Raw genomic sequence first — 57,671 nt, 5'->3', positions numbered from 1 at the left:
ATGTACTTATTCTGCCGAACTTATGTCATCATATTCACCATCAAGAAGATTTTAAGATGAGCTTAGGCATACGCAATGAGTAACATCGTTATTTGTATGAAATGGGGAACCAAATACGGTTCGGAATACGTCAATCGTTTATACAATATGGTTAAACGACACACGACAGTCGACTTTAAAATGGTCTGTCTGACGGATCGTACTGAAGGCATTGATCCTGCGGTGCAATGTTTTCCTATTCCACCTTTGGCATTGCCTGAAGGTGCACCTGAGCGTGGCTGGAACAAGCTATCTACTTTTGAACCTGATCTTTATGGTTTGGAAGGCAATGCACTCTTCCTCGATCTTGATGTAGTGATTGTCGATAATATCGATGAGTTCTTTACCTATCCGGGCGACTTCCTGATTATCCATGATTGGAAACGGCCGTGGCGTATCACCGGTAATAGTTCGGTTTACCGGTTTAAGTTGGGTGCTTTCCCGGGTCTATTACCTTATTTCCGTGAAAACTTTGATGAAATCCGTAAAAAATTCCGTAATGAGCAAGCCTATTTGTCTTGGTACGTAGACCGTGAAGGTAAACAGACATACTGGCCAGAAAGCTGGTGCAAGAGCTATAAATATCATTGCCTGCAAAAAATTCCGATGGCTTATTTTAAGCCGCCTGTGAAGCCTGAAGGTGCCAAAATCATTGTTTTTCATGGCGAGATTAATCCGCCAGATGCAGTGAATGGTGGGGGTGGTAAATGGTATCGTTATGTGTTGCCATCGCAGTGGATTAAGGACGCTTGGCAGTAAGTTATAGAGTTTATTCAAGCTAATTGTTGATTAGAAGTATTATGGAAAAAATAGATTTTGTTATTGCGTGGGTCGATGGCAATGATGTAAAGCATCGACTTAAAAGGCAACAGTTTCAATCTACTAATATCGTAAAAGGTTCAGCAGAAGAAACTCGATTTGCTAGTAATGATGAAATCTATTTTTCAATTGCTTCAATTCTTAAATATGTTCCCTATTTTGGAACAATTTATATTATTACGGATGAACAGCAGCCTGCACATATTCATGATTTTTTCGAACAGGGATTATGTGCTCCTGAGCAGATAAAAATAATTGATCATAGAACAATATTTGCTGGTCATGAGCAATACTTGCCTACATTTAATTCTTTAAGTATTGAAACTATGCTTTGGAATATTCCAGGGTTATCAAAGTATTTTATTTATTTGAATGATGATTTCTTCTTTAATGCCTCATCTGAATTAGATGATTTTTTAGTTGGTGACCAGATAAAAGTCTATGGACATTGGGAAAATAACTCCTTAATTAAAGCAAAATTTAATCTACGTAAAGGTCTTAATAAATATTTTGGTAAACCTTTACAGCCTAAATATACAATTGCTCAAATGCTTAGTGCTGAATTATGTGGATTTAATAAATATTATGAAATTCATCATCGTCCCCATATATTGGATCGTGATGTACTACAAAATTATTTTCAAAAATACCCTACAACATTAGCTGAACAGATTAGGTATCGTTTTAGAAGTGCTTTTCAATTTTTACCAGTAGGGCTGAATAACCATTTAAAAATTCGAGAAGAAAAAACAATCTTGTGTAATGATATAAATATTGCTTACTTAAAAAATGAAGCTTCAGTATCTACATTTTTATCAGACCTGAATAATCCAGCTGTTAAATTCGGTTGTATTCAGAGTTTAGATCAATTTGATCCAAAAGAAGCAGAAAAGGTATCTTTTGCTTTAATTGCTAAATTAAAAAACTATTTACCTCTATCTATTCAGCATTAAGAGTTAATCATGAAAGTTGTAACTTATTTAATTAATTTAGACGGAAGTGATGAGCGTCTAGCTGCAGCAACTCAGCAGCTTAATAGTGTGGGCTGGAGGTTTGAACGTTTTGCTGCTTATGATGGTCGGGGTAAAGCACTCTCTGAATTCATAAATTATAATGACGATCAAACTAATAAGGTATTAGGTCGTAGTTTAATGAATTCCGAGTTAGGTTGTTATTTAAGTCATTATGGATGTGCTGAAAAATTTTTAGCCACTGATGCAGATTATTTAGTGGTTTTGGAAGATGACCTTAAAATTAATAGTGACTTTAAGATTAAAATTGACAGCATCATTGAATATTTGCACCAACATCAAGATTTAAACTGGTATCTTATTAATATTGCTGCAAAAAAGAAAAAACTTGCAAAAGATATTACGCAAATAGGGGATATAAGTCTATGGCATGCTTTTTATTTCCCAATTCGTGGCTTAGGGTTAATCTGGTCGCGGCAGGGAGCACAGGCTTTTGTTGAGGCAGGCAAAACTATAAATATGCCGGTTGATATCTTCTTCCAGTCTTGGTTAAGTCAAAATGGCAAAGGTTTAGGGATTTGGCCACCACTAGTGAAGCCAGCAGGGGTCGATAGTGATATTTTGGGAACGGTTGCTACTCAGGGGATTTCTCGCAAAGCACTTGAAAATAGAAGCCGCTCCTATGGATTTAAAAAACAAAAGCGCATGTGGTGTGATCGTTATTATGCGATCAAGCACTTGATTAGTTCAAAGTAAGTAAATTCTATGAAAAATATTGTAATTAGCCTGAAGACGGCAAAAGCACGCCGTGAACATATTGAAAAAGAATTTGGTAAACAGAATATTGGTTTTGAATTTTTTGATGCTCTGGTCCCTGATTTAGCAAAGCCACTTGCAGAGAAAATGCAATTAAATGTTGAGGATGAATACTTAACAGGTGGGGAGTTGGCTTGCTTTATGAGTCATGTGTCAGTTTGGCAAAAAATGGTCGATGAGCAGCTTCCATATGTTGCAATATTTGAAGATGATGTTTTTTTAGGGGAAAGAGCATTTGAAATCTTTAATTCATCTTCGTGGATTCAAGAAGATTGGCATATTATCAAAACGGAAGCATTTTCTGAAAAGGTTTTATTAGCTAAAGAAGTCTACAGAATCAACGATACAAACCGTCAGATTGCTCGTTTAACTGGAAAAAATTTAGGAACAGCGGGTTATATATTGTCACTTAAGGGTGCTATGGCTTATCTAAATTATATTAAACAATCATCTTTGAGTCCTTTAGATGAAATGATGTTTAGAGATTTTATTCATGCTAAGCACTGTGATGTTTATCAAATGTCACCTGCCAGTTGTATACAGGAAATGATGTTATATCCAGAGAAAAAAACTGTTCTGTCTAGTGATTTAATTGATGAACGTAAAGCCAGAATGAAGAAATATAAGAAAAAAGGTTGGATGAAAGTAGAGAAGGAAATTAGCCGAATTATCAATCAAGTTAAATATTATTTTTTAGGGAAAGTAGTTTCTTTTAAATAAGATTAAATTACTGAGAGTGGATTTTTTAATCCATTCTCAGTGAACGACGATTCATTTTATGGATATGATTATTCTGAGTTGCTAATTTTAAATCTTTTCCTTGGGAAGAATAGACTTGATACAGATGTGGTAAGGTATCATCTAATATAGGTAATAATTGGAATTTATCCCTTAATGTTAATTCATTGAACATAATTTGAAAAAAGAAATAATGTGGAATTGTATTTTGAGTTTTCCAAAAATTGAGTAAAAGATCTAAACATTTGTGTAGGTTTGCTTGTTTAGGTTTTGCAACTATAAAACTATTTAATATATTTACTTTTGAATCTGAGTCCCAGCAAAAATAATCTTGATTAAAATTATTCCAAAACTCTTGATTGGTAGCATCTTTAGTCCTTTGGTACATAAATAAATTACTATTTTTTATTTCATCTGGAATTGGGCCTGTAAGTAAAATAGTAGCATCCATCCAGATTCCACCATAAACATCAAGTAATGCTAAACGAATAAGGTCAGCAAAAAAGGCATGCTTATATTCTTCATTCTTTTTCTTTTCCCAGACAAAATCAGGAAAATTAATATATTCCGAGATATTGTTTTCATCAAGACGGATGATAGTATAGTCTTGTTTAAACTCATCAATAGATTGACAACATTTCTTTACTATAATTGGTAAAGCATTTTCTTCAAATCCTTGACCCCAATATTGCCAAATGATTTTTTTACCTACTAAGTCTTTTTGGGGTTTTAGATCAAAAAAACTTAAGAGTGCTTTGTCATAAGCATCAATAAAGGAGTTAAAACACTTGGCAATATGATTTTTATTACGCTTATTAGCTTCTTTATCAATTCTTTTACGGAAATATTTGGGGATTAGATAATAAAATAGACGCCATGGATATTTTTTACGGATGGTTGAAATGAGAGAGTGAAAGGGTTCTTTAGATGAAAAAACTTTTGATATATTGTTTGAGTCTAAATGAAATTCTTTTTTTGGGTTTACCATTTAATTTTTTCCATTCAATTTGATCAATATATTGATCTGTTTCCCCACGAAGAAAAGCATGTCCACCAAATCGATAATGTGATTTATCAGAAAACATGACTTTCGACTCTTTCTTCCAATATTCTTTCTCACCACGAGTAAAATATGGCGGCAGTATTTTAACATCTGTTCTATCAAGAGCATATTTATTTAGATGACTTTCATCATGCCATAGAGCAATAATATTCTGATCTAAGTCCTCTTTGGTCTTACGATTTAAATGTTCACACATCTCAAGAAAATTTACTGATTTCCCACCGTTTAATGCCCCTGTAAAGTAGTGTTTACCCTGAGAAAGTGGAATATATGCATTTGAAAGTGGATTTCTATCATATGTAAATTGCTTTTTATTTTTATGGAATGCATGAGGCTGATGAGTTAAAACTAAATTTTCAGCACTGTTTAATGGAAGTAGATCTTCTTCTGTAATAGTTTTAACAATTTCAGTATTTGCATTGAAGAAGAAAATATAATCAAATTTTTTTAATTGATTCTTTTGGGTTAAAAAGATATTAAATCTCATTAAGGTGTCATACGGCCAACCTAATTTTGGTTGCTTAATATAAGTAATATTTTCTTCAATATCACTTTCTAATAATTCTTTGCAGTCTGTAAATACAAAATAATGTTTTGAACTATTTAATAAAAGATTTTGCTCAGCTGATTTATAAAAAAAATCCCAGAACTTGATATATCGACCAGTTGCAATGTATAGAATAGCCACTTTAGTTTTGTTGTACATGTAAAAATTTCCTCTTAATTTATTTTCAATAAAACTTTTTTTTATTTAATGTCTTCCTAAAGCGTTTATACCCCCACAAATATTGTTCTGGAGCGACATTAATCATGCGCTCCATTTCTTTATTTAAGGTATCAACTGACAGTTGTAAATCTTTAGATAAAATATCATTTGATAACTTAGTCACGTAAATATCATAACCGGAAAAATCTTCACGTCTTAAACAACTAAGCCCAACTACAGAACATTGTGTTTTAGCTGCCAGTTTGGAAAGAAGCGTAGAGGACAGCGCATTTTGACCATAAAAATAAGAATAGATTCCACCAGATTCTTTAGGAACATGATCCGGCAAAATTGCAGAAAAACCACCCTGTTTTAAATGCTTAAACACAGCACGTACCCCAGAATCATCTGTAGGGACCAGTGTTGCATTCAGGCGTTGCCGAGCTTCAAGCATAAAGCGGTCAACATCCTGATTCTTGCTGGGCTTATACATAATCACAGGGGAGGTATGTTGATTTACCCAAACATTTAATAGCTCCCACGTACCAAAATGTGGAACTACAGCCAAGCAGCCCTGAGGATTTTGCAAAGCTTGCAGGAAAATATCTTTGCCATGCACATCCTGAATTAAAGACAGCGCGTATTCAGGAGATGATCCCCAAATCTTGACTGATTCCGCATAAGTCATGCACTGACTTTTCAGGCTGCGTTTGGTCAAATCAGCCCGTTCAGATTCAGAAAGTTCTGGATAAGCAGAGGCCAGATTAATCTCAGTCACTCGGCGTGCAGAAGAATGGCTGAAATACAAAAGAGATCCAGCCAGTTGCGCAAGATTTTGAATGAATCTTAGTGGAAGCTTGGAGAAATTTTTGAGTAGGGTGTACATGCTATCCAGATGGTCAGATTATAGGTCTTTGTCCGGATTGCCCTTCAGCACCATATAAATCAAACCTACAAAAATCAGCAGGGCACCTAAAATACTGCTCAGGCAAAAATACACAATACGGTCATTGGTATCGAGGTTGAACAGGTTGTTGGCAAGGATATAGCGCATGAACAGCCATTGAACCACTGAAAATACAATAAGCATAATGCTGCGATTACGAACTGCAGGACGCATAGCCATTGCTAATTACCTTAGATTAAAAACTGTGGCTATTATGCCACTGTTCCAGATACGACTCAATCTTACAAAAAAAGCCCCGCACGAGGCAGAGCTTTTTCACTTAATACTTCAAGAATTATTCTTGAGATTCAGCTTTTGGTTTTTCACGTAAGCGAATACCCAGGTCACGCAGTTGATTTGATTCAACTGGAGCAGGTGCTTGCGTTAATGGACATTCAGCAGTCTTGGTTTTCGGGAATGCGATGACATCACGAATCGAAGCACCGCCAGTCATGAGCATCACAAGACGGTCAAGACCAAATGCCAAACCACCATGCGGAGGCGCGCCATAACGTAATGCATTTAACAAGAAACTGAATTTCTCTTCTGCTTCTTCTTCACCAATACCAAGTGCTTCAAAGATCGCTTTTTGCATTTCAAGATTGTGAATACGCAGTGAACCACCACCGATTTCAGTACCGTTCAAAACCATATCGTAAGCAACAGACAACGCAGCACCTGGATTGTTCTTCACTTCTTCTACGCTTGATTTTGGTAGCGTGAATGGATGGTGAACAGAGGTCCATTTACCATCATCAGTTTCTTCGAACATTGGGAAATCAACAACCCAAAGTGGTGCCCACTCACAAGTTGCAAGTTTCATATCATGACCGATCTTCACACGAAGCGCACCCATGGCATCGTTTACAACTTTGGCTTTGTCTGCACCGAAGAATACGATGTCGCCATTTTCAGCGCCAACACGTTTCAATAGATCAAGTACGATTGGCTCGATGAATTTCACGATTGGAGATTGAAGACCTTCGATGCCTTTTTCAAGTTCGTTGACTTTGATGTAAGCCAAACCGCGTGCACCGTAGATGCCTACAAATTTGGTGTATTCATCAATCGCGCTACGTGGCAGTGAACCCGCACCCGGTACGCGAAGCGCAACGATACGACCTTTAGGATCTTTAGCAGGACCTGCGAATACTTTGAACTCAACGTCTTGCATCAAGTCTGCAACGTCAACCAGTTTCAACGGAATACGCATATCTGGTTTGTCAGATGCATAGTCACGCATTGCATCGTTGTAGGTCATGCGTGGGAATTTATCAAACTCTACGTTTAGAAGTTCTTTGAACATCTTCACGGTTAAAGTTTCCATTAAATCCATAATGTCATCGTCACTCATGAACGATGTTTCAACGTCGATTTGGGTGAATTCAGGCTGACGGTCAGCACGTAAGTCTTCATCACGGAAACATTTCGCGATTTGGTAGTAACGATCAATACCGCCGACCATCAACAACTGTTTGAATAGCTGTGGCGATTGTGGAAGTGCGTAGAAGCTACCGTTAGATACGCGGCTTGGCACTAAATAGTCACGCGCACCTTCAGGCGTTGCACGAGTTAAGATCGGAGTTTCAACGTCTAGGAAGCCATTGTCTTCGAAGTAGTTACGAATCAGGTTGGTTAATTTAGAACGAAAACGTAAACGATCTAGCATTTCTGGACGACGGATGTCCAGGAAACGGTATTTCAAACGAATTTCTTCAGAAATATTGGTGTTTTCGTCATTCAAAGGGAATGGCGGAGTTTCAGACTGAGCAAGAACTTCAATTTCTTTACCCAAGACTTCGATTTGACCGCTCACCATATTGGCATTTTCTGTGCCTTCATAACGGCGACGCACACGGCCTGTAATTTTTAATACAAATTCTGAACGTACTTTATCAGCAGTTGCGAATGCTTCAGGAGTATCTGGGTCAATAACCACTTGAACAAGACCATCACGGTCACGCATGTCAAGGAAGATTACACCACCGTGGTCACGGCGACGGTGTACCCAACCGCATAATGTTACGGTTTGGTCAATTTGAGCTTCGGTTAAAGAACCGCAGTAATGAGTTCGCATCATAGCGTTAGAAATCCAACTATATGGGTTAAGGTCAGCGAATACGTAAACAGCGTACCGCTTTGAGTAAAGGTAGGATTATGCCTCTTTGGGCATGTTGTCACAAGAACTTGGGTCAAAAACAATATCATTTTAAAGTGAATAGGCGCAAAGCCAGTGCTTTGTTTAATCCATCCTGTGCTCTCTGTCTAAAAATAAAAACAGTAAACAGCCCAGACTGAAGGTGATCAGAAAGCCTTGGCTAAATTCATTGATCGAGCGACCAGTAAAATAATAGAGGTCTGATTGCCAGACTTCCGTAGAAATATAGCGCGCATAATCCCAGACAGAAAATAGGCCGGTAAATATAGAAAAGAGCAATAAGCCCCAGGCAAAGGATTTGATTTTCACACTGACTGCAAGATATTGCTGATGAGTTTTATAGTAATGCAGGCTCATCCACAGGATAAGAGGCAAGACAATCACTGAGGTGCCAATCTGTAAAATTCGGTGCAGCGGATAACTTTGTCCAAGCAACTGAAAATGTTGGGCTAAGACGTTATGAAAGGCAAAAGTTCGAAAGTCGACATGCGTTAGTCCATCCCAGATTAAATGGGTGGCTGTACCAATGATGACTGCCAGACACATCACCAGGATGAATTTTAGTGCTGCAAGGATATTGTGAATCTTTAAATCATGCTGAATACCGATGAAACGGTAAATAGCTGGGCGATATAGACCATACCAGATCATGCAGAAAATAAGTCCGATCCACAGGTCAGGATGTATCAGCGAAGACCATAAATGCGTGATATTTGAATTACTCGAAGTAAAGAGACGATATAAATCGGGCACCATACAGCCAATCGCCAGCGCAGCAACAGGAAGTCTATTCCCAGTCAAATATGAAATAGGTGGAGCAAGCACAGCATGCGACAAGGTAAAGGGCATAAAGATAATGTTTTAATGTAATCAAAAATATTCAAAGGGCATTCTAATAAAATATAACACTGAGTATCGTAAAGGATTGCAAAAACAATGAAATGTTATATTATAACATTAATCCAAATTGCTGAATTTGAGCTTCGGTCATGTCCTTCCCTAAGAATCTAATAACATTGTCAATTTTTGCTGTAGTTGCGCCTACAGTATTTGCAGAGCAATCCTCATCTTCTATCCCGGTTCAGACCATGGACACTATTCAGGTGCAAGCTCATCCATTGGTGCAGACTGCGGCGGATTTCGCGGTTGCAGATCAGGTCGTGGATCAGAAAGCGCTGTCTGAACGTGCTACCACCATTGGGGATGCCTTGGCAGATGAGCTGGGTGTTTATTCTAATCAATATGGTTCAGGCTCAAGCCGTCCTGTGATTCGTGGTCAAGATGGTCCACGTGTGAAAGTGTTGCAGCATGCTTCTGAAACAGCGGATGTATCCACTTTGTCTCCTGACCATGCAGTAACCGTTGATCCGATTCTGGCGAAACAGGTCGAAGTGATTCGTGGTCCATCTACATTACTTTATGGTGCCGGTACAGTCGGTGGTCTGGTGAATGTCACTGATCAAAAAATTCCGACCCAGATGCCTGAAGATGGTTTGGAAGGTACAGTCGGCCTGCGTTATAACTCAGGCAGTGATGAAAAACTGGCAAGTGCTGGTGTGACAGCGGGTATTGGTGAAAACTTTGCTTTGCGTGTAGAAGGCTCAAAACGTAAAGCCAATGATTATATTGCACCGGATTATTTTCATGAGCATGATGACGAATTAGAAAAAGAACGTCGTGTGGGCAATACTTTTGCTGAAGGGCAAACAGTCAATATTGGCGGATCATGGATTCATGATCGTGGTTTTGTCGGTCTGTCTTATAGCAACCGTCAGGATCAGTATGGCTTACCAGGGCATAGTCATGAATATCATGGTTGTGTTTTACATGGTGATCATTTTCATGGTTGTCCAACACCTGACCCAGATGCACCAGCCCATGAAGAGCATGGTGGACCATGGGTAGATTTAAAATCTGAACGCTATGAAGTACGCACCGAACTGGAACAGCCTTTTGCCGGTGTTGAAAAACTACGTGCACATGCCAGCATTACCGATTATGAACACAATGAACTTGAAGAAAGTGAAGTCATTAGTAACTTTAAAAGCAAAGGTTATGACGGCCGTTTAGAGTTGGTGCATGTGCCAGTTGCAGGCTGGGAAGGGGTGATTGGAACCCAGATTTCACAGCAAAAAATTAATCTTGCCGCATCAGAGCATGACCATCATGAAGATGGCGATGAGGACGATGAAGAACATCATGTTCATAGTTCAGGTGTCGTGATGCCGGACACAAAAACTGACAAATTCAGTCTTTTTGCTTTAGAGCATAAGCAACTTGGCGATGTGCATGTTGAACTTGGTGCGCGTGTCGATCATCAAAAAGTGAAAGTAGATTCGGATCAGAAAGATTATTCGGGGACTGGTGTCTCTGCATCCGCTGCTGCCAACTGGGAATTTGCACCGGACTACAAACTTTCTGTAGTGGGATCACATCAGCAGCGTTTGCCTTTAGCTCAAGAACTCTATGCTGATGGCTTGCATTTTGCGACCAATACCTATGAACTAGGTAATCCTGATCTCGATAAAGAAACTTCAAATAATCTCGAGTTAGGTCTGCATTATGAAGGGGATAAACTGGATTACCGTGTGCATGTCTATCACAACTGGTTTGATGATTATATCTATGGCGAAACGGTAGCGCAAAAAGGTAATTTACGTGGCGTGCAATATACCCAGGACAAAGCCAGATTCTATGGTACAGAAGCACAAGCCGGGTATCAGATCAATGATATGTATAAGCTCAGCGTCTTTGGGGACTATGTACGTGGCAAGATTGAAGGCGAAAATGCACCACGTGTACCTGCAGGTCGCTTAGGCACCAAAGTAGAAGCAGACTTTGCCGATGGCTGGTCAGGTTTGGCTGAGTATTATCATGTCTTTAATCAGGACAAAATCGCCAGCTATGAAGATGAAACCCAAGGCTACAATATGGTGAATGTTGGCCTGAGTTATGCCAATAGCATTGCAGATAACAATGCTTATCGAGTTTATTTCAAGGCCAATAACCTGCTCGATGATCAGGTGTATTCACATACTTCCTTCCTGTCGAATATTCCGCAGGTGGGTCGCAACTTTACTGTCGGCGTGCAGTATGATTTCTAACAGGTCTACTGAAATAATCGACCAAATCATCTAGATCTCACTGAAATCTACTTGAAAAATCATAAGATAAAACCTAGCCTGAGTATATTGGGTTAGGTTTTTTCTTATGCGTATCTTTCAACGAATTCACAATAAATTGAACTGGTCGAATCGCCGTTATGCGACTTTGATCATTAGTATGCTGGCTGTGGGTTATTTGGCTTCGGCAATCTACCACACGTATAAGCCTTTGCCGGAAGGTCTGAATTACACGGGCAAACTGCGTCATGCCGAAGTCAAGTTTCTGGCCGATCAGACTTATCTGGATGCCGAAGGAAAACAGCATTTAGATCATCGCATTTTTAATGAAATGCTGAAAATGATTGAAGAGGCCAAATCGCTGATTGTGCTGGATATGTTTTTATTTAATCAGCAAACCGGTGCATCTACGCAGCAGCATCAGGCATTGAGTCAACAACTGAGCGATGCTTTAATCAGTAAACGTCTGCTGCAGCCTGAGGTAGAAATCAAATTTATTACCGATCCGATCAATTCGGTCTATGGTGGAATTAGATCCGAGCAGTATCGGGAATTACGTCAGCACGGTATTGATGTGATTGAAACCAATCTGACGCCGTTGCGGGCTTCCAATCCAAGCTGGTCCGGCTTCTGGTATATCTGTTGCCAGGGCATTGGCAATAATCCGGAAACAGGCTGGTTGCCGAATCCATTTGGAACAGAAAAAATTACCCTGCGCAGTTATTTTGATTTGTTTAACTTTAAAGCCAATCATCGCAAAACTATGGTGGTGGATACCGATCAAGGCTGGAAAGCACTGGTCACATCCATGAATCCGCATGATGGCAGTTCACGGCATTCCAATATTGGTTTATTGGTCTGGGGGAGCACAGCTGTGGATATTTTGAAAACAGAACTGTCTGTGGGCATGATGTCACAAGCGAATATGCCAGCCATTGTCGCTGGGGATTTTCAGGCAGACAGTAGCCAGCCACAAGCTCAGGTGCTGACTGAAAAAGCCATTTATGATGCGATTCTGAATCTGATTCAGACCGCGAAAGCCAGTGAACAGATTGATCTGGCAATGTTTTATCTGTCTGAGCGAAAAATTATCAAAAGTCTGATAGCGGCCCATGAACGTGGTGTCAAAGTCCGGATTTTACTCGACCCAAATAAAGATGCCTTTGGCCGTGAAAAGAATGGAATTCCAAATCGGCAGGTGGCTTCAGAATTGCACGAAGCGGGTATAAATGTACGTTGGTGTCATACTCAGGGTGAGCAATGTCATAGCAAGATCCTAATGAAGCGCAATGCTCAGCAAGCTGAAATGATTTTAGGTTCGGCCAATTTTACGGTACGCAATTTGAAAAACTATAATCTGGAAACTAATATGCGCGTGGTGGGTCAGCCTCAGGCCGAAGTCTTCCGGGATGCCCAGCAATATTTTGAGGGTGCATGGTCAAATCTAAATGGCCGTTCGATGAGCGTAGATTACACTCAATATGCAGAAAACTCGTTCTTTAAATATTGGCTGTATCGTTTTATGGAATGGAGCGGCTGGTCGACGTTTTAATTTTAAATCCCTCCTGACCTCCCTTTTTAAAAAGGGAGGAAAGTCCCTCTTTGAAAAAGAGGGAGTTAGGGAGATTTTTTATTATCAGCTTTTTGATTCTGGATTCGGCGGAACCAGCTGATCCAGCTCTTTATCCGTTAATTCATCCAGCTCAGAAATATCGGTTTTAATTTTCCATTGCGCTTCATCATCAACCGGATTTGGTAAACGCGCTTCTAACCAGTCACAAACTACATCGGGTGGGAAATCTGCGTGATTACACTGGATCACCCAAGACAGGAAATCTTTGGCTACACCATTCATATATGGCGGTGGCGAAACTGGAAGAAACTGAGTTGGAAGACGTTCATTTTTAGAAATATAATTCAGGACATGACCTAGTTCTTGCACAGTTTGCCAAGCCAGCGGATGATCTACATTGATCTGAAACTTAAACCACCATGCCTGTTTACCATCTGAACCATAGCTATCAATCCGTTCTTTCTGAACACTCGGCACTTTAGAAAAATATTCATGTAAACGATCGAAATTTAAATCAGACACAGTATTCAACTCGAAACATTAAAAAAAGTAATTTTAGCATAAAGCAGCAGGATGCCGATGAGCCCGCTAGATTGAAAATAGGCGAGCGCATTACAAAAAATTGCAGCTCCAACGAGCTTATCCATATTTTTCGCATCTATTTTGTTTAAAATATAAGCAGATTATTCGGAGGAAGCTCAAATGAGAATCGTACTATCGAGCGCAATATTCGCTGCTTTGCTATTGGGAGCTTCTGCACAGACGATGGCTGACAATGCCTGGGTGGGTTATAGCGGTATAGATCGATCCACACCGAATTATCGCAGCGCTCCACGATCTTATGATCCACCACGGCAGCATTATCCGCAACGTTCACTGCCACCAAGACCACATTACCCGCAACGACCACCACATTGGGGCTATCCACCTGCACAGAGTCAAAGTGGATTAAATATTCAGTATCAGGCACCGACCACTATTTATCGAAATTCGAATAGTTATAGCTGGGTCAATGGTGATCCGAATGTTGCCCGGATTGAAAGTTCGAGATATACGGTAATTACTGATTGGCAGCGTTTAGGACTACCAGCACCGCCACGTGGCAGCTACTGGATTTATGAAAACGGACGCTATGTGCTGGTGCCAAATCGTTAAACTGCTTTAAATTCTGAACGGATAATTCAGCAATAAGCGTAAATAACTCAAAAAGACCAAAATAGTTCCCTCTCCTGTGAGGAGATGAGTAGCACTGCTACGCAAGGGAGAGGTTGCTTGAGATAAATAGTTCTAAACCCTGAAAGAGGCTTGAGTATTGCTTTAAGCTGAAGTGCAAAAAAAGAGGGCTTAAAAGACTATGCCAATTCATCATCTTCTGGGCGCGGTGTTTTGCCGAGTGGTAGTGGCTTTTCACTATGTTTGTCACGGATCACGGATGGATAGGTCCATGAGGCATAGCGCACCACTAATATCGCAAAGGCCAAAATCAGAATCGAACCGGTAATAATCACCAGATCCATGCTGGCTTTATGCGTGTGTTGAATATCTGCAATCAGCAAACGGGTCAATGCAGTAATCGCAATATAAATCAGGAAACGTACTGGCATATGGTTGGTTTTAAAGTAGATACCAACCATGGCACCCAGTTCCAGATAGATAAACAATAAAAGAATGTCATCAATGGTGGCGAACTGTTTGACGGTCAGAATGTCAATGACGGTATGGCCGGCGGACCAGATCACCATACAGCCAATAATAAACAGCGCAATATAATGAAAGCTTTCTACAGCAAGATTACCAAGACGGTCGAGGAGGGCTTCAAATTTTTCAATTTTTGGACGTGATTTAGACATATTATCCTCCTGATTTTTCATGTGAAATAAAAGATAGTTGCAGAATAACCTGCAAAGATCATGCACAGAATGATTGAATGAAAAATAAAGATTAAATTATTTGAACTTTTGCGCTTTTTTTAGACTAAATTGCTATATTGTATGGGTGGTACATTGAATAAATAGGAGAAAAAAGTGTTAGATAAAATTCAAACAAAAATTAGCCAATTAGAAGCCGGAAAAAAATTAATCCTCGGCGTAGGCATTAAGGCTGAAGATATGCAAAAGGTGGTGGAACTCTGCGAGTCTTTAGAGTCTGAGGGGAATATCAAAATTGTGAATAAACATCTTAATCCGAAAAGCAATAATCAGCCGGATACCTTACTGATTCAAAAAGTTTAATTATTGCATTTTCATAAAAAAACGCCTGCTGATGCAGGCGTTTTTTATTGCAGATTTTCAGCTTAAGCTTGAGTCGTGAAATAATCTTCAGAGAAGTTCATGATGACGTCAGAACCTGATTTCACTTTAGTAATGCGTAATGCCAGTTCAGGCAGAATGCGTTGCACAAAATAACGTGCCAGAGCGAGTTTATTTTGATAGAACTCACCTTCTTTATTTTTCGCTGCATTGGCAATGCGCGCGAACATATAAGAGAAGCTCAACAGACCTACAGCGTGCAGATAGTCAACTGCAGTCGCATTCGGGAAGTCATGGCTTTCTCTTGCTGCTTCCAGAATGTACTGAGTCACTGATTCAACTTCAGTCGCTGCATCTAGTGTGGCATCTTTAATGAAGTTCAGGTCTGCATCCAGACTATTGGCAAAGTCACGGATTTCAGAGATATATTCAGAGATATATTCGCCGCCACATTTAATGGTTTTACGGCCGATCAAGTCTTGTGACTGTACGCCGTTGGTGCCTTCATAGATCTGGGAAATACGCAGGTCACGGATACATTGCTCTAGGCCCCATTCACGGATATAGCCATGACCACCGAAGACCATTTGTGCATCTAATGTTGCCTGGAATGCGGTATCCGTTAAATATGCTTTCGCGATTGGTGTTAATAGCGCAACGCGGTCATTGGCTTTTTTCACCGCTTCAGGATCAGTAGAGAATTTGGTGATATCCAGTTGCTGACCTACATAAACTGCAAAGGCACGCGAAGCTTCGTTATTGGCACGTACATTCAGCAGCATACGGCGTACATCACCATGCACCAGAATACTGTCTGCAGGTTTGTTTGGTGATTGAACGCCAGCCGCGCTGCGACCCTGTAAACGGTCTGTCGCATATTGCGCAGCGTTTTGATAAGCGAATTCAGAAGCACCTAGGCCTTGGATACCCATGGACAGACGTTCATAGTTCATCATCACGAACATTGCCGCCAGACCTTCGTTTTCTTTACCAACCAGGTAACCTTTGGCACCGTCAAAGTTCATCACACAAGTCGCAGATGCCTTGATCCCCATTTTGTGTTCGATTGAACCTGGGCCGACCGGGTTACGTTCGCCAATAGAACCATCTTCATTCACCAGGAATTTCGGTACGATGAAGAGGGAAATACCACGAGAGCCGGCAGGCGCATCTGGGGTTTTTGCTAGAACGAGGTGGATGATATTTTCCGCCAGGTCGTGATCACCACCCGTGATGAAAATCTTGGTGCCGCTGATGCTATAAGTGCCGTCTTCGTTACGTTCAGCTTTGGTCTTGATAATACCCAGATCAGTACCGGCATGTGGCTCGGTTAAGCACATGGTACCTGACCATTCACCTGAATAAATTTTAGGTAAATAGGTTTCTTTTTGTGCTTGTGAAGCGTAGCTGTTCAGCGCCATGCCTGCACCAACAGAAAGCAGTGGATAGAGCATGAAAGAAGGGTTGGTGGCAAACAGCATTTCATCAGAAAGTACTGTCAGCATTTTCGGCATTTCCTGGCCGCCCCATTCCATATCTGCGCCCAGACCAATCCAGCCGCCTTCTGCATATTGTTTGAAGGCTTCTTTAAAGCCAGCAGGTGTGGTCACATTGCCATTTTCAATTTTTGCGCCTTCTTCATCACCGGTACGGTTCAGTGGAAGCGTGACGTTTTGCGAAAATTTTGCCATTTCTTCAAGAATCGCTTCTGCTGTCGCAGCATCCAGATGCGCTAGATTTTCATTGGCCTGCCAGAACTGTTCTGCATTGAAGACATCGTTCAGGATGAATTTCATATCGGCAAGTGGCGCGTTATAAATTGGCATGGTGTGTCACCTGTTTATTGTTTGATTAAATGAGTTTTAATCAGTCTAAAACACTCAAAATCTGAATGTTAGACGACTAAAGGTTAATTCTGTAACTCTTTATAAAGAAAAAGGACTGCCTGTTGATTGACCGTCCTTTTTCTATGATGTAGCTAGTCTGAGACTAACTTAGAATGCAAAGTGTTCCGCATCCAGGTTCATCAATGGCTCTACACCTGTCGCAATCACTTCGACGTGTGAACGAACGCGTGGCAGGATTTTCTTGAAGTAGAAGCGTGCTGTCGTCACTTTGGCATTGTAGAAGTCAACTTCAGTGGTGCCAGCAGCCAGCTGCTCTTGAGCAACCAGTGCCATACGTGCCCATAGGTAAGCCAGAGTGACATAACCAGAGAAGTACAGGTAATCGACTGCAGCCGCACCCACTTCTTCAGGGTTTTGCATCGCGCGCATACCAATTTGCATGGTCAGGTCGCCCCATTCTTTGTTCAAGGTAGCCAATGGTTCAACGAATTCTTTCATTGCAGCATTGTCTTTGTGCGCTTCAGCAAATTTATGGATGATCTTGGTGAAGTCTTTCAACATTGCACCTTGCGTACCCAATACTTTACGGCCTAACAAGTCTAGTGCCTGAATTTCAGTGGTACCTTCGTACAAGCAGGCGATACGTGTATCACGTACGATCTGCTCCATACCGTGCTCAGAAATAAAGCCGTGACCACCAAATACCTGTACACCGTGTTTCGCAGCTTCAGAACCAGTTTCAGTCAGGAACGCTTTTGCGATTGGTGTCAGCAATGACAGGATGTTGTCTGCAAATTTACGGTCTGCTTCTTCTGCAGCATGTTCAACTACGTCAGCATATTGTGCTAACAGGTAAACCAGTGCACGACCACCTTCTGCATATGCTTTTTGAGTTAAAAGCATGTTACGTACCGCAGGATGCACAATGATTGGATCTGCTTCTTTTTCAGGTGCTTTAGGACCAGAAAGAGAACGCATTGCCAGACGGTCTTTTGCATATGCAAGCGCGCCTTGGAATGAACCTTCAGATGCTGCAAGACCTTGAACTGCTGTACCGATACGTGCTGTGTTCATGAACGTGAACATGCAGTTCAGGCCGCGGTTTTCAGGTCCAATCAGGAAGCCTTTAGCATTGTCAAAGTTGATGACACAAGTCGCGTTACCATGGATACCCATTTTGTGTTCGATCGAACCACAACGTACACCGTTACGCTCGCCAATCGAACCGTCAGCATTCAGGTTGAATTTTGGCACGATGAATAATGAGATACCTTTGGTGCCTTTCGGTGCACCTGGCAGGCGAGCAAGTACGATATGGATGATATTTTCAGCCATGTCGTGTTCACCAGCAGAGATAAAGATTTTCTCGCCAGAGATTGCATAGCTACCGTCCGCTTGTGGTTCAGCTTTGGTACGGATAATACCCAGGTCAGAACCCGCATGGGATTCAGTTAAGCACATGGTACCCGTCCACTCACCTGAAACCAGTTTAGGCAGGTAAGCATCTTTTTGTTCAGCTGAACCATGGTGTTCTAAAGTACGAACTGCACCGTGAGACAGGCCAGGGTACATGCCCCATGCCCAGTTCGCAGTACCGACCATTTCAGAAATCGTGATACCTAAAGAGTTTGGTAAGCCTTGACCGCCGTATTGTTCTTCAGCAGAAAGAGAAGGGAAGCCAAGCTCGATGTATTTTTGGTACGCTTCTTTAAAGCCAGTCGGAGTCGTAACAACGCCGTCATTCCAGGTACAGCCTTCACGGTCACCGGTCTGGTTGATCGGAGACAATTCGTTTTCACAGAAGTCGGCCGCAGCTTCTAAGTACTGATCTACCAGCTCACGGCTTACGTTTTCTTGGAATGCAGGGAGATTTGCATAGTGTTGTTCAGCATTTAATAATTCATGCAACACAAATTGCATATCACGTAAAGGCGCTTTGTATTGTGGCATATCGGTTTCCTCAATACTGGTTGAACCAGCGTTATAATCTTAGATGAACTAAAACCTGTCTTCACTGACACGGTTTGGAATGATCTAATCGTGCAACAACTTCCCTTGCGGTACAAGCTTTTCGGGGTGTTTTCTTGGTGACTGTAAAGTCAAAGATTAATCTGCATGACGCATTAAAGGTCTTGAGTATAAAGACTTTAGCCATATTCTGCAGGAAACGAATAGTCAACTGTATGCATGAAAGAGCACGCAATAAAAAAGCACCCGAAGGTGCTAGTCGTGAAGCCTTGATTCCTATGCATTAATAGGTAGAGGCTGTGGGCTGGAAACGGACATGACATTTGCCATTGATGGTTTGTTCGCTCATCTTGATCTGTGCAGCAGTCCCGTCTTTTTTGCCTTGACAGGCTTGCAGCATGGCTTGTTGATGTGCCTGACGTTGAGCGAGGCGCTGATCAAACTGTTTAGTCAATTCTGCACGTTTGGCATCCGTCAAGACTTCACCGTGCATCATGCCTCTACGCATATCGGCACGCATTGGACGATGCTCAGCTTTCATGTCGCGATGGCTTTTCATCTCTTTATGATCTGCTTTAAAGACCATCTTGCAGGTGCCGTCTATGGTTTTATCGCCAGTCTTGATTTGAACAGCCGAGCCCACAGCTTTATTGTCGCAGGCCTGTTGAAGCTGTTTGGCAAACTGCATGCGTTCTGCACGCTTTGCCTTAAACTGTTCACGCTGTTCGGGAGTTAGATGCTGTTTTTTGCCTTCATGATGTTTCATCATATGGGGGTGATCATTATGTTTCATCATATGGGGGTGATCATTGTTTGGGACATTACTGGTGGATTGACAGGCAGTCAACGCACCCATTGATAAAACACTTGCACTGATTAAAGCTATTTTTGTCATGGTTTGCATTGTATTTATCCCCGTCAAGAAGCTGATTCTATGTCAGATAAAGATTAAACAATAAAGATGAAGAAACAATGAAGAGTTTTTTGCTGCGGTGTTCGCTACAATAATGAATATAGAAGAAAAATTGAGATTTCTATTTTGAACATTCGCCGCATTCCCATTGCATTACGTCTATTTTTGACCGTGCTGTTGACCACGCTGGTCATTACCACGGTAAGTCTAGGTGTATTGCATCTGAATATGCAGCGTAATTTCGCCCGTTATGTCGCTGATGTCGAAATGCAGAAGCTGGATTATGTGATTGAAAATCTGGCAGATGTCTATGCAGTCTATCAGGACTGGGGCAACGCGATTCAGGCACAGATTCTCCAGATGGAAGGTGAAGCCGCACCAGATGATTATGACCGATTATCACGCTGGTGGCTGCGCCGTCAGTATGATATTGCCTTGCAGCAGCGTTATTTTCAGGAACAGACCCTGGCTCAAGTGGCACCGAGTATGGTGGATCCAGAGTTACCACAACGTCAAGTCAATGAAGAAGAGTTACGGGTGCTGGCATCTAATTTGCCGTCCCAGTTTCAGCCCTTTGAAGGCTTAAAATTCCCGCTTAGTTCTAATCAGAATCTGTTTAGAACTGATCGCAAAAATGGTGAGCAGCCAGCACAGCAACCGACTGGCAAGAAACAGTTTATCCAGATGCCGGACCGTCTCGGCCTCAGTTCACGTCTCTCTCTGTATGATGCAAAACGTCGTTTTGTAGTGGGTGAAGCTTCGGATGAGCAAGTTTCTTATCGCCCGATTATGGTGAATAATCAGATTGTCGGCTATTTGGGCTTAAAACCGGTTCTGGATCAGGATGATGCCTTAAGTATTAATTTCTTTAGTAACCAGAAGCGTTATTTATTTTTGGTTTATGCACTCAGTATTTTGGCGAGTCTGATTGCGTCCTTGTTATTGGCGACTTATTTTAAAAAGCCGATTCAACGTCTGCTCAATGGTACGCGTGCCTTGACTCAGGGAAATTATCAATATCAGGTTAAAGTGAACCGGAATGATGAATTAGGTGATTTATCCAATGAATTAAATGCATTGGCGGTGATTCTGGATCAGCATGAAACCTCACGCCGTCAGTGGGTGGCAGATACTTCGCATGAGTTGAAAACGCCACTAGCAGTCTTACAGGCACAGATTGAAGCGATGCAGGACGGGATTCGTAAACCAACGCCTGAACATTTTGCGTCCATGCTGGCGCAGGTAAACAGCCTGAAAAAACTGACCCAAGATCTGGCCGCGCTGGCACAGGTCGATGCCCAGCAATTGCAATTTTATTTCTCCTCGGTAAATCCGTGGGAGGTGGTGCAGCAGGAACTCATCAACTTCCAGCCGAAATTTGAGCAAGCTGAATTGACGGTCAATGCAGACGGTGAGGGGACTGAGTTAAATCTGGATCTGGATCGTTTTAAACAGATTGTGGCGAACTTGCTCAGTAACAGTATTCGCTATACTGAAGCGGGTGGGCAGGTGCATATTCATACGACACAAGATGATAAAGAATGGACCTTATATATCGATGATAGTCCGTTTGGTCTGACTGATGAACAACTGGCGCGTATTGGTGAGCGTTTCTACCGTGTCGATGATTCTCGTACCCGGGCGACTGGCGGAACCGGACTGGGTTTGGCATTATCATGTAAAATTACGCAGGCGCTGGGCGGCAGCTTAAGCTTTGCACATTCACCACTGGGTGGTTTACGATGCAAGCTGAGCTTTCCTAAACAAATGAAACCATGAAGGGAATAGATTGATGAAACATGTCATGCTGGTTGAAGATGAAATCGAACTTGCACAGTTGGTGCGAGACTATCTGGAAGCTGCTGGTTTTGAGGTCAGTATGTTTCATGATGGGCAGGAAGCATATAACAGTTTTACCCAGCGTAAACCGAGTCTGATGATTCTGGACTTGATGGTGCCGCGTATGGACGGCCTGACCATTTGCCGTAAAGTACGTGAACAGTCGGATTTACCGATTATCATGGTGACCGCGCGTACTGAAGAAATTGACCGGGTATTGGGTCTGAATATGGGTGCAGATGATTATCTCTGTAAACCGTTTAGCCCGAAGGAACTGGTCGCGCGTGTACAGGCTGTGTTACGTCGTCTGGATCGTAAATCAGAACCGGAAAGCAATGATTTATTCCGCATGGACAAATCACAACAGCGCATCTGGTACCAGCAAAAAGCCTTGAATTTAACGCCAACTGAATTCCGTTTGCTGGAGTTATTCCTGGAACATGTCGGACAGGTATATTCACGTGCGCAATTGCTGGATCATATTAATCCGGATAGTTTTGATGTGGCTGACCGTGTGATTGACAGTCATATCAAGAATTTACGCCGCAAGATTTCAGATGCGGCTGAAACCGGTAACCGTCATGAGTGGATTCAGGCGGTGTATGGGGTCGGTTACCGTTTTGAATATCCTGAAGACTGATTAAGTTTTTAATGTTTAAGAGAAGCGAATAGGTGAGAACTTATTCGCTTTTTTTATATCTGAAAATGATAAATATAAGAGGGCTAAAAATAATGAATATCATGATCCGAGATGAGCAAATAGATGACATTCAGGCAATTGAAGAGTTAACAAAAGACGCTTTTAAAGACATTGAATATTCAAGTCATACTGAACATTTTATTATCAATGCATTAAGGAAGAAGCATCAACTGACGTTATCGTTAGTCGCTCTTGAAAATAACACTATTGTTGGGCATATTGCCGTTTCTCCCGTATCAATGTCTTCGGGTACAGCAGGGTGGTTTGGATTAGGCCCTATTTCAGTTTTGCCTGATCAACAAGGTTTAGGCATTGGTTCAAGGCTTGTATATGCAGCATTGGACAGACTGAAAGCATTGAATGCAAAAGGCTGTGTGCTATTAGGCGATCCCAAGTATTATGCTCGTTTGGGTTTTCAACCGATTGCCGATTTAGTTTTGGAAAATGTACCAGCTGAATATTTTCAAGCGATCAGTTTTGATGGGGATTTTCCCAAAGCCCAGGTATTTTATGATGAAGCATTTAATGCAACTCAATAACTGACGGTATATTGAATATTATTTTGATGATAGATCTTAAATTTTTTTATATGCATCATTCCTATAAACAAGGTAAAAACCTATCGTACTGTTTTAAGTAGTTCAATTCGCTGCCGATCGACTTTCTTTAACTTTAATACTACTAACTCATAAGAATTCAGCACTAAATTTTCAATCAAAGCTTCGTCCAGATGTTCATCCTCATAAACTGAAATCCAGTGCTGTTTATTCATATGCCAGCCCGTATGAATATAAGGGTAAATGTCTCGAAGCATGGCACCGTGATCAGGCTCGACTTTTAAATTAATCGCAGCTTTTCCTTGCAAATAAAAAGCCAGTATAAAGACTTTATCCAGCACTTTAAATACATCACAACCCTCACCAAAAGGCTGGGTGACTGTTACTTCAGGAAGTTTTAAAGCAGTAAATGATGCAATTTGATATAAAGACATAAGCTATTGATAAATCATCATAAAACTGTGGATAATGCTTAAATTATCCACAGTTTTTGGCTGAGTTGTGAATAAATTAACAGGCAAAATAATAATCTACATCAAGGCTGAGCCCCAAAGAAAACAATGCTTGTATGCTCGTTACACTTAACTTGCGATGATGTGGATTTTCTAAATGCCCATGCGCTTGAATATATTGCTGAATATGAGGGTTGAAAAAGGTTTTTTGTAAGACAGACTGATATGGGTGGAGTTGATCAACGAGATAGTGGAGGTGTTGATCTAAATCGTGATGTTCAGAATTTAAGCGAGATGGCAGTTCCAGCAAGCTAGTTTGTGCATGCTCCAAATATTTTTGTGAACGAATATTTAGACCTTGATCAAAAAGAATATTGAACCGCATGCCTTGAAAATATTCTTGTAGCTGTTGGGCGGTTAAGCATTCTGAACTTATGCGAAAGCTCGCTGATTCTGTGATTGTGAATGGGGTGTCAGCCATTGATGTTAAGGGCTCTGTGAATGTTTCTTGTTCAGAGGAAGTATTTAAGTGGCTATGCACATGAAATTCGATATTAAGTTCGCTGAGTAAACCTAAAAGTTGATGCGTGAGATGAAAACCCGAGCTTTGCTCATTAAACGCTTGAATGTACAAATGCAGGGCTTTACGATAGGTTTCAGTCAACTGCAAGATATTGGTATTTGTTTTGAGTCGATGCAACCACAAGTAGACCTGTTGTGTGAAATCATCATGTAGCTGTACCGCACCGATATTCAGTCGTATGCCTAGAGGCTGTGTGGATTGTTCTAGGTTTAGCAGATCCTCATCGGCATACCACACTTGAACTTGAGATATTTGATCAAGGTGGTATTACAAGATGAAATCTTCAATAGACTGCTGATTACATGCAATAGTGAAGTATAAAGATGCTGATTCTTGAGACATGTGGTTCATATTTTCAATGTTCAGATCATCATAATGTCATCTGTAGTCCAATAGAAAATTTTAAGACGAACAGCTGACCATCACTTCAGGCACATCACTTGGCAAGGGTGCTAAATCTTCAGGCTGTTCCAGATCTGGCTGTTTCTGATAAGGCTGACTCAATAATTTAAACAGGCGGTCTACTTCAGAAAAATCATCCCGCTCTGCCAGTTCAATGGCTTTCTGTGCCATATGATTACGCAGAATATAATGTGGATTGGCCAGTTGCATGGCGGCGTCTAATTCTTCTATATCCTGTTGTTCTCGAATGCTTTCATATTGTGTCAAAAATGCTTCAAACTGACGACGATCCAGACAATCATCTTTAAGGACTTCATAGTCTTTATTTTGCAACCGGATAAAACTCTGGGTGTAGTCCAGTTGTTCACTTTGCAAAATGCGCAGAAATACCATCGCGCAGTCAAAACTGTCTTTATGGAAACTTGGCAAGCCCATTTTCTGGTTTAAACCATGTTTATAATGTTCCAAGAATGTTGGTTCATAATGCTCCAGACATGCAGCTAAATCCTGTTTCCATTGTTCTTTGTCATAATCTGTAGGGCAGAGCGGGACCAGATTGTTTAACCATTGCCACAAATTCCAATGTCCGATACTTGGCTGCTGCTGATAGGTATAACGCCCTTGATAATCCGAGTGGTTATTGATCCAGTTCGGACGGAAGCGCTCCATAAAGCCATAAGGACCAAAGTCCAAAGTTGAACCGGTAATATTCAGGTTGTCAGTATTCATCACGCCATGTGCAAAACCAACCAGTTGCCATTTGGCAATCATCACCGCAGTGCGCTGAATAACTTTGGTGGCAAAGCTCAGAATCGGCTGTTCGTCTTGCAGACATTCCGAATAATGCCATTCGATACATTTTTGGGTAAATTCAGCTAGCAGATCTGGCTGATACTGATTGATCCATTCGAAATGACCGAAACGGATATGACAATCCGAAGTACGCAACATCATCGCGCCCGGTTCCAGTTTTTCACGTTGAATACCTTGTATTGATGAAGTAAAACCGACTGCATTACTCGATGCGACACCCAAACAATTCAAGGCATGACCGGCCAGATACTCACGAATAACTGAGCGCAGTACTGCACGACCATCGCCCATGCGTGAATAAGGCGTAGACCCAGCACCTTTTAAATGCAGGTCAATGGTCTGGTGATTCTGATCCAGAATTTGAGCAATCAATAACCCGCGACCATCTCCCAATTGTCCTGCCCATTGTCCAAACTGATGACCTGCATAGACCATAGCCAAAGGTTCAAACTCAGCAAAGACTTTCTGACCACTACAAATCTCGACCCATTGCGCCTTGTCTTCGTCCGACCATTGCAGTTGTTCTGCCAAAGCTGCATTAAAATGTCCGGCTTTTGCACCTTTTAACGGCAGCGGAACTTGATGATGATAGAGGCGAGCAGGTAGTGTTTGATAGCGAGATTTAAAATACATAGCATCAGTACAGGATTGGAATACATGAACTATAACAAAGATAGCTGTATAAAACTGTTGTATAAGCGAGAGTTCACGTTATCTTTCGGGCATAAAAAAAGCCCCAATCGGGGCTTTAATTTTCAACAGTTTTTATTGAGAAACTGCAGATTTTTTCAAATTACGAACCAGTAGATTCAAGGTTTGACGATGATGAGAAAGACGCTGTTCAACCAGCTGGAATTCAACTTTCAGCTTGTCATCCATTTGATGGATTTTTTCAGCCATAGACGCTTTCTTGACCTGAATTTCCTGTTCTTTCAACTTCGCCCAGTCATTTAAGGTTTGGGTAAATGCATCATATTCCTGTGCGATCTTGGTTTTTACCGCTGAGATATCTTCAGAAACATCATGACCATACACCGCAAGATCCTGTTCGGCATATTTAAACTTCATCGCCAATTCTGCTTTTTTGATATTGAAGCTAGGAATACGGCGCAAGTTTTTAGCTAAACCAAGTTTAGAACAAGTCCAGATCAACCATTTAGTTGGATCGTACTGCCACCATTTCACGCCGTTACGGTAATCGTATTGGAAAATGTGGTGATAGTTATGATAACCCTCACCCCAAGTTGCAACCGCGAGTACGAAGTTGTCACGTGCAGTATTTTCGTCGGTATAAGGACGATTTCCCCACATGTGGCACAGTGAGTTAATGAAGAAGGTTACATGATGGCTCAGGATTAAACGCATTAATCCACCCAATAGCAACACGCCCCATACATCGCCGACTGCCCAGCCAATTGGCAATAAAATCGCAGCATGAACAGCAATCACTAAAGGAACGTAGTATTTGTCCTGAAACATCACCACTTTGTCTTTTAATAGATCTGGCGCATTTTTATAGTTGGCAGCACCAGATGGATAATCACGTAACATCCAGCCAATATGTGCATACCAGAAGCCTTTATTGATCGAGTACGGGTCTTGATCAACATCATCGACATGACGGTGATGGGTACGGTGACCAGATGCCCAGAATAAAATACTATTCTGTACAGCAAATGTACCCATAATCATCAAGATGATTTTTAATGGTAAAGTGGCTTCATAAGCACGATGTGCCCACAGGCGATGGTATCCTGCTGTAATGCCGAGGCTGCTTACGCCCAGTAAAACAAACATACTGATCCAAGCGGCAGCGCTAAAATCATGGTGATACGCATACAACGGAATCGCGATCAGGGCTACAATCGGTAAGAATACCAATGCAAACACAGCAATCCAGTTGATGGGGGCTTTGGGTAAGGGAGCATTCATCTCCAACAGCACTCCTAGAACCTCGGAAGGTATAACAAAAAGCAGAAACTACTGTTGGTTTTAACAGCAGCCTATCTTGTCCATATTAGCATGTGCCCTAAGGCATCACTAGCATTATTGTACGGTTGTATTGTACTTGTCGGTAACAGAATAAGTAGGGCAGAAGTGACCATTTTGCGAGCGTAGACAGGCTCTGATTTCCGACTAAGTGACTGAGGATTATCACTCTCTCAGAAAATGGAAACCGAATGAATCAGAGGAAAATCATTGTTCATAATTTCTACAATATTACCAGGAAATTTGCAGAATATAGATGTTGGGCAACTTAATCTCACTTTCAAATAAAATCTGATTAAGGAAAATTCACACTTTCATTATTGCATTATCGAAATGAACTGGATCAAGAAATACCTAGATCAATCAAGGCTAAGAGAGATTATTTAGAGTTGTTGTAGCATCAATTTTGGATAATCGGTAATCAGCCCCTGAATACCCCAGTCTCGCAGCTGTTTGGCACGGGTGACATCATTGACTGTCCAGACACTGATATTTAACTCGGCAGCCTGCGTAGCCTGAATCAGGTCTTTACTGGCCAGTTCATCCATCCAGCCAATATGACAGCATCCAAGTTCCAACGCCTGATCAATGGCCTGATGTTTGACATCGGTTTCAATCAATAAACCGCGTTTTAAACGTGAGTTTTGCTGTTGCAACGCATCCAGAATTTTGGCATCAAAGCTGGTAATAATAGCCGCTTGTTCATAGCCTTGCAGTTGTTGTTCGACTTCAAACGCGATTTTTTCAGCTGCTGCTTCAGATGCTACGCTTTTAATTTCGACTTCAATATGCTCAAAATTTCGAATGACATTTAAGGTTTGATCGAGCAATGGTGTCGCTTCGATTTTATTCCATTCTGACCAGGCCACTGCGTGATTATATTGGGTAAGATCTTGACGGTTACACTCGTATAGATGCTTCTGCAAACCGGTGGTACGCACAAAGTCATCATCATGCATGATGATTAAGGCATTGTCTTTGAGCTGACGAACATCAAACTCAACGGCGCGAATGCCGATCTCCTGAATATATTGAAAACCGCCCAAGGTATTTTCAGGGGCTTCACCACGTGCACCACGATGACCAATTATGTGCATAAGATGCCCATGAGTGGGAAAGTTAAGTTCATTTTGCGAGGGCTACATGACAAAAGGATGACACTTTCTATTTTCGTCAGATGCTCTGTAAAATCAAGAGACATCTGACGTGTATTTTTAGATGCTAACTTGAAACATAATTTTACTTTTCGATGCTGTCATTGATATTTTTTTGCCATAGTACTTCGGAGCCGCCCTCAGCACGTTGCAGGGTGCGTGATGCGACAAATAACCAGTCCGATAAACGGTTAAGTAGTTGCAGTGACGCTGCCTGAATATTTTGGTCACGGTGATGCACGGACATCACGCTGCGTTCTGCGCGACGGCAGACTGCACGCGCCTGATGGGCAAAGCTGCACACCAGCGTTCCGGCAGGCAGAATAAAGTCTTTTAACATCGGCAACGCTTCATTCATGCGGTCGATATCATTTTCTAAAAACTCAATTGATACCGGTTGCACCAGATTAAAACCTGGAATACACACTTCACCGCCCAGATCAAATAGCCAGTGCTGGATCAGGCTTAAAGATTTATCCCAAGCGGCTTGATCTTCAATGTTACTTGCTGAAATTTGTGCACGTAATACGCCAATCACGGCATTCAGTTCATCGACATCACCCAGCGCGGTAATACGCAAGTCATCTTTGGCAACGCGTGAGCCATCACCAAGCCCTGTAGTACCCGAATCGCCTGTGCGCGTGTAGATTTTACTTAAACGGTGGCCCATATGTGTTCCTTGAATTTTTAATGAAGATAATAAAAAAGGATAATGTCGGTCATAACATTATCCATAAACTGCGCTGTTTTAAAGTTTTTTGCTGTTTAGGGCTTAGTATTTAAAGGTGATGCCTGCAGAAGCGAGACGGCCACCGTTGATATAGAATTCATCACCACCATAAGATGCAGTCTTAAACTTGTTGTCACCGATATTCTGAATATTTGTAAAGACTTTAAGATGCGGATTGAGATTCCAATACGCATTCAGATCAACCGTGGCATAGCCAGGCAGTTCTTTCGAGTTTTTTGAAGCAGAAATTTTAGATGTGGATTTCGCAGTTAATGTCGCACTCAAACCATATACATTATTTTCTAATCCAATCGTTGTTGAAAGCGATTGGCGGGGACGACGAATAAGTTCTAAACCTGTTTGTTCATCTTGAGTTTTGACATAAGCGTATTCAGTACTCATAAATAAATCATCTTTTTGCCATTTTAGACCGAATTCACCACCAGTCATTTTTGCTTTGGCTGTGTTAATGAAGTCTGTTGTTGACGTATTTGTCAGATCGTCCCAACTATAATCAGGCGAAATTAGGTTTTTAACTTTAGTTTGATATAAGGATAAAGATGTACTGAAATGATCCGTTAATATTTGATCTATCCCGATTTCGTAAGAAATACTTTCTTCGGGTTTTAAATTGGGATTACCATTAGTGATGTACGTAGTTCCTTTCCACTCACTACTATCAGAATAGAATAATTGATTCCCAGTTGGTGCTTTAAAGCCTGTACCGATATTGCTGTAAATACTCGTTGTATCAGTAAGGTTATATCGACCTGCAATTTGACCGACTACATGGCTACCAAATTGGTCATGATCTTCTAAGCGTAAACCAGCTTGGGTATGTAGCTGATTGGAATCGTAATTATGTTGAACATAGTATCCGATACTATCTAAATCTTGCTTTTGTCCTTGAATAGCATAGCTCTCGATATTGGCTTGATTTAATGCTGCACCTAAGATGACTTTTTGACTTTCTGAAATCTTCAAATTAAGGTTAAGATCAGCTTCATCACGTTCAGTATTGAACATATAGCTGCTTCTAGATCCAAGTAATTCATCTTTGAAATTTGCATATTGCGCATTTAGTGCAAGGTTTTCTGTAAGCGTTGTACTTGCTTTTGTGATAAAAACTTGGTTAAGAAAGTCTTGAGAACCACCATAATAGACATTTGTTCCCTCATTTTTACTAAAACTTAGGCTGGCGCTGTATTTCTCTTGGTCGAGACCCAATTTTGCGCTGTAACCTTTTTGATCGTATCCTGCATCTTCTTTTGCTTTATTTGTAACGGGAGTTCCACCGCTTTCAAGGCGCTGAGCTTTAATTTGAGCGTATAAACCTGACTGATCTACAAAATCTGCGCCAACAATAGATTTATAGGTATGATTTTCACCTATCTCATTGGTCAATGAGATACCTGTTTTCTTAGGTGTAGCCGAAATCACATTGATGACACCACCAATCGCATCTGTACCATACTGAACGGATGCAGGACCTCTTAAGACTTCAATACGTTCAATATCGCTTAAATCTATATAAGGAATATTAGAGCCACCATCTAGAGCGGTATTTAAACTGACGCCATCTTTTAAAAATAGAAGGTGCTTTGAATCTGTACCACGAAGGAACGCAGATGTCGTTTGACCAATACCACCTGATTGCACAATGTTAATAGATGCTTCTCTATTCAGTAGAGAACCTAAATCTGCAATAGGAGATTGTTGAATGGTTTTTTCATCAATCACTGAAATCCGCGCAGGCACATTTTCTATCTTTTCTTCAGAACGTGTGGCAGTCACCACAATGGTATCTAAAGATGCTTTTGCAACTTTTTGCTCGGCGGCATGGACAGATGAAGTAAAACCCAACGCAAGTGCGATCGCACCTACTAAGGCAGTAGGTTGACAATGAAGTGACATGTTAAAGCTCCATACATTCACTTCCCCGTGAATGATTGAGTTATAGAACACAGCAAGCAGGTTTCCGGACTTAAATGTGCAAAGCAGCGACTTTGCTGTATATCCACCTTCCCACATCAAGATGCAGTGGTGTAAACCGAAGAGTTTAAATTGATAGACGTTTCATTTTTTACCGTTGCGGGGGCAGTGCTGGATTTACACCAGCTTCCCTAAAGCCTGAAGGCTTGGATTTGCTGCAAAGTGAGCGCAGTATAAAGTCAATATGAGTTATACACAATCTGCATAGAGAATAATCCAGATGAACTTTACGCAAGTCAGAAAAATTGCATTACAATGATTTGCCCCAATCTTATAGATTGTTCAATACATTGGTAGATCTAGAGCCAACATAATATGCGAACCCGTGCCAAAATTTGTGGAATCACCCGAGTTGAAGATGTACATGCCGTAGTCAATGCTGGCTGTGATGCGATAGGGTTTGTGTTTTATCCACCGAGTCCACGACATGTTACTTTAGAGCAGGCTGAAATCCTGATCCGGGCGGTTCCGGCTTATGTGCAGGCCGTAGGTTTATTTGTAAATAGTCGCGCAGATGAAATTCAGCATATTCTTAAAACCGTTCCGCTCGATATTTTGCAATTTCATGGCGATGAAACACCTGAACAATGTCAGGCCATCGCCCAGCAGGTCGGACGCCGCTGGTATAAAGCCATTCGGGTGCAACCTGATCTGGATGTGGTTGCAGAAATTCAGCGTTATCAAGATGCAGGCGCAAGTGCAGTACTATTAGACGCATGGCATCCTGACCTGAAAGGCGGCACAGGGCACAGCTTCGATTGGGATACATTTCCCAAACTCAATCTTCCCTTGGTCTTGGCAGGCGGTTTAAATCCTGACAATATCGAACAGGCAATTCTCACCACACAGGCCTATGCCGTGGATGTGAGTGGCGGTGTCGAGTCCGCAAAAGGTATTAAAGACCAACAACTCATAGAACGCTTTATGCAAGGAGTCCATCGTGGATCAGCAAAGTACTAGCCAGAACAGTCAGGCAGTTGACTATACCCAATTCCCGGATGAACGCGGGCATTTCGGTATTCATGGCGGACGTTTTGTGTCAGAAACACTCATGGCGGCTTTAGAAGACTTGGAAAAGCTCTATTTCCGTATGAAAGATGATGCGCAGTTTTTGGCAGAATTTGACCGTGACATGGCGTTTTACGTCGGTCGTCCGAGTCCTTTATATCATGCTGAACGATGGTCGAAAGAGTTGGGTGGCGCACAGATTTACCTGAAACGTGAAGACCTGAACCATACCGGTTCGCACAAAGTAAATAATACAATCGGTCAGGCCTTACTGGCGAAGCTTTCCGGCAAGAAACGTATTATTGCCGAAACAGGGGCAGGCCAGCACGGTGTGGCGACGGCCACCATCGCAGCACGTTTAGGTCTTGAATGCGTAGTATTCATGGGCGCAGACGATGTAAAACGTCAGGCGATGAACGTCTACCGTATGCGTTTATTAGGTGCGACGGTTGTGCCGGTAGAAAGTGGCTCCAAAACATTAAAAGATGCCATGAACGAAGCCATGCGTGATTGGGTGACCAATGTTGATTCAACCTACTACGTCATTGGTACCGTGGCAGGTCCACATCCATATCCGCAACTGGTTCGTGATTTCCAGTCGATCATTGGTCGTGAAGCACGCCGTCAGATTCTGGAACAGGCTGGCCGTTTACCAGATGCCCTAGTGGCATGTGTCGGTGGTGGATCCAATGCCATGGGCTTGTTCTATCCATTCCTGAATGACCAAGATGTGAAAATGTATGGTGTTGAAGCAGCAGGTCATGGGATTGAATCAGGCAAGCACTCTGCGCCGTTGAATGCCGGTCATGTCGGTGTACTGCATGGCAACCGTACTTATTTAATGTCGGATGCACAAGGTCAGATTATCGAAACCCATTCAATTTCTGCAGGTCTGGATTATCCGGGTGTGGGTCCGGAACATAGCTTCCTGAAAGATATGGATCGTGTTAAATACGTACCAATTAATGACCAAGAAGCGCTACAAGGTTTCCGCGACTTGACCAAGATTGAAGGTATTATTCCGGCGTTGGAAAGCGCACACGCCATGGCATACGTGACCAAACTTGCACCGACCATGGACAAGGATCAAATTATTCTTGCGACGGTTTCAGGTCGTGGTGATAAGGACTTGATGACCGTTGCCCGTATTGATGGCGTGGAAATGGTAGAGATGTAAGTTCCTTAAAGTCCTCTCCTTATAGGAGAGGGTTTGGGGGAGGTTATTTCAAATAAAAATCGTGCTAAGTTTTCTTAGCACGATTTTTTATTGAGTAGATTTTGAAAAAAATATACTTGTATGCGGTTAAGAGAACTCACCTTGCGCACGTTCTTTGGCCCACTCACGTAAAACAAATTTCTGTAATTTTCCGGTCGAGGTTTTTGGAATTTCGGTAATCACCACATCCTTAGGCACTTTAAAACGGGCCAGATGTTCACGGCAGAATTCCATAATTTCTTCTTCTGTGGCCTGGGTACCTTCTTTGAGTTCAATAAAAGCACAAGGAACTTCCTGCCAGCGTGGATCAGGTTTGGCGACTACCGCCGCAGTCAGCACCGCCGGATGTTGATACAGCACTTCCTCGACTTCAAGCGATGAAATATTTTCTCCGCCAGAAATAATCACATCTTTGGAACGGTCGGTAATTTTGGCATAACCATCCGGTTGGCATACAGCCAGATCTCCCGTATGGAACCATCCACCAGCAAAGGCTTCTGCTGTCGCCTCAGGATTTTTCAGATAACCTTTCATCACGATATTGCCACGGAACATGATTTCGCCCATGGTCTGGCCATCGTGTGGAACTTCCTGCATGGTATCGGGATCAAGCACTTTCATGCCATCTTGTAATGGATATGGTACGCCTTGACGGGAGTGCAACTGCGCCTGTTCCTGAATGGATAAATCACTCCAGCCCGCTTGAGATGCGCAGAGTGCAGAAGGACCATAGGTTTCTGTCAAGCCGTAAACATGCGTCACGTTAATACCGATATTTCGCATGCCTTCAATGATTGCTGCAGGAGGTGCAGCACCAGCAACCATGACCTCGACACGGTGCTCAAGCTTGGTCTTTTTCTCTTCAGGCATGTTGATCAACATCGACAGGACAATCGGTGCACCACAGAAGTAATCGACTTTATGTTCAGCAATCAGTTTAAAGATCAGTTCAGCATCGACTTTACGCAAGCAAACGTTGGTTCCGCCGTTGGCCGCCATGGTCCAGGCAAAGCACCAGCCATTACAGTGGAATAGCGGTAGTGTCCATAAATAGGTGGCACGTGGTGTCATGCCACAGGCAATAATATTACTGGCTGCGTTAATGTAGGCACCGCGATGATGATAGACCACGCCTTTCGGATTGCCAGTGGTACCGGAGGTATAACTTAAGCTGATAGCATCCCATTCATCTTGAGGTAAATGCCATTCAAAGTTTGCATCGCCTTGCGCAATCCAGTCTTCATATTCGATTTGGCCAATACGCTTGTCTTCACCTTCAAACTCTTCATCGGCCACATCAATCACATAGATGTCTTGTGATATCAGGGCAAGCGCTTCAGTGGCAAGTGCAGTAAATTCAGGATCAACCAATAATACTTTGCTTTCGGCATGCTCCAGCATAAAGGCAAGTGTCTTGGCATCCAGGCGGGTATTTAAGGTGTTGAGGACTGCGCCTGCCATCGGCACAGCAAAATGCGCTTCGATCATGGCAGGGACGTTAGGCAGCAGGACAGACACGGTATCATTTTTACCGATGCCTAAATTTTGGAGTTGGTTGGCAAACTGACGACAACGGTTGTATTTCTCACGCCAGGTGATCCGGCGCTTACCATGAATAATCGCGTTCTGATTTGGATAGATATAAGCTGCACGATCAAGATAGCGTAAAGGTGATAATGCTACAAAATTCGCGGGGGTACGCGGTAATTCATCATATGCGCTAACCATTGTAAAACTCCGTTCTATATTTATTTTCATATCCTGTTGAAAAGATATGTATTTCTCAGAAATCTTGCATTTATGCTTTAGTCGAGTACGATTTTACAAATTTTAAGTATTTGAATATTAATAAAAATATTTAACCCTACTTAAATGTTCTGAACGCATGGGTTCCCAAGTTTGATTTTTTAGGTATTTTACTCTAGTTGAATCATTAAAATAATATGAGCCAGAGAATAATAATGAAAATACAACAGGCGGATAAAATTTGGCGAAATTGGTCAGGGAGCCAGTTCAGTACTGCTCGGATTGTTCAGCCCAGCCAGATCAGTGAATTACAAAGTTTAGTGAAGACCCATGCACACATTCGTGCAGTGGGTGCAGGACATTCCTTTAGCCCCTTGGCCAAGACAGATGAGGTGTTGCTTAATCTCGATCAGTTCAAAGGTATGGTTGCCTTTGATCAAGAGAAAACACAGTGCACCGTGTACGCCGGTACGCGTTTATATGATTTGGGGAAAGATCTGACACCGATCAATCAGGCCTTAATCAATCAGGGTGATATAGACCAACAAATTCTGGCCGGAGCGATTTCGACTGGAACGCATGGCACGGGCATCGATTTACCTTGCATATCCGCTTTTGTGGAAGGCTTTGAATTACTGACCGCAGATGGCGAGCTGTTGCAATGTGATCGTCAGCAAAATACCGAGATATTTCAGGCTGGACGGGTAGCATTGGGCAGCTTGGGTATATTGACCCAAATTACTCTGCAAAATCGACCACGATATAAATTAAAAGAACAGATTCGGCTGTGTTCATTAAAAGACGTATTCGCGCATATTGATCAATGGAAGCATCGGCACCGGCATATCGAATTTTGGGCTTTTCTGCATGCCGATCAGGTGATGTTGAAAACCTTGAATGAAACTGATGACGCAATTCAGTCCAGACAGGACACCTGGCCTTCGGAAGATGCTTTATTAACCCTATGTTCTGAATTGACACGATTCTTCCCAAAGACAAATCCCTATCTGCAAAAACTGCTGAGCGTATTTGTAAAACCGACTTGCTATGTGGATTGGTCAAATCAAATTTTCCCGACTCCACGCAATACCAAATTTAATGAAATGGAGTATCAGATTCCAGTTGAGCAAGGCTTGCAGTGTCTGGACGAGATTCTGCATGTTTTACGCAAACATCCGGTACCGATGTTCTTTCCGATCGAGTTCCGTTATATCAAAGGGGATGATATCTGGCTGAGTCCTTTTTATCAGCGTGATTCAGTTTCCATTTCCATCCATCAGTTTTATAAACAGGATTATCACGCGATCTTTGATCTGGTCGAGCCGATTTTACAGAAATATCAGGGGCGACCGCATTGGGGCAAGTTGCATAGCATGAGCGCTGCTTCGCTACGTGATCTCTACCCGAAATGGGATGATTTTATAAGATTACGTCAGCAACTGGATCCACAGCAAAAATGGCTGAATCCCTACCTAAAACAATTATTTTTATCTGGAAACTGAGGCTTGGGTGATGCAATCGAATTATTTTCAGCAACTGACACAAGACTTAAAACAGCAGGGAACTGGCACACCGCAACTGATTTTAGATTTAAAAACCTATCAACGTAATTTGGACTATGTACAGTCAAAATTGCCTCCGAAGTTAAAACCGCGTCTGGTGGTGAAGTCCTTAGCCAGCATTCAGCTACTCAAACTGGCCAGTGAAAAGCTGAATACCCAGCGCTTTATGCTGTTTCATTTACCCCATCTTTTAGAAATTATCAGCGCATTTGAACAGGTAGATATCTTGCTGGGTAAACCGTTGCCGATCCATGCGGTACAGCGCTTTTATCAAAATTTCCCTGATCAGCAGGCACTAAATGACCAAAGCAATATTCAATGGCTGATCGATGATATAGAACGTCTGCAGCAATATCTGCAACTCGCTCAAAACCTGAACATCTGCCTGAACGTAAATATTGAAATTGATGTGGGACTGCATCGTGGCGGCGTACAAACGCAGCAGCAATTTATAGCTTTGCTCAAATTGATTCAGCACAACGCGGCTTATCTCAAACTTTCGGGTCTAATGGGCTATGATGCACATGTCGCCAAACTGCCAAAAATTTTGAAAAGCCCAGAAAAAAGTTATCAGCAATCACAGCAGATTTATCAACAATACAAAACGATGATTCAGCAGCAATTTCCCAATTTATGGCATGAAGGTCTGTGTTTTAACGGCGGGGGCAGTCCGACCTTTATGCAGCATTGCCAGCAAAGTGTCTGTAATGATCTGGCCTTTGGCTCGATGCTGCTTAAGCCCAGTGATTTTGATCTGGAAAATTTGTCTGCTTTAAGCTGTGCTTTATGGATTGCCGCACCCATTTTAAAAGTGTTGCCTTGTAGCCAGATTCCCGGTTTGGAATTACTAAATCATCTTCCACATCAATATAAAGCCGTATTTATTTACGGGGGCTATTGGCGAGCAGATTATATTTACCCTGAAAAAAGTCGACCGCATATGTTGTATGGTCGCAGCAGTAATCAGGAAATGGTTTTGGTGCCTAAATACTGCGGGCTACAAGTGGATGATTATGTCTTTTTGAGACCGACACAAAGTGAAGCTGTCATTCCGCAATTTGCCCAGCTTTATAGCTACAGCAAGAGAAAATTTATGGCATGGGACACTTTTCGGGAATAATAAAATTCTGAACTAAAAAATGAGCTTAAGTTTTTTTAAATCAGATATGGTTTTGGTGATAAATCTTATTTTTATTGGGGAAAAGGTTTAATCATGCGGCCAAGCCGTGTAAAATTCGAATCGATTTTTATTTATCCACCGTTTTTATCTTTTGAGGTTTTCCCTCGATCATAATCTCGCGGTGATATGCTCCATGGTACGGGGCATCACTCCTTAAGGATTTTCTTATGCCAATTATCACTTTGCCAAATGGCGATCAAAAACAGTTTGATCATGCCGTATCTGTGATGGAAGTTGCTCAAAGCATCGGTCCTGGTCTTGCAAAAAATACAGTCGCTGGACGTGTAAATGGCCGTCTGGTTGATGCATGCGATTTAATTACCGAAGACGCAACTTTACAGATTATCACGCCTAAAGATGATGAAGGCGTCGAAATTATTCGTCACTCATGTGCGCACTTGGTGGGTCATGCGGTTAAACAGCTGTTCCCAGAAGCGAAGATGGTGATTGGTCCTGTCATTGAAGATGGTTTCTATTACGACATTTTTAATGCAAAACCATTTACCCCAGATGATATGGCTGCGATTGAAGAGCGCATGAAAAAGCTCATCGATCAGGACTACGATGTCATCAAAAAAATGACGCCACGCGACGAAGTCATCAAAGTATTTACTGAGCGCGGCGAAGATTACAAACTACGTCTGATTGAAGATATGCCAGATGAGACCCAGATGGGTCTTTACTATCATCAGGAATATGTGGATATGTGTCGTGGTCCACACGTACCAAACACCAAATTCTTGAAATCGTTCAAACTCACCAAGATGTCAGGTGCGTACTGGCGCGGTGATGCGAAGAACGAGCAGTTACAGCGTATCTACGGTACTGCTTGGGCAGACAAGAAACAGCTTGCGGCTTATATCAAGCGTATTGAAGAAGCGGAAAAACGCGATCACCGTAAAATCGGTAAAGCGCTTGATCTGTTCCACATGCAGGAAGAAGCACCGGGTATGGTGTTCTGGCATCCAAATGGCTGGACCATTTACCAAGTCCTTGAACAGTACATGCGTAAAGTCCAGCAGGACAATGGTTATCTAGAGATTAAAACACCACAAATCGTAGACTTTAGCTTGTGGGAAAAATCGGGCCATGCGGCGAACTATGCAGACAACATGTTCACCACACATTCGGAAAGCCGTAACTATGCGGTGAAGCCAATGAACTGCCCATGTCACGTGCAGGTGTTCAACCAGGGTTTGAAATCTTATCGTGATCTTCCAATTCGTTTGGCAGAGTTCGGTTCATGTCATCGTAACGAGCCATCGGGTTCATTACACGGCATTATGCGTGTTCGTGGCTTTACTCAGGATGATGCGCATATCTTCTGTACCAAAGAGCAGATTGGCCCTGAAGTTGCAGACTTTATCAAATTGACACTAGATGTATACAAAGATTTCGGCTTTGAAGAAGTACAAATGAAGTTGTCGACACGTCCTGAAAAACGTGTAGGTGATGATGCGCTTTGGGATATGGCTGAAAAATCTTTGGCTGATGCTTTAGATGCAGCGGGTCTTGAGTGGGAGCTTCAACCGGGTGAAGGTGCATTTTACGGCCCGAAGATCGAATTCTCATTAAAAGACTGCTTAGGCCGTGTCTGGCAGTGTGGTACCATTCAGTGTGACTTCAACTTGCCAGAACGTCTGGATGCATCTTATGTAACTGAAGACAACGATCGTGACCAGCCTGTGATGTTGCACCGTGCAATTCTTGGTAGTTTCGAGCGTTTTATTGGTATACTGATTGAACACTATGCGGGCTTCATGCCACCTTGGCTGGCACCAGTACAAGCCTGTGTGATGAATATTACCGATTCACAAGCAGAAGCCTGTGAGTCAGTCGTCGCAAAACTTAAAGAAAACGGTATCCGTGCAATTTCTGACTTGAGAAATGAGAAAATCGGCTTTAAGATTCGTGAACGTACATTAGAGCGTATTCCATACTTACTGGTACTTGGGGACCGTGAAGTAGAGGAAGGTACAGTAAACGTGCGTACCCGCTCAGGAAAAAATTTGGGTACTATGTCAATCGATGCTTTCGTTGACCTAGTAAAAACAGCCGTAGCCGAACGCGGCCGGTACATTGTGGAGTAACAGCGATTAAACAGCCTGACCGTAATCAACAGGGCGGTAACAAATCAAACCGTCCTGCCTTGAATGATGAAATTCGTGCGAAAGAAGTCCGTCTTGTAGACGAAAATGGTGAGCAAAAAGGGATTGTAAGCTTAGCTGAAGCCCTACGTGCAGCAGAAAGTGTTGAACTTGATCTTGTAGAGATCGTAGCAAATGCTGAGCCACCTGTATGTAAGATCATGGACTTCAACAAGCATTTGTTTGATCTTAAGCAAAAGCAGAAAGAAGCGAAGAAAAAACAACATCAAGTCCAGGTGAAAGAAATCAAGCTACGCCCGGGTACTGATGTTGGTGATTACAACGTAAAACTACGTGCAATCATCAAGTTCCTTGAAGAAGGTAACAAGGTGAAAATCACGCTTCGTTTCCGTGGTCGTGAAATGGCGCACCAACAGTTGGGTCTAGCTCAATTGCAAAAAATTGAAGCTGACGTGGCTGAATTCGGTACTGTTGAGCAGATGCCGAAAATGGAAGGTCGTCAAATGGGTATGCTACTTGGTCCTAAAAAGAAAAAGTAAGCACTCATTAAGCGAAAAAAGCCCTGCATATGCAGGGCTTTTTTTATGCTTTAAAATTCCAGGCACTTTGCATGGCCTGCATAATCTGTTGAGCTTGCTGGCGGGAAAACATCGATAGCTGAATCCGAAAAAACCCGAGGCAAATTTGATTCATCAGACCAGGCTGGCACAATTTAAAATCCAAAGTACCATCGCGTTGACTGATGATATGCGCTGGCATGTTATAGAGCCAGCATTTGAGATGTGCTTTGAGAGAAGCATAGCGCGGATTTAGAAAACTATACTGTACCGAATGCCGTTTTAAGCACAGGCTGATGCGGAAACCAGCCAAAGTATAATAAATAGCGTGTGAGGTTATTTTCAGTTTGGTTCCCAGCATAAACAGCGAAAGACCAAGAAAGCCGCCAATATAAATATAAAAGTCAGGAGACTCCTGCCATAAAAATAATAGTCCTTGGAAAAAACTGGAATTGCTACGCACACTGCTGAAATAAAAAATGCTGAATATTCCGATCGGATAACAAAACAGCAAATATCCCGTAGTGCGCATGATCGGGCTAGCTTGATGAAACAGGATGTTTTCTGGCGCAGTCATGGTTTATTTTTATGATCAGAAAGCGTATTGCCTCCATGAGCTTAGGTAATCTGTAGCCAAAAAGAAAGGCCCTTGCGGACCTTCCTTTGCGTACTTAATCAAGCTTATTCCACTGATTTTTCATCGTTTGCAATAAGCAGTTTATTGCCAATCGGGATTTGACGCGGCAATTTTTCTTCTGGAATAATGCGTTGCAAGTCGATGATCAATAAACCATTTTCATAATCTGCCTGCTGGACCTCAATATATTCATCCAGACGTAAAGACAATTTAAATGCACGTCGTGCAATGCCTTTGTGCAGGAATTCAATACTGTCATTGTTTTGATTTTCAGGCTTGCCTAAGATGGTCAGCAACTTATTTTCCAGACGAATGTCGAGTTCTTCCTGACGAAAACCCGCAGTTGCCACCACGATGCGGTAATTATTCTCACCATGCTTTTCGATATTATACGGTGGATAATTCGGTGCATCGCTTTGCATGGCATAGTCAATAAAGTCATTCAGACGATCGAAACCGATGCTACGACGAAATAATGGATGAAGATTTAAGTTACTCATGATTAGAACCTTCTCACTTAAGCAAAGTTATAAAAACAAGAAAATAAGATCTGTCATGTGAGACATCGACAGGGCATAAGATTGACGCAATCCTTATGCAGAAATAAATATGTGTTTGGGGCTGAAATTTTCAAGATCAAAAATAAAAAATTATATAAATTTTTAATAAGATTTTGATATTTATTGAAAAATAATTTTTAAATGCAGGCTTGTTGTTTCTTTCTAAATCCTCTATGTTGAGTACATCATCGCACAGCAAAGGTGCAGGGAGTATTAAAAAAAATGATCGATTTATATTATTGGGGCACCCCCAACGGCCATAAAATTAGTATTGCTCTAGAAGAAATGAGGCTGGAATATCAAATTATTCCCATCAATATTCTGGAAAATGACCAGTTTCAGTCCGATTTTCTGGCTATTTCTCCCAATAATAAAATCCCGGCAATTGTTGATCAGGATGGGCCAAATGGCCGCGCCATTTCAATTTTTGAGTCAGGTGCGATTTTGCAATATCTGGGTCGAAAAACAGGTCTGTTTTATCCAGATGATGAAGTGAAGCGTATTCAGGTTGAACAGTGGCTGATGTGGCAGATGGGCGGTCTGGGACCAATGCTCGGACAAAATCATCACTTTAGCCGTTTTGCACCTGAGCGGATTGCTTATGCCACAGATCGTTATGTCAATGAAAGCAAACGTTTGTATGGCGTGTTGAATAAACAACTGGTCGGGCAAAATTATGTTGCCGGCGAATATTCGATTGCAGATATGGCGATATTTCCGTGGTTATTACGGCATGACTGGCAGCAGATTAATCTGGAAGATTATCCTGAAGTTTCCAAATATATTGATCGCTTGAATGCTCGTCCTGCGGTTCAGAAAGCGCTGGCGATACAGGTCAGTTAAGCTGCAGCCTTTATGCTAAAATAGCCTTAAGCAAATAAAGCCACCCTTACGGTGGTTTTTTATTGGATGGATATATGAACGATTTTCTTCTGAACTTTACCAAGATTGTTGAAAGTAATACCCGGATTTACTGGAGCATTCTTTTCGGCATTGCTGCATGTTTAGTGCTGTATGTTGCTGAAATTGTGCATATCGATCAGGTAATCGCTGCCCTAAATACCAAAGATCAGCAGATTTTACGTGCTGCAATTGCACCGCTCAATGAGCAGTATAAGTGGGCGCGGATCATGGCGATGGTGACAGCAGTTGTTTGGTCCAGTTGGGAATACAGTAAAGCCAAGAAAAAAATGGGCTTGAGCCGTTAATGCTGTAATGAGCCTGTTTTTACTATTTCTGTCGGCCTTGGGTGCAGCGACCTTATTGCCTTTACAGTCTGAAGCTGTGTTACTGGGGCTTTTAGTACAGAACAAGCAGCATGTAGTGCTGTTAATTGCCGTGGCCAGTCTGGGCAATATTCTGGGGTCCTGCGTCAACTGGTATCTGGGCCTCAAGATTGAGCATTATAAAAATAAAAAATGGTTTCCAGTTTCAAAAGACAAGATGCTTAAAGCGCAAGCGACCTATCAGAAATATGGTTACTGGTCTTTATTGCTGAGCTGGGTGCCTATCATTGGTGATCCGATTACCCTGATTGCGGGACTGCTAAAAGAAAACTTCGCCCGTTTTTTGCTCATCGTCAGCGTCGCCAAAATTGGACGTTATCTATTTGTCTATGCAGCCTTTGCCGTGTTCTAAGCCTGAAGCTATTTTCCTGATCCAGTCTTGCATACTATTTTCAGAGCGAAATCATTCTTTAAATTCGCTTATTGGGTGAAGATGCTTTTGTTTTAAACAAAGATGCTTTAGAATACTCGCTCCCTTACCTGCAGGTCGTTTTGTAATGGTGCAAACGAGCCGAACAGGTGTTCAAAAGAGGTTGTTATGCCTAAGATGAAAACTCGCCGTGGTGCAGCTAAACGCTTTAAAGCGACTGCTAACGGTTTTAAGCGTAAACAAGCGTTCAAACGCCACATTTTGACCAAAAAATCTGCTAAGCGTATTCGTCAATTGCGCGGCTGTGTAATGGTTCACGTAAGTGACGTTGCTTCAGTTCGTCGTATGTGCCCGTACATCTAAGGAGATTATAAATGGCTCGTGTAAAACGTGGTGTACAGGCTCATCGCCGTCACAAAAAAATTCTTGCTCGCGCTAAAGGTTACTATGGTGCTCGTTCACGCGTTTACCGCGTAGCGTTCCAGGCGGTAATCAAAGCTGGTCAATATGCTTACCGTGACCGTCGTCAGAAGAAACGTCAATTCCGCGCTTTGTGGATTGCACGTATCAACGCTGGTGCTCGTCAAAATGGTTTGTCGTACAGCCGTATGATCGCTGGCTTGAAAAAAGCTCAAGTGATTATCGACCGTCGCGTACTTGCTGACATCGCTATGCATGACGCAGTTGCGTTTGCTGCTTTAGCTTCTAAAGCTAAAGATGCATTGGCTGCATAAGTCTTTATGACTTGAAAAAAGACCGCCATTTGGTGGTCTTTTTTTATGCTTAAATAAAAGTAGTCATTTTAAATATTATTTAAAAATCAGTATTGTAAATCTTATATTTTTTAGTCATTGTGAAATTGAATAATTAAAAAACAAGGCTTAAAAATAATGATTCGACTTGCCACCCAACACGATGTCTTGCCGATTGCCCAAGTGCATGTACAAAGCTGGCATGAAAGCTATCAAAATATCATTAAACCAGAGATTCTCGATAAGTTGAGTGTAGAACAAAGAGCCGCTTTGTGGCGTTCTGTGCTTGAACAGGAGAATCGACGGGTATTTGTCTATGAAGAAAATGCTCAAGTTTTGGGTTTTGCTGCTTTTAATTTTCCGGTAGATGCACCAATCAGTGAATTGAGAGCACTTTATTTGCTTCAAAATATTCAAGGTCGCGGCATTGGACGTGATTTGGTTCAATTGGGTCTGGGTTTAAGTCGAGAAAAATCCTACCAGCATATGCAATGCAGCGTATTGAACCTGAATTCCAGTCGTTATTTTTATGAAAAGACCGGCGCCTATTTTATCAGTGAAGAAGATGCCAGCGATCTCGGCGAGAATCTTAAAGACTTATGTTATCAGTGGGACATTTAATTTTTGAATACTCTGGGCAAGCTGGCTCAACGTAGAAAAATCTAAAACCTGGAAGAAGACGATGGAAAATAAATCAGCCCTTACATTGTATGGCTGATTTATCCTTTTATCTCAATATATCCATCGGTCAATTAAAAGAGCATTTCCGGGCGATCAGCAAATAACAGCTTTGGCTCATTCCGACAATGCTGAAATTTTCAGGCAGCTGCTTGACCTTAATTCCATCATAGGTTGGATGATAAAAACCCATCGCAAAAATCGTCAGCATTATTTCAAGCTGATGGCTGCGCCTGAGTATCAACATATCTAATGGATTCGGCTGAATTCTGCTAGGAAAATTCAAACTTTTCTGGCGGAACTTTAAAGCCCGAAATAGTAGCCAATCAGACAGATAATCACAGTGATTACAATTAAGGTCAGCACATTTGCAGACGAACTGGATTTGCCTGGGTCCTGAGGTTTTTCTGCTTTAGAAATTTTTGGTGAACGATCTTCAGTACTCATACCGACAAATGGGTCAGGTGCAACTTTAGGTGTTAGCTGTGCAGTTTTATAGTGGTTGGCGACTTTGCTGATGAATTTAGCACTTAAATCATCAATTTTTTGCGAAAAATGTCGCAGATTGAGTTGCTGTTCCGGGCTGAGTACTTCACCATCTGCACGATAGGGATGCTGGATTTTCGTTTGAATAAAGTCATTTAAGGCATCTAGGCGGTACAAAGTCTGGTGAGCATAATCCGCTGAATAGTCAGTGGGAATTAAGGCCAAATGACTTTCGCTATCGACCTGAATGGCAGGCATGGTGCCGTAATAAGGCAAATTGGTATACGCCGGTTCAGTAAAATCTTGGGCAAGGCTACTTTCAAACAGTTCATGATCGGTATAGGCCTGAATATCATCCCAGTTTGGGGCTTCCAGATCGACATCAATGCGCTTGGCCAGTTTAGGATTCAGCTCATAACACCAGAATGTTTCATGGCGTAAAGGAGATTGCTGTGATTTAGGCGCTTCGTAATCATTGTCTGCGCTGTACCATTCAGGGAGTTCTTTGCCAATGATCCAGGCGGTTTTGGCTTTGGCACCATGACTGACAATAAAATGTGCCAGTGGCAGTAGCTCGACATTGGCATTCGGATTTTTTTCATCAACCAGTAAATCAGAGCGATGCAAGCTAAGGCGACGCACGCCTTGTTTTTTCAGACCTTCCAGCCAGATCTGAAAATGCTGAGCCAACAGATGTTGTGACATCAGATCCCGAAAGGCAAACTGATGCTGATTAAAAATGGAATGTTGAATCCAACGATTGAAACTCAGGTCCTGAGTCAAATACTCATTGCCGTAAGTGACCAGGGTCAGTTGCTGTTTCCAAATTTGATCGAGTGCCATAGTGATTTGATCTGATTGATATTGTGTTTATCTTATACTTTTTATATTTAATCATGCCAATCTAATTTTCCTTAAAACGCATCTTCATCAAAGTGTCTAAAAACTGTTAGAATGTGGGGTTTTTAAAATATTTTTTAACCTGTTGCTTTGAGAGTTACTATGTCACTGGAAGCCCTGACCACTGAAGCGCTCGCTGCGATTGCAGCAGCTCAAGACCTTGCTGCACTTGATCAAGTACGAGTGCAATTTACGGGGAAAAAAAGCCAGCTCGCGGAACAATCTAAGTCGCTTGGTAAAATGGATCCTGAAGAACGTAAAGTCTTCGGCGCACAAATCCATGCTGTACGTGAAACCATTACCGCTGCATTGACATCACGTCAGGCAGAACTGCATAAAGCTGCCTTAGAACAAAAACTGGCAAGCGAAACCATTGATATTACTTTACCAGGTCGTGGCCAGCAGGTGGGCAGTATCCATCCAGTGACCCAGGTGCAAGAGCGTATTTGCCAGTTCTTTACCAAGGCAGGTTTTACGGTTGCAACAGGTCCTGAAGTTGAAGATGACTACCACAACTTTGAAGCACTGAACATTCCGGGTCATCACCCGGCGCGTGCCATGCACGATACTTTCTATTTCGATGTGAACCATTTGCTGCGTACCCATACGTCTGGTGTGCAGATTCGTACCATGGAAACCCAGCAGCCACCCATCCAGATCGTGTGTCCGGGCCGTGTTTACCGTTGTGATTCGGATCAAACCCACTCGCCGATGTTCCATCAGATTGAAGGTTTATACGTGGCTGAAAATACTAGCTTCGCGGAACTGAAAGGCTTGCTGATTAACCTGCTGAACGAATTCTTTGAAAAAGATTTGAAAGTACGTTTCCGTCCATCTTATTTTCCGTTCACCGAGCCGAGTGCGGAAGTGGATATTATGGATGAACGCGGTCGCTGGTTAGAAGTATTGGGCTGCGGTATGGTACATCCGAATGTGCTGCAAGCTGCAGGCATTGATCCTGAAAAATACAAAGGCTTTGCTTTTGGTCTGGGTGTTGAACGTTTTGCAATGCTGCGTTATGGCGTGAATGACTTACGTATGTTCTTTCAAAATGATGTGCGTTTCTTACGCCAGTTTGCTTAAAACTTTTTAATAATCCTCTCCTAACCTCTTCTTTTAAAAAGAAGAGGGACTCCGTGAAATAGATGGAGTTCTCCCCTTTGGAAAATGGGGAGCAGAGGGGGATTCTAGAGATTTGAATTACAGGTTTTATATCAATGAAAATTAGCGAAAATTGGCTACGCACATGGGTCAACCCAGCCATCGATAGCGAAAAACTTTCTGATCAATTGACCATGTTGGGTCTGGAAGTGGATGAGCTTGCACCTGCAGCCAAACCCTTTACTGGTGTGGTGGTGGGGGAAGTCCTGACAGTAGAACAACATCCTGATGCAGATCGCTTGCGTGTGACCACTGTCAATATCGGTTCTGGTGAGCCACTACAAATTGTATGTGGTGCGCCAAATGTACGTGCCGGCATGAAAGCACCGGTTGCGACCATTGGTGCAGTACTTCCAGGCGATTTCAAAATCAAGAAAGGCAAGCTACGTGGTATCGAGTCACAAGGTATGCTGTGCGGCGCTTCAGAAATCGATCTGGAAGATAAAATCGACGGTCTTTTAGAGCTGCCTGCAGATGCACCAGTAGGTATGAACATTCGTGAATATCTGGATCTTGATGACAATGTGATTGACATCAGCATTACGCCTAACCGTGGGGACTGCTTCAGTATTCGCGGGATCGCGCGTGAAATTGGTGTGATCAACCAATTGCCAGTGACTGCCCCTGATATTAAAGAAGTAGCTGCGACTATTAGCGACGAAAAGAGAGTCGTTGTGTCGACTGAAGGCTGCCCACGCTACTTGGGTCGTGTCATCAAGAACGTCAATACCAAAGCTGTGACTCCTGTATGGATGGAGCGAGCATTGGCACGTTCAGGTATCCGTCAGCATAGTATCTTAGTAGATATTACCAACTATGTGCTGATGGAGCTGGGTCAACCGCTACACGCATTTGATGGCGGTAAAGTGCAAGGCGCGGTACATGTACGTCAAGCGGCGGAAGCTGAAAAGTTAGTTTTGCTCAATGAACAAGAAGTTGAACTCAACGAAAAAGTGATGGTGATTGCAGATGATGAAAAAGCATTGGCCATTGCCGGTATTATGGGTGGCTTGTCTTCAGCAGTCAGCGATGCAACCACTGAAATTTTCCTGGAATCAGCATTCTTCGCACCACTGCATATTGCCGGTCGTGCACGTAGCTTTGGCCTGCATACTGATGCTTCTCAGCGTTATGAACGTGGTGTCGATTTTGAATTGCCATTGATCGCTATGCACCGCGCATCACAATTGATTGCGGAACTTGCGGGCGGTGAGTTTGGACCAATTACAGTTGCCGAAAATGCAGCATTATTGCCAACACGCGACGCAATTGAGTTGAATCAAGCACAAGTCGATCAACTGCTAGGTTATAGCGTTGATTCAGATTTTATTACCGATGCCTTAAGCCGTCTGGGTTGTGATGTAACTGTGAAAGCAGAAGGTGAGTGGTCCGTAGTGCCGCCATCACATCGTTATGATATGATGATTTACCAGGACTTGATCGAAGAAGTGGCGCGTATTCACGGTTATGACAATATTCAAATCAGCCTGCCTGTGATTGATGTGAAATTGGCGAAATACCAAGATCAATTTGAATTGGGTCAACTCCGTCAAACTGCCGTAACTTTAGGTTACCAAGAAGCGATCAGCTTTAGCTTCGCAGACCTAAAACTTGAAAAGCAACTTAATTCCAGTGTGAATCCATTAGCATTAGCCAATCCAATTTCAAGTGATTTGGCGGTGATGCGTTCAACCTTGCTATCTAGCCTGATTCCTTGTGTTCAATACAATATCAATCGTCAGCAAAGTCGGGTACGTTTCTTTGAGCTCGGTCTGCGTTTTGACTATCAAGAAGCCAGCAGCATCCATGATTTAAAACAGATTCCAACTTTTGCCTTGATTGCAACGGGTTCGCGTACCCCTGAGTCTTGGCATGGCAAGGCACAGCCAATGGACTTCTTTGACTTTAAGGGCGATATAGAGGAAATTCTGGCTGCTGGTCGTGTCAAAGTGGAATATGTCCGTTCAGAGCGTAGCTGGTTGCATCCAGGACAATCCGCAGAGATTCTCGTGAATGGTCAATCAATTGGTTACTTTGGCCGTTTACATCCTTCACTTGAAGACGAACTTGATCTGGCAACCACATGGGTAGCAGAATTGGATCAAACGGCTGTTTTGCAAACTTATGTATCTAATTTTACAGAATTATCACGTTTTCCATCGGTTCGACGTGATATTGCGCTTTTAATTAGTGATAAGATTAATGTTAGCGAAATTCAGGGACTTATCGAAAAAACAGGCGGAGAGCTTTTAGACTCAACTTGGTTGTTCGATGTGTACACTGGACAAGGAGTAGAAGAAGGGAAACGCTCACTGGCATTTGCACTTCTCTGGCAGCATCCAAGCCGTACACTGGAAGATGCTGAAATTAAATCAGGTATGGATAATATCCTTCAAGTGTTAGAAAACACTTACCAAGCGACATTGAGGGCTTCATGACAGCACTAACTAAAGCAGAAATGGCTGATCATTTAAGTGAGCTCACGAGTTTAAACCGTCGTGAAGCAAAACAAATGGTTGAGTTGTTCTTCGATGAGATTAGCCAGGCGCTCATCTCAGGCGAGCAAGTAAAACTTTCGGGTTTTGGTAATTTCGAGTTGCGTGATAAGCGTCAACGTCCGGGCCGTAACCCGAAAACGGGTGAAGAGATTCCGATTTCTGCACGCCGCGTGGTCACCTTCCGTGCGGGACAGAAGTTCCGTCAACGTGTGGGAAATGAGCAGGTCAACTGATCTGCTTTTTTTAAAACCTGAAGTCACAGATTATTTGAATTTCAGTGTTTAAAATAAAAAAAAGAGAGCCAATGGCTCTCTTTTTTTGTACTGAATAATCTAGAAGATTATTGAGCAGCAGCTTCAGAAGCAGCAGTAGCATCAGCAGCAGCGTCAACAGCAACAGCAGCAGCAGCGTCAGCTTCAGCAACAGCAGCAGTTTCAGAAGCAGCAACTTCAGAAGTAGCTTCTACAGCAGCAGCGTCAGCAGCAGCTTCAGCTTCAGAAGCAGCTTCTACAGCTTCAGATGCAGCTTGGTTAGCGTCAGCAGCAGCGTCGTCAGCTTTTTTAGCACAACCAACGAAAGCTAGAGTAGTAGCAACTGCAGCAGCAATAGCGATTTTTTTGAATAACATGGCATCACTCTCTAAAAATTGAGATTAAAAAAAACCAAAGTTAGTCTGTTAAGTGCTTTTATTGTTCCTAATTGTGTTAGGGACTAACAACGCAGGAGCAGTCTAACTGGTCTGCAAATATGCTATCACTGCGCATTTTTAATTGCTACTGGCAATGATCAAAAAAGTACGGAAAAACGATAAAAAATAAGAAGTTTTTAACAGAAAATAACAATGGAATGAAACATTTAGATTGGAGAAAGGCTTATTAAACACTTAAAAGTTATACAATTTTTAATCTGAATATTTTATTAATCAAAAACTTAAAAATAAGTTTACATAAATCAGGCTTGATTGTTTCATTCTGTAATTTATGTCAACCTAAAAAAGGCCACCGCTTAGGTGACCTTTCATTTGAAATTTTAATTTGAAGCTTTGCGTTTCATCTGATCAAAGAAATCATCATTGGTTTTGGTTTCTTTCATGCGATCCAGTAAGAATTCCATTGCCGCCAACTCATCTTGAGTATGCAACAGCTTGCGCAGAATCCAGACTTTACGCAGATTGTCTTCCGACATCAGGCGTTCTTCACGGCGAGTACCAGATTTCTTGATGTTCATCGCAGGGAATACGCGTTTTTCAGCAATACGACGATCAAGGGTAATTTCCTGGTTACCTGTACCTTTGAATTCTTCGTAAATCACTTCATCCATTTTACTACCAGTTTCAATCAGGGCAGTAGAAATGATGGTCAGTGAACCGCCTTCTTCGATATTACGTGCAGCACCGAAGAAACGTTTAGGACGTTCTAAGGCATGCGCATCTACACCACCAGTCAGTACTTTGCCTGATGAAGGAATCACAGTGTTATAAGCACGTGCCAGACGGGTAATCGAGTCAAGCAAAATCACTACATCTTTCTTGTGTTCAACCAGACGTTTTGCTTTTTCAATCACCATTTCAGCAACTTGAACGTGACGTGCAGGAGATTCATCAAAGGTAGACGCCACGACTTCACCGCGAACCGTACGTTCCATCTCAGTCACTTCCTCTGGACGTTCATCAATCAGAAGAACGATCAGAATAACTTCAGGATTATTGCGAACGATGGACTGTGCAATGCTTTGCAGCAGCATGGTTTTACCCGCTTTCGGCGGAGCCACAATAATTGAACGCTGGCCTTTACCAATCGGGGCCACTAGGTCGATCACACGGGTGGTTAAATCTTCAGTGGTACCATTGCCTAACTCCATCACCAACTGTTCAGTCGGGAATAATGGTGTCAAGTTTTCAAACAAAATCTTGTTGCGTGAATTTTCAGGTGTGTCGTAGTTAATTTGATTGACTTTAAGTAAAGCAAAATAACGTTCGCCTTCTTTCGGTGGGCGAATGGTGCCAGTAATGGTGTCGCCAGTACGGAGGTTAAAACGACGAATTTGAGAAGGGCTGACATAGATATCGTCAGGACCTGCTAAATAAGAACCTGCGGCTGAGCGTAAAAAGCCAAAACCATCTGACAAAATTTCTAGAACGCCATCACCAAAAATCTCTTCGCCATTCATTGCATGACGTTTTAAAATGGCAAAAATAATGTCTTGCTTACGGTTACGAGCCATACCTTCGAGGCCCATAAACTCGGCAATCTTGATGAGTTCGCCAATCGGTTTTTTCTTGAGTTCGGTTAAATTCATAGGTGGTCAGATAGAATCAAAGTTCTGAGGTACAGGTTAGAAAGGGAGTAACATTCGGCCGCATACCAGCATTCAAACGAAAGCAATTGAATTTGCAAAAGAACAATTCAGAGATCTGTTTGAGTGTTTCAAAGAAAAATGTGGAAAACAATTTCTATTGCCGAGCGGCATCTTATGTAATGTGTCTTGTAAGAAATTGACAGGATTTAGGATCCTTTATCTCTTGAGTAGCGAATATAAGAGATAATGCCAGGTTTGTCAATTTATAGCCGAAAAAAATACGCGAGCATGGGTCGCGTATTTTTTACTAAAAATGCTGTGCTTAGATATTGTCATCAATAAATGCAGTCAGTTTAGATTTTGGTGCAGCACCGACTTGAGTCGCAACAACTTCACCATTTTTGAACATCAACAAAGCCGGGATGTTACGAATGTTGAAATTCACAGCAGTTTGTTCGCAAGAAGTTACGTCAACTTTCACGATTTTAACTTTGCCTTGGTATTCATCAGCAAGCACTTCAAGTACGGGTGCAATTGCTTTACATGGTGCACACCAGCCTGCCCAAAAGTCCACCAGTACAGGAACGTCTGATTGAAGAACGTCTGCTTCGAAGTTTGCGTCAGTAGTGTTTACGATGTTGCCAGACATGGAATGTGCTCCAGATTAATATTTTAAAGATAACTAATTATTAGTATTACATAGCCATCTTTAACAATGTAGGGGAATCTGTAAATTTTCAATGCTTAATGTTATTTTGTCTAATGGATGATCACGATAGTGATGATCGTGTCTCACTATTATTCCCGATACAAAAAAGAATAAGGCATTAAATTGTCGCTACAAATGGCTTTTAAATTGCATGCATGTGAATTACTCTAAGCACAATTCGTTAAAGGTTTATTTCTGGAATGTCTGACTTTTTGATTGATGAAGAATTACTTGCCGCCATCGATATGGGATCAAACAGCTTTCATTTGGCCATCGCCCGTGTAGATCATGGCGAAGTGAAGAAAGTGGCATCAATGTCAGAAAAAGTTCAGCTTGCCGCAGGACTAGACGAAAATAAGAATTTAACCGAAGCCGCACAGCAGCGCGGTTTGGCCTGTCTGGCTCGTTTTGTCGGGCGTTTAGGTGCCGTTCAGCCGAACCGCTTGCGGATCGTGGCGACGAATGCGTTACGTCAAGCTAAAAATGGCCATGAATTTATCCAGAAAGCTGCAGAAATTTTACCGAAACCGATCGAAATTATCGCGGGTCGTGAAGAAGCCCGTCTGATTTATCTGGGGGTATCGCATACCATGGCCAACAGCGGTCGTCGTCTGGTGGTTGATATTGGTGGCGGTTCAACTGAGCTGATTATCGGTGAAGAATTCGAGCCGATTCACACTGAATCCGTACAAATGGGCTGTGTGGCATTTACCAAGGCCTATTTTCAGGATGGTGAAATCAGCGCCAAAGCTTTTGATAAAGCAGTTACTGCGGCACGTAAAGAAATTTCGGGAATTGCCAATACTTATAAAGAAGCCGGTTGGGATGCTGTTGTCGGCTCGAGTGGTACCATTAAAGCCTGCCGCCAGATTTGTGTCAATATGGGCTGGAGCAATGAACGCGAACAGTTGACGCGTGAAGGCTTGGAAAAGCTCAAAGATAAACTGCTTAAATATAAATACGTCTCGGACATGGAATTCGAAGGTCTGAAAGATGATCGTCGTGCCGTCTTACCTGCTGGTATTGCCATTCTCTATGCTGTCTTTGATGTATTGGAAATTGACCATTTGGTCTATTCTGACGGTGCGTTACGTGAAGGCGTGATGTATGACTTGCTTGGCCGTTTCAAGCACGAAGATATCCGCGATCGTTCCGTACATGCCTTGATTGGTCGATATAATGCCGATGCCAAGCAGGCTGAACGTGTAGTTCAGACCGCACAGAAACTGTTTAATGACGTGGCTAGTGAACTCGGTTTAAGTGTTGAAGATAGTGACCTGTTACGTCGTGCTGCCTATCTGCATGAGATTGGTTTGGCCATCAGTCACAGTGGCTATCATCGTCATGGCGCGTATTTATTGCAACATTCGGATATTGCCGGTTTCTCGCAAGTTGATCAGAATCATTTGTCACATTTGGTCGCGCACCATCGACGTAAATTGCGCGCTGATGCCAAGATTGATGTGATGAAAGTCGGTGGATCTAAACTTTTATGGTTATGTTTGCTGCTTCGTCTGTCGGTTTTGGTCAATCACAGTCGTAGCGATGAGATGCTTCCTGCCATTGAACTCAAGGTTGAAAATGCGCAACAATGGCAACTCAGCGTGTCTGGTGATGCCAAGCAATGGCCATTGCTGGTCGCTGAACTGCACGATGAACAGCAGCAATTTAAAAATTGGGAGATTGAACTCTCGATTCAATCCGAACAATTTGTTAATTAATACCTTTATAGGGATGAAAACGGTTAACCTATGAAAAATAAAGCAACTCCATCAAAAGCATGGGCGACAGTGCAGATTGCACGTCATCCAGAACGTCCACAATTCCTGGACTATGTGGGTGAAATATTCACTGAATTTGATGCTTTACATGGTGACCGCCTATATGGTGATGATGGCGCGATGATCGGTGGCCTGGCTCGTTTCGATGGTCAACCGGTGATGATCGTTGGTCAGCATCGTGGTCGTAGTACCCGTGAAAAATTACAGCATAATTTTGGCATGAGTAACCCGGAAGGTTATCGTAAGGCACAGCGTCTGCTAGACATGGCAGAGCGTTTCAACCTGCCAGTCTTCACCTTTATTGATACCATGGGTGCTTATCCGGGTGTCGGTGCAGAAGAACGTGGTCAGGCTGAAGCGATTGCGACCAGTCTGGCTCAGCTTTCCAACTTGAAAGTACCGGTAATTGCAACTGTACTGGGTGAAGGCGGTTCAGGTGGTGCGCTGGGTATTGGGGTAGCAGACCGTGTGGTGATGCTCTCTCACAGTATTTATTCGGTGATTTCACCGGAAGGCTGTGCCTCAATTCTCTGGAAAACCGCTGAAAAAGCTGAACAGGCCAGTGAAGCCTTGGCTCTGACTGCAGAAAAATTGCAGAAAATGGGTATTGTAGAATATGTGGTGGATGAAGGTGAGGGTGCTCATTTAAATCCGGATCAGGTCATGAACAGCTTGAAAGCAGTGCTGAAAGAAGCTTTGAATGAACTGCAACCAATGGAAGCGCAAGCACGATGCGAAGCACGTTACCAACGTTTAATGAAGTTTGGCAGCGACAATTTAGGTCTGGTTTCTTAAAACAGCTGCAGGACTTTCCTGCAGAGACAAAAGTTCTCATCGGATGCAGTGGCGGCGTAGATTCTATGCTGTTGCTGCATCTGATGTTTTTTTTATGCCCGGAAAAAGTTCGGGCGATTTATGTCGATCATCAGTTACAAGCACTCAGCGCAGATTGGGGTAAGTTCGTTGCACATCAATGTCAGCAATTGAATATTCCCTGCATCATTCAGCCAGTCAATGTCGCCAGTGGCAATTTGGAACAGCAAGCGCGCAATTCACGTTATCAGGCCTATCTGCAACATTTGCAAGCGGATGAAATGTTGGTGTTAGCGCATCATCAGCAGGATCAGGCGGAAACCCTGATGTTGCGTTTATTGTCTGGTGCCGGCGTTGACGGTTTAGCAGCCATGAAACAGATCGATGTACGTGAAAATCTCACGATTTGGCGGCCATTGCTGGATATTTCCCGTGAGCAGATTTGCCAATGGGCATCAGACCTGAATGTTCAGAATATTGAAGATCCGACCAATGCTGATACCCATTATGACCGAGCCTGGGCACGCCAGACCCTGTGGCCAGTATTAAGCGAACGCTATCCTAAAATGCAAGCTGCCTTGGTGCGAACCAGTGAGTTAATGCAGGATGCTCAAGACATTTTACAAGAAGTGCTGCAACAGGATTTAGCATATTGTGGAACTGAAACGCAGCTCGATCTTGGTAAATTTTTACAGCTTTCAAAATCACGACAACGTCAATTACTCTCTGCCTGGATGAAAGGTAAACAACAGTATCGTCCATCCTTAGATATGGTGGAGCGTTTGCAACGCGAAGTGATTTATGCCAAGCAAGATGCTCAGGCAGCATTGCATTGGCAAGGCTTTTATTATGTACGCTATCAGCAGCAATTATATCGTTTGACCGCAGAGATCTATTTAGCCGAGCAGCAACAGGTTCAAACTAGTCCGGAAAGTATAAAATTCGCTTTAAAAGACTGTGTGCAGGTTTTGTCAGGGAAATTTATCATCGCGCCTGCACAGTTCGGTTTATCTCCTGCATTATTGCAGCAAGCTTTGCATTTACAGCAGAGGCAGGGTGGCGAAAAAATTCATTTATATGGCCGTGTCGGTACCTGGCCGCTGAAAAAAGCTATTCAGGAAGCGCAAATATTTCCCTGGGCTCGGCATACTATTCAAATATTAAGCACAGATAATGTTATGCTAGGCGTGTTTACCCCTAAAGGATTTTGGTTGGCCCAATCTGCATATTGTGAAGCAGGTGGATGGCTGCCGATGTCGGTTTCTTCAACTTTAGAACTCAACGATGAGCATTGAACATGAGTGCAGCTTTAAATTGTAATATCTGTTTTATTGGTGGCGGTAATATGGCCCAAGCCTTAATTGGCGGTCTGATTTCACGTGGTTTGCCAGCAACACGTATTACAGTTTCTGATCCGGTCGAAAAAGTCCGTGCTTTATTGGCGGAAAAAGAAATTAATGTGACCGGGGATAATAGCGCTGCAATTCAGGATGCAGATATCGTCGTATTGGCGGTAAAACCTCAGGTTTTGGCTCAAGTGCTGCAACCCTTAAAAGGTCTGGTTAATAATAAGCTGATTATTTCCATTGTTGCCGGTGCAGAAATTGCCACATTGTCAGCATTGTTGGGGACAGAGCGTATTGTCCGGGTCATGCCGAACACGCCAGCATTGGTACAGACCGGGGCTCATGGTTTATATGCCAATGCATTTGTGGAAACGAGTGACCGTGAGCTAGCCAGTCAGGTTCTGGCGTCGACCGGACTGACCATTTGGGTCGACTCAGAAGCACAAATTGATGCAGTCACTGCAGTCTCGGGTTCGGGTCCGGCTTACTTTTTCTATATGATGGAAAGTATGATTCGTGCGGGTAAAAATTTAGGTCTGGATGAAAAAGTTGCAACTGCACTCACCTTGCAGACGGCTTTAGGCGCGGCGCAAATGGCGATTACCAGCTCGAATACGCCGGCTGAGTTACGTAAAAATGTGACTTCTCCAAATGGGACTACACAGGCTGCACTTGAAGTCTTTGATCGCGCCCAGATTTCTCAAAATATTCAGGCGGCACTTGCCGCTGCACAAAAACGCAGTCAAGAACTGGCACAAGAGCTCAGTGAAAGCAGCAAATCTTCAGTTTAATTTTTAGGAACGTTCAAGTATGGGTGCAAATTCTGCGCTAATTTTTGGCATTATCATTAACGTCGCGATTTTGCTCGTATTCTTCCGAT

56 protein-coding genes and 1 riboswitch (1 of these 57 running past the window's edge) are annotated in these 57,671 nt (G+C 42.5%); of the genes, 31 read left to right on the top strand and 25 right to left on the bottom strand.

All coding sequences use genetic code 11. The features are described from left to right. Positions 1-75: 75 nt before the first annotated feature. Genes PYW33_RS12775 through PYW33_RS12760 form a run of 4 tightly spaced genes read left to right on the top strand, consistent with a single transcriptional unit; the run spans position 76 to position 3,365 of the window. The gene (locus PYW33_RS12775; RefSeq protein ID WP_004647484.1) at positions 76-798 is read left to right on the top strand and encodes a hypothetical protein; all 723 of its coding nucleotides are present in this window, start codon (positions 76-78) and stop codon (positions 796-798) included. A 41-nt stretch (positions 799-839) separates the two neighbouring features. Next, positions 840-1,811: a Stealth CR1 domain-containing protein gene (locus PYW33_RS12770; RefSeq protein ID WP_004647485.1), complete on the top strand. Its 972-nt coding sequence runs from the start codon at positions 840-842 to the stop codon at positions 1,809-1,811. A gap of 9 nt (positions 1,812-1,820) precedes the next feature. Then, a complete protein-coding gene (locus PYW33_RS12765) occupies positions 1,821-2,585 on the top strand; it encodes a glycosyltransferase family 25 protein (RefSeq protein WP_004647486.1) in 765 nt (254 codons plus the stop codon). Between the two features lie 9 nt (positions 2,586-2,594). Next, positions 2,595-3,365 carry a glycosyltransferase family 25 protein gene (locus PYW33_RS12760; RefSeq protein WP_004647487.1) on the top strand — a complete coding sequence of 257 codons (771 nt, stop codon included), beginning with the start codon at positions 2,595-2,597 and terminating at the stop codon, positions 3,363-3,365. Positions 3,366-3,390: 25 nt separating this feature from the next. On the opposite strand, the gene PYW33_RS12755 is transcribed toward PYW33_RS12760, so the two are convergent. The 6 genes from PYW33_RS12755 to PYW33_RS12730 form a co-directional block, all read right to left on the bottom strand. Beyond that, positions 3,391-4,371: a capsular polysaccharide synthesis protein gene (locus PYW33_RS12755; protein WP_016806789.1), complete on the bottom strand. Its 981-nt coding sequence runs from the start codon at positions 4,369-4,371 to the stop codon at positions 3,391-3,393. Then, a complete protein-coding gene (locus PYW33_RS12750; protein ID WP_004647488.1) occupies positions 4,307-5,152 on the bottom strand; it encodes a family 6 glucosyltransferase in 846 nt (281 codons plus the stop codon). Before PYW33_RS12750 ends, PYW33_RS12755 begins: the two co-directional genes overlap by 65 nt. A gap of 25 nt (positions 5,153-5,177) precedes the next feature. Beyond that, positions 5,178-6,038, bottom strand: a complete 861-nt coding sequence (locus PYW33_RS12745) for a lysophospholipid acyltransferase family protein (RefSeq protein WP_004647489.1) — start codon at positions 6,036-6,038, stop codon at positions 5,178-5,180. A gap of 18 nt (positions 6,039-6,056) precedes the next feature. Continuing rightward, positions 6,057-6,278 (bottom strand): hypothetical protein, encoded by a 222-nt coding sequence (locus PYW33_RS12740; protein WP_004278319.1) that lies wholly within the window; start codon positions 6,276-6,278, stop codon positions 6,057-6,059. A gap of 115 nt (positions 6,279-6,393) precedes the next feature. Further along, complete coding sequence (aspS, locus tag PYW33_RS12735; RefSeq protein WP_004647490.1) at positions 6,394-8,178, bottom strand: aspartate--tRNA ligase; 1,785 nt, start codon at positions 8,176-8,178, stop codon at positions 6,394-6,396. 162 nt (positions 8,179-8,340) lie between these two features. Next, entirely contained in the window at positions 8,341-9,105 is a 765-nt protein-coding gene (locus tag PYW33_RS12730; RefSeq protein WP_004647491.1) for a DUF4184 family protein, read from the bottom strand. A 140-nt stretch (positions 9,106-9,245) separates the two neighbouring features. On the opposite strand from PYW33_RS12730, the gene znuD reads away from it, so the two are divergent. Next, positions 9,246-11,360: a zinc piracy TonB-dependent receptor ZnuD gene (gene znuD, locus PYW33_RS12725; protein WP_004647492.1), complete on the top strand. Its 2,115-nt coding sequence runs from the start codon at positions 9,246-9,248 to the stop codon at positions 11,358-11,360. Between the two features lie 106 nt (positions 11,361-11,466). Further along, a complete protein-coding gene (locus PYW33_RS12720) occupies positions 11,467-12,930 on the top strand; it encodes a phospholipase D-like domain-containing protein (RefSeq protein WP_004647494.1) in 1,464 nt (487 codons plus the stop codon). A gap of 84 nt (positions 12,931-13,014) precedes the next feature. On the opposite strand, the gene PYW33_RS12715 is transcribed toward PYW33_RS12720, so the two are convergent. Then, entirely contained in the window at positions 13,015-13,473 is a 459-nt protein-coding gene (locus PYW33_RS12715) for a hypothetical protein (protein ID WP_004647495.1), read from the bottom strand. Positions 13,474-13,653: 180 nt separating this feature from the next. Here PYW33_RS12715 and PYW33_RS12710 point away from each other — a divergent pair, with 180 nt between their 5' ends. After that, entirely contained in the window at positions 13,654-14,106 is a 453-nt protein-coding gene (locus tag PYW33_RS12710) for an RcnB family protein (RefSeq protein ID WP_004647496.1), read from the top strand. 197 nt (positions 14,107-14,303) lie between these two features. On the opposite strand, the gene PYW33_RS12705 is transcribed toward PYW33_RS12710, so the two are convergent. After that, the gene (locus PYW33_RS12705) at positions 14,304-14,801 is read right to left on the bottom strand and encodes a phosphate-starvation-inducible protein PsiE (RefSeq protein WP_004647497.1); all 498 of its coding nucleotides are present in this window, start codon (positions 14,799-14,801) and stop codon (positions 14,304-14,306) included. 174 nt (positions 14,802-14,975) lie between these two features. On the opposite strand from PYW33_RS12705, the gene PYW33_RS12700 reads away from it, so the two are divergent. Further along, on the top strand, positions 14,976-15,182 hold the full coding sequence (locus PYW33_RS12700) for a hypothetical protein (protein ID WP_004278311.1): 207 nt from the start codon (positions 14,976-14,978) through the stop codon (positions 15,180-15,182). A 62-nt stretch (positions 15,183-15,244) separates the two neighbouring features. Here the strand turns inward: PYW33_RS12700 and PYW33_RS12695 are convergent, their stop codons facing one another. The 3 genes from PYW33_RS12695 to PYW33_RS12685 form a co-directional block, all read right to left on the bottom strand. Further along, positions 15,245-17,026 (bottom strand): acyl-CoA dehydrogenase C-terminal domain-containing protein, encoded by a 1,782-nt coding sequence (locus PYW33_RS12695; RefSeq protein ID WP_004647498.1) that lies wholly within the window; start codon positions 17,024-17,026, stop codon positions 15,245-15,247. A 168-nt stretch (positions 17,027-17,194) separates the two neighbouring features. Then, complete coding sequence (locus PYW33_RS12690) at positions 17,195-18,997, bottom strand: acyl-CoA dehydrogenase C-terminal domain-containing protein (RefSeq protein ID WP_004647499.1); 1,803 nt, start codon at positions 18,995-18,997, stop codon at positions 17,195-17,197. A 301-nt stretch (positions 18,998-19,298) separates the two neighbouring features. Beyond that, positions 19,299-19,919, bottom strand: coding sequence for a hypothetical protein (locus tag PYW33_RS12685; RefSeq protein WP_004647500.1), 621 nt, complete (start codon positions 19,917-19,919; stop codon positions 19,299-19,301). A 135-nt stretch (positions 19,920-20,054) separates the two neighbouring features. On the opposite strand from PYW33_RS12685, the gene baeS reads away from it, so the two are divergent. The 3 genes from baeS (at position 20,055) to PYW33_RS12670 (ending at position 23,006) form a co-directional block, all read left to right on the top strand. Further along, a complete protein-coding gene (baeS, locus tag PYW33_RS12680; RefSeq protein WP_004647501.1) occupies positions 20,055-21,707 on the top strand; it encodes a sensor histidine kinase efflux regulator BaeS in 1,653 nt (550 codons plus the stop codon). Between the two features lie 13 nt (positions 21,708-21,720). Then, positions 21,721-22,407 carry a response regulator gene (locus PYW33_RS12675; RefSeq protein ID WP_004278304.1) on the top strand — a complete coding sequence of 229 codons (687 nt, stop codon included), beginning with the start codon at positions 21,721-21,723 and terminating at the stop codon, positions 22,405-22,407. Positions 22,408-22,499: 92 nt separating this feature from the next. Next, entirely contained in the window at positions 22,500-23,006 is a 507-nt protein-coding gene (locus PYW33_RS12670) for a GNAT family N-acetyltransferase (protein ID WP_004647503.1), read from the top strand. A gap of 80 nt (positions 23,007-23,086) precedes the next feature. Here the strand turns inward: PYW33_RS12670 and PYW33_RS12665 are convergent, their stop codons facing one another. The 7 genes from PYW33_RS12665 to PYW33_RS12635 all read right to left on the bottom strand — a co-directional run bounded on the left by PYW33_RS12665 (position 23,087) and on the right by PYW33_RS12635 (position 31,061). Further along, positions 23,087-23,458: an MmcQ/YjbR family DNA-binding protein gene (locus PYW33_RS12665; protein WP_004647504.1), complete on the bottom strand. Its 372-nt coding sequence runs from the start codon at positions 23,456-23,458 to the stop codon at positions 23,087-23,089. A 76-nt stretch (positions 23,459-23,534) separates the two neighbouring features. After that, the gene (locus tag PYW33_RS12660) at positions 23,535-24,296 is read right to left on the bottom strand and encodes a hypothetical protein (protein WP_004647505.1); all 762 of its coding nucleotides are present in this window, start codon (positions 24,294-24,296) and stop codon (positions 23,535-23,537) included. 165 nt (positions 24,297-24,461) lie between these two features. Then, entirely contained in the window at positions 24,462-25,907 is a 1,446-nt protein-coding gene (locus PYW33_RS12655) for a protein adenylyltransferase SelO (protein ID WP_004647506.1), read from the bottom strand. Between the two features lie 132 nt (positions 25,908-26,039). Beyond that, a complete protein-coding gene (locus tag PYW33_RS12650; protein ID WP_004647507.1) occupies positions 26,040-27,206 on the bottom strand; it encodes an acyl-CoA desaturase in 1,167 nt (388 codons plus the stop codon). Positions 27,207-27,646: 440 nt separating this feature from the next. Further along, a complete protein-coding gene (locus tag PYW33_RS12645) occupies positions 27,647-28,360 on the bottom strand; it encodes a glycerophosphodiester phosphodiesterase (RefSeq protein ID WP_004647508.1) in 714 nt (237 codons plus the stop codon). Between the two features lie 142 nt (positions 28,361-28,502). Beyond that, positions 28,503-29,087 (bottom strand): cob(I)yrinic acid a,c-diamide adenosyltransferase, encoded by a 585-nt coding sequence (locus PYW33_RS12640; RefSeq protein WP_004647509.1) that lies wholly within the window; start codon positions 29,085-29,087, stop codon positions 28,503-28,505. A gap of 102 nt (positions 29,088-29,189) precedes the next feature. Beyond that, positions 29,190-31,061 carry a TonB-dependent receptor plug domain-containing protein gene (locus PYW33_RS12635; RefSeq protein ID WP_004647510.1) on the bottom strand — a complete coding sequence of 624 codons (1,872 nt, stop codon included), beginning with the start codon at positions 31,059-31,061 and terminating at the stop codon, positions 29,190-29,192. A 38-nt stretch (positions 31,062-31,099) separates the two neighbouring features. Continuing rightward, a riboswitch (cobalamin riboswitch) is annotated at positions 31,100-31,310 on the bottom strand. Between the two features lie 144 nt (positions 31,311-31,454). Here PYW33_RS12635 and PYW33_RS12630 point away from each other — a divergent pair. Further along, positions 31,455-32,099, top strand: a complete 645-nt coding sequence (locus PYW33_RS12630; RefSeq protein ID WP_004647511.1) for a phosphoribosylanthranilate isomerase — start codon at positions 31,455-31,457, stop codon at positions 32,097-32,099. Then, a complete protein-coding gene (gene trpB / locus PYW33_RS12625; RefSeq protein WP_004647513.1) occupies positions 32,080-33,324 on the top strand; it encodes a tryptophan synthase subunit beta in 1,245 nt (414 codons plus the stop codon). Before PYW33_RS12630 ends, trpB begins: the two co-directional genes overlap by 20 nt. A 126-nt stretch (positions 33,325-33,450) precedes the next feature. Here the strand turns inward: trpB and PYW33_RS12620 are convergent, their stop codons facing one another. Next, on the bottom strand, positions 33,451-35,091 hold the full coding sequence (locus PYW33_RS12620) for an acyl-CoA synthetase (RefSeq protein ID WP_004647514.1): 1,641 nt from the start codon (positions 35,089-35,091) through the stop codon (positions 33,451-33,453). A 233-nt stretch (positions 35,092-35,324) separates the two neighbouring features. Here PYW33_RS12620 and PYW33_RS12615 point away from each other — a divergent pair, with 233 nt between their 5' ends. The 4 genes from PYW33_RS12615 to infC all read left to right on the top strand — a co-directional run bounded on the left by PYW33_RS12615 (position 35,325) and on the right by infC (position 40,498). Further along, on the top strand, positions 35,325-36,611 hold the full coding sequence (locus PYW33_RS12615; RefSeq protein WP_004647515.1) for a D-arabinono-1,4-lactone oxidase: 1,287 nt from the start codon (positions 35,325-35,327) through the stop codon (positions 36,609-36,611). A 10-nt stretch (positions 36,612-36,621) separates the two neighbouring features. After that, complete coding sequence (locus PYW33_RS12610; protein WP_004647516.1) at positions 36,622-37,791, top strand: alanine racemase; 1,170 nt, start codon at positions 36,622-36,624, stop codon at positions 37,789-37,791. Between the two features lie 227 nt (positions 37,792-38,018). Then, positions 38,019-39,941, top strand: a complete 1,923-nt coding sequence (thrS, locus tag PYW33_RS12605; RefSeq protein ID WP_004647517.1) for a threonine--tRNA ligase — start codon at positions 38,019-38,021, stop codon at positions 39,939-39,941. Between the two features lie 5 nt (positions 39,942-39,946). Then, positions 39,947-40,498 (top strand): translation initiation factor IF-3, encoded by a 552-nt coding sequence (gene infC / locus PYW33_RS12600; RefSeq protein WP_064094722.1) that lies wholly within the window; start codon positions 39,947-39,949, stop codon positions 40,496-40,498. A 43-nt stretch (positions 40,499-40,541) separates the two neighbouring features. Here infC and PYW33_RS12595 read toward each other — a convergent pair whose 3' ends face one another. Next, the gene (locus PYW33_RS12595; RefSeq protein ID WP_004647519.1) at positions 40,542-41,093 is read right to left on the bottom strand and encodes a hypothetical protein; all 552 of its coding nucleotides are present in this window, start codon (positions 41,091-41,093) and stop codon (positions 40,542-40,544) included. A 104-nt stretch (positions 41,094-41,197) separates the two neighbouring features. After that, complete coding sequence (locus PYW33_RS12590; protein ID WP_004647520.1) at positions 41,198-41,653, bottom strand: Hsp20 family protein; 456 nt, start codon at positions 41,651-41,653, stop codon at positions 41,198-41,200. A 282-nt stretch (positions 41,654-41,935) separates the two neighbouring features. Between PYW33_RS12590 and PYW33_RS12585 the strand changes: the two genes are divergently transcribed. From PYW33_RS12585 to PYW33_RS12560, 6 genes are all read left to right on the top strand, one after another. After that, positions 41,936-42,556, top strand: coding sequence for a glutathione S-transferase family protein (locus tag PYW33_RS12585; RefSeq protein ID WP_004647522.1), 621 nt, complete (start codon positions 41,936-41,938; stop codon positions 42,554-42,556). 74 nt (positions 42,557-42,630) lie between these two features. Continuing rightward, positions 42,631-42,921, top strand: coding sequence for a hypothetical protein (locus PYW33_RS12580; RefSeq protein ID WP_004647523.1), 291 nt, complete (start codon positions 42,631-42,633; stop codon positions 42,919-42,921). Positions 42,922-42,928: 7 nt separating this feature from the next. Next, positions 42,929-43,351 carry a YqaA family protein gene (locus PYW33_RS12575; RefSeq protein ID WP_004647524.1) on the top strand — a complete coding sequence of 141 codons (423 nt, stop codon included), beginning with the start codon at positions 42,929-42,931 and terminating at the stop codon, positions 43,349-43,351. 186 nt (positions 43,352-43,537) lie between these two features. Then, the gene (gene rpmI / locus PYW33_RS12570) at positions 43,538-43,732 is read left to right on the top strand and encodes a 50S ribosomal protein L35 (RefSeq protein WP_004278281.1); all 195 of its coding nucleotides are present in this window, start codon (positions 43,538-43,540) and stop codon (positions 43,730-43,732) included. Positions 43,733-43,743: 11 nt separating this feature from the next. Beyond that, positions 43,744-44,103, top strand: a complete 360-nt coding sequence (rplT, locus tag PYW33_RS12565; protein WP_004647525.1) for a 50S ribosomal protein L20 — start codon at positions 43,744-43,746, stop codon at positions 44,101-44,103. Between the two features lie 156 nt (positions 44,104-44,259). Then, positions 44,260-44,742 (top strand): GNAT family N-acetyltransferase, encoded by a 483-nt coding sequence (locus tag PYW33_RS12560; RefSeq protein ID WP_004647526.1) that lies wholly within the window; start codon positions 44,260-44,262, stop codon positions 44,740-44,742. A 360-nt stretch (positions 44,743-45,102) separates the two neighbouring features. On the opposite strand, the gene PYW33_RS12555 is transcribed toward PYW33_RS12560, so the two are convergent. Further along, positions 45,103-46,128: a hypothetical protein gene (locus PYW33_RS12555; protein ID WP_004647528.1), complete on the bottom strand. Its 1,026-nt coding sequence runs from the start codon at positions 46,126-46,128 to the stop codon at positions 45,103-45,105. A 159-nt stretch (positions 46,129-46,287) separates the two neighbouring features. On the opposite strand from PYW33_RS12555, the gene pheS reads away from it, so the two are divergent. The 3 genes from pheS to PYW33_RS12540 all read left to right on the top strand — a co-directional run bounded on the left by pheS (position 46,288) and on the right by PYW33_RS12540 (position 50,077). Then, positions 46,288-47,268 (top strand): phenylalanine--tRNA ligase subunit alpha, encoded by a 981-nt coding sequence (gene pheS, locus PYW33_RS12550; protein WP_004278272.1) that lies wholly within the window; start codon positions 46,288-46,290, stop codon positions 47,266-47,268. 134 nt (positions 47,269-47,402) lie between these two features. Beyond that, complete coding sequence (gene pheT / locus PYW33_RS12545; RefSeq protein ID WP_004647529.1) at positions 47,403-49,784, top strand: phenylalanine--tRNA ligase subunit beta; 2,382 nt, start codon at positions 47,403-47,405, stop codon at positions 49,782-49,784. Continuing rightward, the gene (locus PYW33_RS12540) at positions 49,781-50,077 is read left to right on the top strand and encodes an integration host factor subunit alpha (RefSeq protein ID WP_004278269.1); all 297 of its coding nucleotides are present in this window, start codon (positions 49,781-49,783) and stop codon (positions 50,075-50,077) included. The genes pheT and PYW33_RS12540 overlap by 4 nt, the downstream gene beginning before the upstream one ends. Before the next feature lie 107 nt (positions 50,078-50,184). On the opposite strand, the gene PYW33_RS12535 is transcribed toward PYW33_RS12540, so the two are convergent. From PYW33_RS12535 to trxA, 3 genes are all read right to left on the bottom strand, one after another. Further along, complete coding sequence (locus PYW33_RS12535; protein ID WP_004647530.1) at positions 50,185-50,472, bottom strand: hypothetical protein; 288 nt, start codon at positions 50,470-50,472, stop codon at positions 50,185-50,187. A gap of 401 nt (positions 50,473-50,873) precedes the next feature. After that, positions 50,874-52,142 (bottom strand): transcription termination factor Rho, encoded by a 1,269-nt coding sequence (gene rho, locus PYW33_RS12530; RefSeq protein ID WP_004278267.1) that lies wholly within the window; start codon positions 52,140-52,142, stop codon positions 50,874-50,876. 322 nt (positions 52,143-52,464) lie between these two features. Further along, positions 52,465-52,791: a thioredoxin gene (trxA, locus tag PYW33_RS12525; protein WP_004278266.1), complete on the bottom strand. Its 327-nt coding sequence runs from the start codon at positions 52,789-52,791 to the stop codon at positions 52,465-52,467. 260 nt (positions 52,792-53,051) lie between these two features. Between trxA and ppx the strand changes: the two genes are divergently transcribed. The 5 genes in view from ppx to PYW33_RS12500 are tightly spaced (at most 30 nt apart) and all read left to right on the top strand, a layout consistent with a single transcriptional unit that may run on beyond the window. After that, complete coding sequence (gene ppx / locus PYW33_RS12520) at positions 53,052-54,572, top strand: exopolyphosphatase (protein WP_004647531.1); 1,521 nt, start codon at positions 53,052-53,054, stop codon at positions 54,570-54,572. A 30-nt stretch (positions 54,573-54,602) separates the two neighbouring features. After that, entirely contained in the window at positions 54,603-55,427 is an 825-nt protein-coding gene (locus tag PYW33_RS12515; protein ID WP_004278263.1) for an acetyl-CoA carboxylase carboxyltransferase subunit alpha, read from the top strand. Further along, positions 55,364-56,740: a tRNA lysidine(34) synthetase TilS gene (tilS, locus tag PYW33_RS12510; RefSeq protein WP_080591857.1), complete on the top strand. Its 1,377-nt coding sequence runs from the start codon at positions 55,364-55,366 to the stop codon at positions 56,738-56,740. Before PYW33_RS12515 ends, tilS begins: the two co-directional genes overlap by 64 nt. A 2-nt stretch (positions 56,741-56,742) precedes the next feature. After that, the gene (gene proC / locus PYW33_RS12505; protein WP_004647533.1) at positions 56,743-57,582 is read left to right on the top strand and encodes a pyrroline-5-carboxylate reductase; all 840 of its coding nucleotides are present in this window, start codon (positions 56,743-56,745) and stop codon (positions 57,580-57,582) included. Between the two features lie 19 nt (positions 57,583-57,601). Next, positions 57,602-57,671 carry the start of a YggT family protein gene (locus tag PYW33_RS12500; RefSeq protein ID WP_004278259.1) on the top strand. It continues 500 nt past the right edge of the window, so 70 of the gene's 570 nt are visible here — the first part of the coding sequence; it begins with the start codon at positions 57,602-57,604; its stop codon lies off the right edge, out of view.

It is taken from the genome of Acinetobacter lwoffii, assembly GCF_029024105.1.
In the GTDB taxonomy this organism is placed as follows: Bacteria; Pseudomonadota; Gammaproteobacteria; order Pseudomonadales; family Moraxellaceae; genus Acinetobacter; species Acinetobacter lwoffii.
The sequence above is the reverse complement of the archived record's forward strand: the minus strand, read 5'-3'. Positions and strand labels throughout refer to the sequence as shown.

Coding starts and splice junctions, on each gene's coding strand:
- tilS (WP_080591857.1), top strand. CDS start 55,364: ATGCGAAGCACGTTACCAACGTTTAATGAAGTTTGGCAGCGACAATTT.
- PYW33_RS12745 (WP_004647489.1), bottom strand. CDS start 6,038: ATGTACACCCTACTCAAAAATTTCTCCAAGCTTCCACTAAGATTCATT.
- PYW33_RS12760 (WP_004647487.1), top strand. CDS start 2,595: ATGAAAAATATTGTAATTAGCCTGAAGACGGCAAAAGCACGCCGTGAA.
- rho (WP_004278267.1), bottom strand. CDS start 52,142: ATGAATTTAACCGAACTCAAGAAAAAACCGATTGGCGAACTCATCAAG.
- PYW33_RS12720 (WP_004647494.1), top strand. CDS start 11,467: ATGCGTATCTTTCAACGAATTCACAATAAATTGAACTGGTCGAATCGC.
- aspS (WP_004647490.1), bottom strand. CDS start 8,178: ATGATGCGAACTCATTACTGCGGTTCTTTAACCGAAGCTCAAATTGAC.
- PYW33_RS12645 (WP_004647508.1), bottom strand. CDS start 28,360: ATGCACATAATTGGTCATCGTGGTGCACGTGGTGAAGCCCCTGAAAAT.
- ppx (WP_004647531.1), top strand. CDS start 53,052: ATGTCTGACTTTTTGATTGATGAAGAATTACTTGCCGCCATCGATATG.
- PYW33_RS12775 (WP_004647484.1), top strand. CDS start 76: ATGAGTAACATCGTTATTTGTATGAAATGGGGAACCAAATACGGTTCG.
- rpmI (WP_004278281.1), top strand. CDS start 43,538: ATGCCTAAGATGAAAACTCGCCGTGGTGCAGCTAAACGCTTTAAAGCG.
- rplT (WP_004647525.1), top strand. CDS start 43,744: ATGGCTCGTGTAAAACGTGGTGTACAGGCTCATCGCCGTCACAAAAAA.
- PYW33_RS12610 (WP_004647516.1), top strand. CDS start 36,622: ATGCAATCGAATTATTTTCAGCAACTGACACAAGACTTAAAACAGCAG.
- proC (WP_004647533.1), top strand. CDS start 56,743: ATGAGTGCAGCTTTAAATTGTAATATCTGTTTTATTGGTGGCGGTAAT.
- PYW33_RS12685 (WP_004647500.1), bottom strand. CDS start 19,919: ATGCAAACCATGACAAAAATAGCTTTAATCAGTGCAAGTGTTTTATCA.
- PYW33_RS12560 (WP_004647526.1), top strand. CDS start 44,260: ATGATTCGACTTGCCACCCAACACGATGTCTTGCCGATTGCCCAAGTG.
- PYW33_RS12620 (WP_004647514.1), bottom strand. CDS start 35,091: ATGGTTAGCGCATATGATGAATTACCGCGTACCCCCGCGAATTTTGTA.
- PYW33_RS12765 (WP_004647486.1), top strand. CDS start 1,821: ATGAAAGTTGTAACTTATTTAATTAATTTAGACGGAAGTGATGAGCGT.
- thrS (WP_004647517.1), top strand. CDS start 38,019: ATGCCAATTATCACTTTGCCAAATGGCGATCAAAAACAGTTTGATCAT.
- PYW33_RS12630 (WP_004647511.1), top strand. CDS start 31,455: ATGCGAACCCGTGCCAAAATTTGTGGAATCACCCGAGTTGAAGATGTA.
- PYW33_RS12535 (WP_004647530.1), bottom strand. CDS start 50,472: ATGTTATTCAAAAAAATCGCTATTGCTGCTGCAGTTGCTACTACTCTA.
- PYW33_RS12730 (WP_004647491.1), bottom strand. CDS start 9,105: ATGCCCTTTACCTTGTCGCATGCTGTGCTTGCTCCACCTATTTCATAT.
- PYW33_RS12580 (WP_004647523.1), top strand. CDS start 42,631: ATGAACGATTTTCTTCTGAACTTTACCAAGATTGTTGAAAGTAATACC.
- PYW33_RS12590 (WP_004647520.1), bottom strand. CDS start 41,653: ATGAGTAACTTAAATCTTCATCCATTATTTCGTCGTAGCATCGGTTTC.
- PYW33_RS12770 (WP_004647485.1), top strand. CDS start 840: ATGGAAAAAATAGATTTTGTTATTGCGTGGGTCGATGGCAATGATGTA.
- PYW33_RS12690 (WP_004647499.1), bottom strand. CDS start 18,997: ATGCCACAATACAAAGCGCCTTTACGTGATATGCAATTTGTGTTGCAT.
- znuD (WP_004647492.1), top strand. CDS start 9,246: ATGTCCTTCCCTAAGAATCTAATAACATTGTCAATTTTTGCTGTAGTT.
- PYW33_RS12615 (WP_004647515.1), top strand. CDS start 35,325: ATGAAAATACAACAGGCGGATAAAATTTGGCGAAATTGGTCAGGGAGC.
- PYW33_RS12740 (WP_004278319.1), bottom strand. CDS start 6,278: ATGGCTATGCGTCCTGCAGTTCGTAATCGCAGCATTATGCTTATTGTA.
- PYW33_RS12655 (WP_004647506.1), bottom strand. CDS start 25,907: ATGTATTTTAAATCTCGCTATCAAACACTACCTGCTCGCCTCTATCAT.
- PYW33_RS12675 (WP_004278304.1), top strand. CDS start 21,721: ATGAAACATGTCATGCTGGTTGAAGATGAAATCGAACTTGCACAGTTG.
- PYW33_RS12670 (WP_004647503.1), top strand. CDS start 22,500: ATGAATATCATGATCCGAGATGAGCAAATAGATGACATTCAGGCAATT.
- pheS (WP_004278272.1), top strand. CDS start 46,288: ATGTCACTGGAAGCCCTGACCACTGAAGCGCTCGCTGCGATTGCAGCA.
- PYW33_RS12640 (WP_004647509.1), bottom strand. CDS start 29,087: ATGGGCCACCGTTTAAGTAAAATCTACACGCGCACAGGCGATTCGGGT.
- PYW33_RS12585 (WP_004647522.1), top strand. CDS start 41,936: ATGATCGATTTATATTATTGGGGCACCCCCAACGGCCATAAAATTAGT.
- PYW33_RS12635 (WP_004647510.1), bottom strand. CDS start 31,061: ATGTCACTTCATTGTCAACCTACTGCCTTAGTAGGTGCGATCGCACTT.
- PYW33_RS12650 (WP_004647507.1), bottom strand. CDS start 27,206: ATGAATGCTCCCTTACCCAAAGCCCCCATCAACTGGATTGCTGTGTTT.
- PYW33_RS12705 (WP_004647497.1), bottom strand. CDS start 14,801: ATGTCTAAATCACGTCCAAAAATTGAAAAATTTGAAGCCCTCCTCGAC.
- PYW33_RS12665 (WP_004647504.1), bottom strand. CDS start 23,458: ATGTCTTTATATCAAATTGCATCATTTACTGCTTTAAAACTTCCTGAA.
- PYW33_RS12515 (WP_004278263.1), top strand. CDS start 54,603: ATGAAAAATAAAGCAACTCCATCAAAAGCATGGGCGACAGTGCAGATT.
- PYW33_RS12540 (WP_004278269.1), top strand. CDS start 49,781: ATGACAGCACTAACTAAAGCAGAAATGGCTGATCATTTAAGTGAGCTC.
- PYW33_RS12595 (WP_004647519.1), bottom strand. CDS start 41,093: ATGACTGCGCCAGAAAACATCCTGTTTCATCAAGCTAGCCCGATCATG.
- pheT (WP_004647529.1), top strand. CDS start 47,403: ATGAAAATTAGCGAAAATTGGCTACGCACATGGGTCAACCCAGCCATC.
- PYW33_RS12755 (WP_016806789.1), bottom strand. CDS start 4,371: ATGGTAAACCCAAAAAAAGAATTTCATTTAGACTCAAACAATATATCA.
- PYW33_RS12555 (WP_004647528.1), bottom strand. CDS start 46,128: ATGGCACTCGATCAAATTTGGAAACAGCAACTGACCCTGGTCACTTAC.
- PYW33_RS12575 (WP_004647524.1), top strand. CDS start 42,929: ATGAGCCTGTTTTTACTATTTCTGTCGGCCTTGGGTGCAGCGACCTTA.
- trxA (WP_004278266.1), bottom strand. CDS start 52,791: ATGTCTGGCAACATCGTAAACACTACTGACGCAAACTTCGAAGCAGAC.
- PYW33_RS12695 (WP_004647498.1), bottom strand. CDS start 17,026: ATGCCAATTTATAACGCGCCACTTGCCGATATGAAATTCATCCTGAAC.
- PYW33_RS12710 (WP_004647496.1), top strand. CDS start 13,654: ATGAGAATCGTACTATCGAGCGCAATATTCGCTGCTTTGCTATTGGGA.
- PYW33_RS12750 (WP_004647488.1), bottom strand. CDS start 5,152: ATGTACAACAAAACTAAAGTGGCTATTCTATACATTGCAACTGGTCGA.